The organism is Paenibacillus campi, from assembly GCF_034659835.1.
Lineage (GTDB): Bacteria > Bacillota > Bacilli > Paenibacillales > Paenibacillaceae > Saccharibacillus > Saccharibacillus campi.
In genome coordinates this window covers 1-57,671 of the sequence record NZ_JAXSQZ010000014.1, presented here as the reverse complement: position 1 = coordinate 57,671, position 57,671 = coordinate 1, and the positions used below count along the sequence as shown (strand labels likewise).

General features: G+C 47.0%; 44 protein-coding genes, 1 CRISPR repeat array and 1 riboswitch. Of the genes, 36 read left to right on the top strand and 8 right to left on the bottom strand.

Translation table 11 applies throughout. The annotated features are described in order from the left end of the window. Positions 1-313 precede the first annotated feature (313 nt). Positions 314-853 carry a cupin domain-containing protein gene (locus tag U1I11_RS20910; RefSeq protein ID WP_322904384.1) on the bottom strand — a complete coding sequence of 180 codons (540 nt, stop codon included), beginning with the start codon at positions 851-853 and terminating at the stop codon, positions 314-316. Between the two features lie 243 nt (positions 854-1,096). On the opposite strand from U1I11_RS20910, the gene U1I11_RS21710 reads away from it, so the two are divergent. Together U1I11_RS21710 and U1I11_RS21705 are read left to right on the top strand one after the other, a co-directional pair. Further along, a complete protein-coding gene (locus U1I11_RS21710; protein ID WP_416235585.1) occupies positions 1,097-1,303 on the top strand; it encodes an NADAR family protein in 207 nt (68 codons plus the stop codon). 65 nt (positions 1,304-1,368) lie between these two features. Next, positions 1,369-1,599: an NADAR domain-containing protein gene (locus U1I11_RS21705; protein ID WP_416235586.1), complete on the top strand. Its 231-nt coding sequence runs from the start codon at positions 1,369-1,371 to the stop codon at positions 1,597-1,599. A gap of 348 nt (positions 1,600-1,947) precedes the next feature. Then, positions 1,948-3,192: direct repeats of the CRISPR family, unit length 32 nt; unit sequence GTCACTCCTCGTGCAGGAGTGTGGATTGAAAT. Between the two features lie 180 nt (positions 3,193-3,372). Here the strand turns inward: U1I11_RS21705 and U1I11_RS20900 are convergent. Next, the gene (locus U1I11_RS20900) at positions 3,373-3,585 is read right to left on the bottom strand and encodes a hypothetical protein (RefSeq protein WP_322904386.1); all 213 of its coding nucleotides are present in this window, start codon (positions 3,583-3,585) and stop codon (positions 3,373-3,375) included. Positions 3,586-3,943: 358 nt separating this feature from the next. On the opposite strand from U1I11_RS20900, the gene rnz reads away from it, so the two are divergent. The 14 genes from rnz (at position 3,944) to U1I11_RS20830 (ending at position 17,782) form a co-directional block, all read left to right on the top strand. After that, positions 3,944-4,864 (top strand): ribonuclease Z, encoded by a 921-nt coding sequence (gene rnz, locus U1I11_RS20895; protein ID WP_322904388.1) that lies wholly within the window; start codon positions 3,944-3,946, stop codon positions 4,862-4,864. Positions 4,865-4,982: 118 nt separating this feature from the next. Further along, positions 4,983-5,777 carry a TIGR01457 family HAD-type hydrolase gene (locus tag U1I11_RS20890; protein WP_322904390.1) on the top strand — a complete coding sequence of 265 codons (795 nt, stop codon included), beginning with the start codon at positions 4,983-4,985 and terminating at the stop codon, positions 5,775-5,777. 450 nt (positions 5,778-6,227) lie between these two features. After that, the gene (locus U1I11_RS20885; RefSeq protein ID WP_322904392.1) at positions 6,228-7,052 is read left to right on the top strand and encodes an Fpg/Nei family DNA glycosylase; all 825 of its coding nucleotides are present in this window, start codon (positions 6,228-6,230) and stop codon (positions 7,050-7,052) included. Between the two features lie 22 nt (positions 7,053-7,074). Then, positions 7,075-7,416: a cyclic-phosphate processing receiver domain-containing protein gene (locus U1I11_RS20880; RefSeq protein WP_322904393.1), complete on the top strand. Its 342-nt coding sequence runs from the start codon at positions 7,075-7,077 to the stop codon at positions 7,414-7,416. 32 nt (positions 7,417-7,448) lie between these two features. After that, a complete protein-coding gene (locus U1I11_RS20875; protein WP_322904395.1) occupies positions 7,449-7,772 on the top strand; it encodes a thioredoxin family protein in 324 nt (107 codons plus the stop codon). 25 nt (positions 7,773-7,797) lie between these two features. Continuing rightward, a complete protein-coding gene (locus U1I11_RS20870) occupies positions 7,798-8,856 on the top strand; it encodes an SAM-dependent methyltransferase (protein WP_322904397.1) in 1,059 nt (352 codons plus the stop codon). Between the two features lie 38 nt (positions 8,857-8,894). Continuing rightward, positions 8,895-9,368 carry a DinB family protein gene (locus tag U1I11_RS20865; protein ID WP_322904399.1) on the top strand — a complete coding sequence of 158 codons (474 nt, stop codon included), beginning with the start codon at positions 8,895-8,897 and terminating at the stop codon, positions 9,366-9,368. A 639-nt stretch (positions 9,369-10,007) separates the two neighbouring features. Continuing rightward, on the top strand, positions 10,008-11,501 hold the full coding sequence (locus U1I11_RS20860) for a serine/threonine protein kinase (RefSeq protein ID WP_322904401.1): 1,494 nt from the start codon (positions 10,008-10,010) through the stop codon (positions 11,499-11,501). 333 nt (positions 11,502-11,834) lie between these two features. Then, the gene (locus U1I11_RS20855) at positions 11,835-12,794 is read left to right on the top strand and encodes a hypothetical protein (protein WP_322904402.1); all 960 of its coding nucleotides are present in this window, start codon (positions 11,835-11,837) and stop codon (positions 12,792-12,794) included. A 123-nt stretch (positions 12,795-12,917) separates the two neighbouring features. Then, positions 12,918-13,022, top strand: a riboswitch (TPP riboswitch). 573 nt (positions 13,023-13,595) lie between these two features. After that, positions 13,596-14,207 (top strand): thiamine phosphate synthase, encoded by a 612-nt coding sequence (locus tag U1I11_RS20850; RefSeq protein ID WP_322904404.1) that lies wholly within the window; start codon positions 13,596-13,598, stop codon positions 14,205-14,207. Between the two features lie 32 nt (positions 14,208-14,239). Beyond that, entirely contained in the window at positions 14,240-15,439 is a 1,200-nt protein-coding gene (gene thiO, locus U1I11_RS20845) for a glycine oxidase ThiO (protein WP_322904405.1), read from the top strand. After that, positions 15,439-15,642, top strand: coding sequence for a sulfur carrier protein ThiS (gene thiS, locus U1I11_RS20840; RefSeq protein ID WP_322904535.1), 204 nt, complete (start codon positions 15,439-15,441; stop codon positions 15,640-15,642). The genes thiO and thiS overlap by 1 nt, the downstream gene beginning before the upstream one ends. 2 nt (positions 15,643-15,644) lie before the next feature. Beyond that, positions 15,645-16,412 (top strand): thiazole synthase, encoded by a 768-nt coding sequence (locus U1I11_RS20835; RefSeq protein ID WP_322904407.1) that lies wholly within the window; start codon positions 15,645-15,647, stop codon positions 16,410-16,412. Between the two features lie 296 nt (positions 16,413-16,708). Continuing rightward, complete coding sequence (locus U1I11_RS20830) at positions 16,709-17,782, top strand: thiazole biosynthesis adenylyltransferase ThiF (protein WP_322904537.1); 1,074 nt, start codon at positions 16,709-16,711, stop codon at positions 17,780-17,782. A 414-nt stretch (positions 17,783-18,196) separates the two neighbouring features. Here U1I11_RS20830 and U1I11_RS20825 read toward each other — a convergent pair whose 3' ends face one another. Then, positions 18,197-18,844, bottom strand: a complete 648-nt coding sequence (locus U1I11_RS20825) for a thiamine diphosphokinase (protein ID WP_322904409.1) — start codon at positions 18,842-18,844, stop codon at positions 18,197-18,199. A gap of 590 nt (positions 18,845-19,434) precedes the next feature. Beyond that, positions 19,435-20,169, bottom strand: a complete 735-nt coding sequence (locus U1I11_RS20820) for an alpha/beta hydrolase (protein WP_322904411.1) — start codon at positions 20,167-20,169, stop codon at positions 19,435-19,437. Positions 20,170-20,421: 252 nt separating this feature from the next. On the opposite strand from U1I11_RS20820, the gene pdhA reads away from it, so the two are divergent. From pdhA to U1I11_RS20775, 9 genes are all read left to right on the top strand, one after another. Further along, the gene (pdhA, locus tag U1I11_RS20815) at positions 20,422-21,489 is read left to right on the top strand and encodes a pyruvate dehydrogenase (acetyl-transferring) E1 component subunit alpha (RefSeq protein ID WP_322904413.1); all 1,068 of its coding nucleotides are present in this window, start codon (positions 20,422-20,424) and stop codon (positions 21,487-21,489) included. Positions 21,490-21,605: 116 nt separating this feature from the next. Further along, entirely contained in the window at positions 21,606-22,583 is a 978-nt protein-coding gene (locus tag U1I11_RS20810; protein ID WP_322908036.1) for an alpha-ketoacid dehydrogenase subunit beta, read from the top strand. Between the two features lie 285 nt (positions 22,584-22,868). Continuing rightward, positions 22,869-24,236 carry a dihydrolipoamide acetyltransferase family protein gene (locus tag U1I11_RS20805; RefSeq protein WP_322908031.1) on the top strand — a complete coding sequence of 456 codons (1,368 nt, stop codon included), beginning with the start codon at positions 22,869-22,871 and terminating at the stop codon, positions 24,234-24,236. A gap of 4 nt (positions 24,237-24,240) precedes the next feature. Continuing rightward, the gene (lpdA, locus tag U1I11_RS20800; protein ID WP_322908030.1) at positions 24,241-25,665 is read left to right on the top strand and encodes a dihydrolipoyl dehydrogenase; all 1,425 of its coding nucleotides are present in this window, start codon (positions 24,241-24,243) and stop codon (positions 25,663-25,665) included. Between the two features lie 791 nt (positions 25,666-26,456). Beyond that, positions 26,457-26,606 (top strand): 50S ribosomal protein L33, encoded by a 150-nt coding sequence (rpmG, locus tag U1I11_RS20795; RefSeq protein WP_082472246.1) that lies wholly within the window; start codon positions 26,457-26,459, stop codon positions 26,604-26,606. Between the two features lie 86 nt (positions 26,607-26,692). Next, the gene (gene thyA, locus U1I11_RS20790; RefSeq protein ID WP_322908029.1) at positions 26,693-27,487 is read left to right on the top strand and encodes a thymidylate synthase; all 795 of its coding nucleotides are present in this window, start codon (positions 26,693-26,695) and stop codon (positions 27,485-27,487) included. Between the two features lie 551 nt (positions 27,488-28,038). Beyond that, the gene (locus U1I11_RS20785) at positions 28,039-28,527 is read left to right on the top strand and encodes a dihydrofolate reductase (RefSeq protein WP_322908028.1); all 489 of its coding nucleotides are present in this window, start codon (positions 28,039-28,041) and stop codon (positions 28,525-28,527) included. A gap of 535 nt (positions 28,528-29,062) precedes the next feature. Further along, complete coding sequence (locus tag U1I11_RS20780) at positions 29,063-30,550, top strand: glutamate synthase subunit beta (RefSeq protein ID WP_322908027.1); 1,488 nt, start codon at positions 29,063-29,065, stop codon at positions 30,548-30,550. 407 nt (positions 30,551-30,957) lie between these two features. Then, the gene (locus tag U1I11_RS20775; RefSeq protein WP_322908026.1) at positions 30,958-33,441 is read left to right on the top strand and encodes a type IA DNA topoisomerase; all 2,484 of its coding nucleotides are present in this window, start codon (positions 30,958-30,960) and stop codon (positions 33,439-33,441) included. Positions 33,442-33,765: 324 nt separating this feature from the next. On the opposite strand, the gene U1I11_RS20770 is transcribed toward U1I11_RS20775, so the two are convergent. Together U1I11_RS20770 and U1I11_RS20765 are read right to left on the bottom strand one after the other, a co-directional pair. Continuing rightward, positions 33,766-34,533 (bottom strand): HAD family hydrolase, encoded by a 768-nt coding sequence (locus tag U1I11_RS20770; RefSeq protein WP_322908025.1) that lies wholly within the window; start codon positions 34,531-34,533, stop codon positions 33,766-33,768. 12 nt (positions 34,534-34,545) lie between these two features. Beyond that, entirely contained in the window at positions 34,546-35,466 is a 921-nt protein-coding gene (locus U1I11_RS20765) for a winged helix-turn-helix domain-containing protein (protein ID WP_322908024.1), read from the bottom strand. A gap of 248 nt (positions 35,467-35,714) precedes the next feature. Here U1I11_RS20765 and U1I11_RS20760 point away from each other — a divergent pair, with 248 nt between their 5' ends. From U1I11_RS20760 to U1I11_RS20735, 6 genes are all read left to right on the top strand, one after another. Further along, positions 35,715-36,962 (top strand): MFS transporter, encoded by a 1,248-nt coding sequence (locus U1I11_RS20760; protein ID WP_322908023.1) that lies wholly within the window; start codon positions 35,715-35,717, stop codon positions 36,960-36,962. Positions 36,963-37,267: 305 nt separating this feature from the next. Beyond that, positions 37,268-37,996, top strand: coding sequence for a phosphonate ABC transporter ATP-binding protein (locus U1I11_RS20755; protein ID WP_322908035.1), 729 nt, complete (start codon positions 37,268-37,270; stop codon positions 37,994-37,996). Positions 37,997-38,114: 118 nt separating this feature from the next. Next, positions 38,115-39,371 carry an FG-GAP repeat domain-containing protein gene (locus tag U1I11_RS20750; RefSeq protein WP_322908022.1) on the top strand — a complete coding sequence of 419 codons (1,257 nt, stop codon included), beginning with the start codon at positions 38,115-38,117 and terminating at the stop codon, positions 39,369-39,371. A gap of 188 nt (positions 39,372-39,559) precedes the next feature. Then, positions 39,560-40,258: a response regulator transcription factor gene (locus U1I11_RS20745; protein ID WP_322908021.1), complete on the top strand. Its 699-nt coding sequence runs from the start codon at positions 39,560-39,562 to the stop codon at positions 40,256-40,258. Next, positions 40,258-41,658 (top strand): sensor histidine kinase, encoded by a 1,401-nt coding sequence (locus U1I11_RS20740; protein WP_322908034.1) that lies wholly within the window; start codon positions 40,258-40,260, stop codon positions 41,656-41,658. Before U1I11_RS20745 ends, U1I11_RS20740 begins: the two co-directional genes overlap by 1 nt. 330 nt (positions 41,659-41,988) lie before the next feature. Next, positions 41,989-43,086: a GNAT family N-acetyltransferase gene (locus U1I11_RS20735; RefSeq protein ID WP_322908020.1), complete on the top strand. Its 1,098-nt coding sequence runs from the start codon at positions 41,989-41,991 to the stop codon at positions 43,084-43,086. Between the two features lie 126 nt (positions 43,087-43,212). Here the strand turns inward: U1I11_RS20735 and U1I11_RS20730 are convergent, their stop codons facing one another. Beyond that, positions 43,213-44,424, bottom strand: a complete 1,212-nt coding sequence (locus U1I11_RS20730; protein ID WP_322908019.1) for a glucose-1-phosphate adenylyltransferase — start codon at positions 44,422-44,424, stop codon at positions 43,213-43,215. 457 nt (positions 44,425-44,881) lie between these two features. On the opposite strand from U1I11_RS20730, the gene glgB reads away from it, so the two are divergent. Both glgB and glgA read left to right on the top strand, forming a co-directional pair. Continuing rightward, positions 44,882-46,780, top strand: coding sequence for a 1,4-alpha-glucan branching protein GlgB (gene glgB, locus U1I11_RS20725; protein ID WP_322908033.1), 1,899 nt, complete (start codon positions 44,882-44,884; stop codon positions 46,778-46,780). A 361-nt stretch (positions 46,781-47,141) separates the two neighbouring features. Continuing rightward, on the top strand, positions 47,142-48,578 hold the full coding sequence (glgA, locus tag U1I11_RS20720) for a glycogen synthase GlgA (protein WP_322908018.1): 1,437 nt from the start codon (positions 47,142-47,144) through the stop codon (positions 48,576-48,578). 191 nt (positions 48,579-48,769) lie between these two features. On the opposite strand, the gene U1I11_RS20715 is transcribed toward glgA, so the two are convergent. Further along, on the bottom strand, positions 48,770-50,005 hold the full coding sequence (locus U1I11_RS20715; RefSeq protein ID WP_322908017.1) for an MFS transporter: 1,236 nt from the start codon (positions 50,003-50,005) through the stop codon (positions 48,770-48,772). Between the two features lie 1,214 nt (positions 50,006-51,219). Between U1I11_RS20715 and U1I11_RS20710 the strand changes: the two genes are divergently transcribed. From U1I11_RS20710 to U1I11_RS20700, 3 genes are all read left to right on the top strand, one after another. Continuing rightward, complete coding sequence (locus U1I11_RS20710; RefSeq protein WP_322908016.1) at positions 51,220-52,326, top strand: RHS repeat domain-containing protein; 1,107 nt, start codon at positions 51,220-51,222, stop codon at positions 52,324-52,326. Between the two features lie 149 nt (positions 52,327-52,475). After that, the gene (locus tag U1I11_RS20705) at positions 52,476-52,634 is read left to right on the top strand and encodes a hypothetical protein (RefSeq protein ID WP_322908015.1); all 159 of its coding nucleotides are present in this window, start codon (positions 52,476-52,478) and stop codon (positions 52,632-52,634) included. Positions 52,635-52,951: 317 nt separating this feature from the next. Further along, positions 52,952-57,671, top strand: a 4,720-nt coding sequence (locus U1I11_RS20700; protein WP_322908014.1) for an RHS repeat domain-containing protein, incomplete at its 3' end; no start/stop codon positions are given.

The window sequence follows — 57,671 nt, the reverse complement described above, 5'->3', positions numbered from 1 at the left end:
CTTAAATTAATCTCGGTTAACGTACTAGTAGCTTGTCTCAGGAAGATGTAAGGTTACGTCCATCTGAACCCTGCTTGAATCGTGCAGGATTCAGACGAACGCAATCCCTGGATAAATTTGAGACAAGCTACTAGGTACATTACTTATGTGCAGAATTAAACGATGTATAGTTAAAGGGTTATGACAAAAACCTACTGCCTGTTCTCATTCCGAACAGGCAGTAGGTTTTTGTCATAGAATAATATAGTTGTAAGATGAACATCATTGTGTAATGTGTAGCGCCTCATGTACAAGTGTAGCTATCTAGCCAAACTTACGCTTTTTGGAAAGAGGAATCTGCGAATGGGTGAGCTACCCAACCATCGGTTTCGACAAACAGGCGTACAGCAACGATTTTGCGGTTTTCGACCAGTGTGAAAAAGTGTGGTGTATTTTCCGGTACGGAAATGACATCGCCTGGTTCAAGCTCAACATCGAAATAACCGTGCTCTGGACTTTTAATAATGAAAATACCGTTGCCCGATACGATCGCACGAATCTCATCTTCTGTATGCGTATGAATTTCTTCAAACTTTGCCAGCTTGGCTTCCAGATCAGGAGTTGCTTCCGACAGGGTAATCACGTCCCACGTCCGGTAGCCACGGCGTGCCGCCAAATCTTGAATTTCCGGCTCAAATGTATCCAGTATAGCTTGTTTTTGCTCATCATTCAGCGTGAAATTGTTGCTTAGCTCGCTGGATAGTTTGGACACATCCCATTTTTCATACACAACCTCATGTTTATTCAAAAACTCCAGCACATGATCATCACCGGAAATGCGCTCATTTGTATTTCTAATTCTGATTTCAGCCATCGGATTACCCTTCTTTCCTTGTTTTTAGAAGTATTATAAAAGATATGTCTACTATTGTCGATACTTTCACCAAAAACTCATGTTGTCTATTTTAGGAAAATTGAAGGGGGGATACACAAACAGACCAATGCTTTAATTTGCATATTTATGCGGAATTATAACATGAATATGTGATCTAGTTCCATATAATCTCTACAATCATTACAACAAGACTATATCGCTGGCAAAAAGCTTAAATATGTATTGTTTTGGGGACATACGCCAAAAGCGGTCGGCAGCATCGATCAAAGTTGTTTTAGTCAGTGGTGGAACAGTCCATTTACGATTAACAGTGTCACTTATTCCTGTACCGAACAATATATGATGGCGGAAAAAGCACGGTTGTTTGGCGATATGGACATGCTGGCGAATATTATGGCAGTATGGCAGCCAGGCATCCGAAGCAGATGAAAATGTTTGGGCGTTCTGTGCGCCATTTTGACGATCAACGATGGCAAGTGCAAAGTTAGGAGATCGTGAAGCAAGGCAATATAGCGAAATTCCAGCAAAATGAACAATTGAGACAATATTTATGTTATACAAGCAAACGAATATTAGTAGAAGCGAGCCCACAACATAAAATCTGGGGCATTGGACTGGCAAAAGATGATCCAGATGCCGAGCGTCCGCTCAATTGGAAAGGCAGGAATTGGCTCGGTTTTGCATTGATGGAAGTTCGGGATATGCTGCTTGCAGAGCAGGAGTGAGAGTGGGATGAGTTTGTCAATGTAGAGGTGCCAATTTGCGCTTTTGGTTGAGATGGGCATAGTGCTACAGTATGTGCAGAAACAGCGAATAAGCGAATAATTTTGCTTAAAGCATGCGAATCGGAGTTGGCTTATCGTTTGACTGTAACAGGAGGATGGATTGGCAAACATTCCTAAAAAGCGCGAACCCTAAGCTCACATGAAATCCCTAGGAGGTTCGCGCTCCTTGCTGGGCAAGGGATTTCGGCGTTTTTGTTGTTTTTTGGACAGTTTTAAAGTAGTCTGAAAGAGAGGTTCGCGGAAATCACCTGTTTTTCCCTTGTGGGATAAGGGCTGAGAAGGCGGGCAGTCACTCCTCGTGCAGGAGTGTGGATTGAAATAGGAAAGGTCGCAAAATGAGCCCCCGCCATTTGCGCGTCACTCCTCGTGCAGGAGTGTGGATTGAAATTTACCATCCGCGTCTACGTCGATGACGTAATTAGAGTCACTCCTCGTGCAGGAGTGTGGATTGAAATCATTAGCACACCGGCGCTTTACAAGTGGATACAAAGTCACTCCTCGTGCAGGAGTGTGGATTGAAATCAGCAACTCATCTCGAATCAAACGAATCTCATCGAGCAGTCACTCCTCGTGCAGGAGTGTGGATTGAAATAACTTGCCCGACTTGCAATATCGCTGGATCGTTCGCGTCACTCCTCGTGCAGGAGTGTGGATTGAAATAATAATGTCATGTTGTTGAACTCTCCTTTTCTTGTCACTCCTCGTGCAGGAGTGTGGATTGAAATATACCGACGTTGGTTTTTATCCCTCGCCGCTTCGGCGTCACTCCTCGTGCAGGAGTGTGGATTGAAATGTATTAGTTTGACTAAAGTCAGTAATGGTCAAAGATGTCACTCCTCGTGCAGGAGTGTGGATTGAAATATATTCAATCCAAATCATTTTTAACTCCTTAAATTGTCACTCCTCGTGCAGGAGTGTGGATTGAAATACTGGATCAGCACCACATTGTACAATATATGCACGTCACTCCTCGTGCAGGAGTGTGGATTGAAATAAGTCGACGCGATAACGAAAGTGTTGAACGTGTTGAGTCACTCCTCGTGCAGGAGTGTGGATTGAAATGCCTCTGCCCCTGCAATAGGTACGTAGTCGGAGGCGCGTCACTCCTCGTGCAGGAGTGTGGATTGAAATTTTCCCGTAAGCGCTCTACCAGCTTGCCGCCTTCGGTCACTCCTCGTGCAGGAGTGTGGATTGAAATTTATAAATGCATTGTTTGTATTATGTGAAAACGGTCACTCCTCGTGCAGGAGTGTGGATTGAAATCGAATACTAGGGTTAGGGGGTAATGTAAAAACCCGTCACTCCTCGTGCAGGAGTGTGGATTGAAATTTGTGTAAATACATATAATCAATTAGCTCGTTTTAAGTCACTCCTCGTGCAGGAGTGTGGATTGAAATGCAAACGCATTGCGGGCTGCGGCAGGCATGCCGCGTCACTCCTCGTGCAGGAGTGTGGCTTGAAATTAAGCAGTGAATACGCTGTTGGTTTCCAAGCCCAATTGGTCACTCCTCGTGCAGGAGTGTGGATTGAAATTTTATATATGTACATGATGCTGAACGCGCAAGCAAATACATATGATGCGACGTGCACTTCACTGCGGGAAGGAAATAAGGGGAAAGGTTTACGTTCTGTAAACACGAGGTGCAATGAAAAGTGGTTTTTGCAAAGCAAAATACCTTACCTCGTTTAAGCGCGGGAATCTACAAGTTACTCCTATTCCGTAGATTCCTGTGCGAGACGGGAGTCCGTCCCCTTATTCCGTACCGCAGTGGTGGATGCCGCAGCAAAAACAGCTGGCATGCCTCTCCAATCTCTCCATATTTTTAGCGATGTGTTCGGTGGTGGATGCCGCAGCAAAAACAGCTGGCGTGCCTCTCCAATCTCTCCATATTTTGGCGATGTGTTCGGTACTTGCTGCCTTAACAAAAACAGCTTACCTGCACGTCCTAAAGCGCCCCCCTACTAGCCCAGCAACAAACACTTCCTCCCAATTCCCCCTATACCAAGCGACCATTCCCCACTACAATCCTCCTCACAACAAAGGAATCCCTTTTGACAAATACATTTACATGATATGATAAAGGATATTATCATTTTGCATAATCTTGCATAGAAACAAGCTGTCTGAACGAGCAAATACGCACGATTTCGTTTCAGATACGCGTTTCTATCTTTATTTAATAGTATCTTTATTGGCATTAACGATAATGAAACAAAGCAATAAACAGCATAATTTGCTCGCTGGGCGTAGTGTTGTGATGCATAGAGAGAAGGTTGTTGAACGATGGAATTGTATTTTCTTGGAACTAATGCCGGTGTGCCCACATTGCAGCGTAATGTGACGTCGATCGGTTTGCGTTTGTATGAGGAGCGTAAGGCGCTGTGGATGTTTGATTGTGGCGAAGGCACACAGCATCAGGTGTTGCGTTCCCAGTTGAAGCTAAGCAAGCTGGAAAAGATTTTTATTACGCATTTGCATGGTGATCATCTGTTTGGCTTGCCGGGTTTGCTGTCCAGTCGCTCTAATCAAGGTGGATTATTGCCATTGACGGTGTATGGGCCGCCTGGAGTGAAGCGATTTATAGAGATGGCGCTAGAGTTAAGTCAATCGCGGGTGGAGTACGAGTTGGTGGTGGTGGAGCATGAAGGTGGCATCGTATTTGAAGATGACACATTCCGCGTCGAGGCGGCGCTGCTGGAACATCGGATTGACAGTTATGGCTATCGGATTGTGGAGAAGGATCGTCCAGGGCAGCTTAATTTTGAGTTGTTGAAGCAATATGGTATTCAGCCGGGGCCAATTTATGGCGAATTAAAAAATGGCGGCAGTGTGCAGCTTCAGAATGGTGAGATGCTGCATTCCCATCAAGTCGTAGGCGAGCCGAAAAAAGGGAAAATTGTCACGATTCTCGGTGATACGCGTCCTTGTGCGAATGTGCAGTTACTTGCACAAGGAGCCGATTTGTTAGTGCATGAAGCGACCTTTCTGCATGATATGAAAGAGACGGCACGCCAATATTACCATAGTACCGCTTACCAGGCGGCAGTGGCTGCACATGATGCCGGTGTGCAGCAATTGATTTTGACGCATTTTAGCTCGCGTTACAAAGATGAGCAGCAGCTTCAACAATTGCTGGCAGAAGCAAAAACGGTATTTCCACATACAGAACTGGCGATCGAGCATCAATTATTTCCGGTGCAATAATAGGGCAGGATAGGATCAATATCGTGCGAAGTTGCGGTAAGGTAAGCAAATCGTTTGCCTTATGCCGCAACTTTTTTTACAATGAAGATTGTGAGTAATAGAGAGGATGGCTAATGGAATGGCAAATGGAAAAGGATTACTGATTGATCTGGACGGCACATTATATCATGGTAACCGTGTCATTCCGGGGGCAGCCGATTGGATCAAGCATCTGCAGCAGGCAGGCACGCCGTATTTGTTTGTGACTAACAATTCGTCCCGTACGCCGGAAGGCGTTGCTGCTCATATGCGCGAACTGGGCATTGATGCTACAGCAGAGCAAGTTTGTACATCAGCACTTGCCGCTGCTGCCTATATTGCCAAACAAAAGCCGGGCGCCACTGTGCATGTGATCGGTGAACCTGGACTGCTATCGGCTGTAACCGATGCCGGATTAAGCGTAAGTGCAAATAAGCCTGATTATGTGCTGCAAGGGATCGATCGTTCCTTTACATATGACAAGCTGACGATAGCGCTGCGTTTGATCAGTGAAGGGGCTATATTTGTGCTGACTAATCCGGATTTGCAGCTGCCGTCGCATGATGGACTGCTGCCTGGAGCGGGCACACTCGGTGCTGCAATTTCGGCGGCGACCGCAGTGGAACCGATCATTATCGGCAAACCTTCCTCGATTCTAATGGAGTATGCGTTGGAGCAAATCGGTCTACCGGCAGAAGATACGATCGTCATCGGTGACAATATGCTCACTGATATCGCTGCTGGTGTCGCAGCAGGTTGCCAAACGATTCTCGTGATGACCGGTGTCACGACAGAGCATAATTTGTCACAGCATGAAGCACGCACCGGCGTGCGCGCAGATCGCCTATGTCGTACACTGGACGAAATTGATCCAGCCCGGCTTGATTCGGTATAGTCTCTGTATGTAATGGACAACGATACGATATCTATGTTGGTCTGCATATCATATATGTGGCATAGGCGTTCATAAGATGCCAACTACTACGGCGGATAGGTATAAAAGAAAAGTAGTGCTAGGGCATAGCTTCCACTGTTTCCATACTATTCGATACTATTGGTTCGTGTAAGATTGAGCTGTCTAGGCAGCTTATTTTTTGAATAGTCTGTATATTATTTGGATCGGTCTTAGTTGGATGTCTCAATTAAAATCAGCTTCGAACGCACTTTATCGTGTTTATGATGAAACGATCATAACATAAGCTTACCGTGAATTTAATTGAGATGAGTACTTGGTATGATGTATGCTGACTCTACCATGTTTGACAGCGAACAAAGTTTATATCAGTATCAAACCAATCACACTGTTTTTATTAGTTTTTATTAATAGAGAAAGAAGGACAACATTATGCCTGAATTGCCAGAACTTGAAAATTATAAAAGCCAGTTAACCCGTTATATTTTGAATACATCGATTGAAAAGCTGGTGCTGCATCGTGCTCGGATTGCGAATGTGGAGGCTGATCCGGTTAACTTGATGTTAAGCGGCAACCGGATCGCTTTTATCGAGCGCCGGGGCAAATATTTGAATTTGCATCTGCATAGTGGTCATCGTTTGCTGATTGGCATCGTTGCAGGTAGCTCGCTTTATTATGGTCTGCGTGAGCAAAATGTCGATCGCAAATGCGATGTCGAGCTACAATTTGAAGATGGTAGCTCGCTGTATTATACAGCAGGGCGTCAGGGCATTTTCCATTATTGTTCAGCACGGGAAGCACAGGAGTATTTTGCCGGTCTCGGTTTGGAAGCGACCGATCGCAAGTTGACACGTGAGCAATTCGTCAAACTGTTCAAAGGACGTCGTAGTGCGCTCAAAACAGCGCTAACGAATCAGTCACTCATCGCCGGTATCGGTAGTTATTATGCGGATGAAATCGCCTTTACCGCAGGTATTTTGCCTTCTGCCAAAGTGCAGGAGCTGGATGAGGAGGCGCTTGGCAAGCTGTATGATGCGATGTGCAATGTGCTGGAAGAAGCGATCCAGGCAGGTGGCAATATGGAAGGACAGCCTTTGACGGCAAATGATTCGTTAACCGGCGGTTTTCACGCTTTACGTCGTGTGTATGAGCGTGAAGGAGAGCCATCGGTGCTTTCAGCGAATGATAAAGTAGTCAAAACCGAAGTGGCTGGTAAAAAAGCGTATTATTGCCCGGCTTCACAGTTTGAAAGCTAAGCGGTAACAGGAGGAGATCGCTATGATTCATCTGTATCTGGATGATTACCGTCCATGTCCAACAGGCTTTGCGCTCGCTAGAGATGGCGAGGAATGTCTGATGATGTTACGCGAATGTGAAGTGGATATTTTATCGCTTGATCATGAGCTTGGCTGGGGGCAAATGGACGGTACGGACGTAGTGAAAGCGATGATCTATGAAGGGCTGTATGCGCGGGAAATTTATTTGCATACGTCCAGTATATATGGTCGGAAGCGGATGTATGAGCTGCTCTATCAGGCGAAGCCGGAACATGTTATTTTGCATAATGGGCCGATGTCTGAGGAACGTTTGCAGCAAATTGCACGCGCAGCCGATCAATAAAGAAGCAGCTCGCTTGGATAGGAGGCATGAGCATGATACAGGAACTGAATGAGGCGCAAGCATTGCAACTGGCTGAGCAGTCGGGGGAACCGGCAGTACTGTATGCATACACACCGCTGTGCGGAACATGCAAAATGGGTAGACGGATGCTGGAAGCGGCATTGCCATTGCTGCCAGAGCACAATGTGTATGCGCTCAATATTAATTTTGCGCCACGTTTTGTGCAGGAGTTGCAGCTGACCAGTGTTCCTTGCCTGATCGTATTTGAAGCATGGCGCGAACGCAAGCCGCGTCTGTTGTATCGGCTCGAATCGGTACAGCGTATGATCGGACATATACGTGATACAGCGGTATAAATGACTGGAGGCTAAAGATTATTTCATGAACGAACAGGAAACGATTCAACCGGCGGAATCACGCTGGATCGGTACAGCCAATCACGGCTTTGCCGCTTATGCACAGGAAGAATTAAAACGGGCATTTGGCTCGGTCAAAAGCTCGGTGTTAGTGCCGGGAGAAGTGCTATTGCTAACATTGCCTGCGGAAGCGGAGCAGGTGATTCAGCGCTTGCAAACACAGCCGCTAATGTTTTTGCGTCATATGCAGCCAGTGCGTTACGATATTGTGCTGGAACAGCTTGCAGAGGGAGAGCAGCCGCTGCATACATTGGCGGCATTGCTGCTGAAACGTGAGGAGCTGTACGGCAAGCCGCTGGCGCTGCAAGTGCGCAAAACCGCTGATGCGGATACAGGTGATAGCAATGCGTCCGAGCTGCGCCATCAATTGGAGGAGCAGTTAGCTGAGCTGCAAGCAGAGTTTACGGTGCAACAACCGGAGCTGATCGTATCGGTATTTTGGACTGCTGATCGTTTGTATGGAGGTATCTCCGCACCTGAGCATAATGTGTCGGATTGGAATGGCGGGGCGATTCGCTTTCAGCGTGAGGAAGGCCAAATTTCGCGTGCCAAGTTTAAGTTGCTGGAAGCGGAAAAGGTGTTCGGAATCGACTTTACCGCTTTTCAGCGGGCGCTGGACGTCGGGGCAGCACCAGGGGGGTGGACATCGTTTTTGTTGGAGCGCGGTCTGCATGTGACTGCTGTTGATCCTGCCAAAATGCATCCAAGCTTGCAAAACCATCCGCAGCTCAAAACCGTACGACGTAATGCGGCGGACGTCAAGTTTAGTGCAGGTGAATTTGATCTGCTCGTCTGCGATATGAGCTGGAGTCCGAAGCTGACCGCACGGCTTGTGATCGATTTGCTGGATGCGGTACAGCCGGGTGGCACGGTCATCGTGACCGTCAAGCTTATGCACAAAAAACCGCTTGCCGTCATCCGTGAAGTGATGGAATCGTTTGAGCAAGCGCGTTTGCAAATTCAGCGTGCCAAACAATTGTTTCACAACCGTGATGAAATTACGTTGTATATGGTAAGATATTAATATGTAGTTGCTGTATATCTTGAAAAAGGATGTGCGTGATGCAAAATACTATTTATCGTTATTTGCCGGATGTGGAACATTTTATTGAGCTGGTTCGTGCCCTGCCTGAAGCTGAAGTGGAGTTTAAACCATCGGAGACCGCGTGGAGTGTGCATGAGATTGTCGTGCATTTGTTAGATACGGAAATCGTATTGCAGCAGCGACTCAAAGCGGTACTAGCGGAGGAACGTCCACCGTTGATCGCGTTTGATCAGGATGCATGGGCGCGCAGATTAAATTATGGGCAGCTCGATTTGGAACATCATTTGCAGGCACTGCTTGCAATGCGACGCGCGTTTGCACCGGTGCTGGAAACGGTGACCGAAGAAGATGGGCAGCGTATCGGTGTGCATAATGAAGATGGTGAGATTACAGCGCGCATGTTGATCGACAAGTTGTGTATTACGCATCTGGAAGCGCATGTTAAACAAGTACAGCGCAATCGTGACGCTTTTGCTGCACAGAAGAAGTAAAGGGCAATGAGGTGAAAAGGAAAGTGGGCAGTCTGTGCGTGTGTATAGTTTCGGACTGCTTGATAGACGGTTTACGGTCGTTCGTTTTCATTAGACGACGCTCGTTATCCGTTTTATTTCATTTGAATGCTGTCCTATTTGTTCGATGAAATGCTGAAGTTGATCGTTTAAACATATCGCTTCGTAAGAGTCTCGGCAGTGAGGTGATGCACAGCAATGGTATAGTTTGATACAAAGAATGAACGTGCATCGTTGTGCTTATGTACGTAAATGCAAGATGCACAACAGTCTTTACTTTGCTGACTGTATCTTTTATAATTCGTGTATATTCATACGAACGGACAGGGAAAGCATCCCGTCCGCATAACAGGGCTATTACAGCTCTGCATGCGGACGGGATGCTTTCTTTTTTTGTTCAGATAGGAGCGATAGAAAGAAATATAGCTATGGTATCAAAGCAGATCAAAGCGACTAACACAGGCAATAGGCAGCGCGATCTCATAGGGCAGAATGATTGCGCATGCTGTGCCGCCAAGCTGGACGTGCTCGGTGTAGCAGTTTGGTACGTTGCTGTTCCGTTTAGTCAGGTGAGGTGTTGATTTTGCAAAACAACTCTCGAAATCGAAAGGGGCAAATACGATGGCGTTTCCAACAACTTTACATGAAGGCATGATTTTGGATGATCGATATCGGATTATACGCAGACTGGGACGCGGCGGGATGAGTCAGGTTTATTTGGCTTATGATTTGAAGCTGCCGGGCAAGGAATGGGCGATTAAGGAAACGATATCCGTTTCATCTACGTATCGGGAGGCGGAAGCGGAGGCAGCGATGTTGATTACGCTGAGCCATCCTTTTTTGCCGCGTATTGTAGATGTTATTACGAGCGATGATTATACCTATATGGTGATGGATTATATTCGCGGAGAGACGCTGGAAGAAAAGTTTCGCACACAGCCTGAACAGATTGATGTACCGTTCATTTTACGTTGTGGTGATCAGCTGCTTCGTGTGCTTGAATATTTGCATCAGCATGAGCCGCCGATCATTTTTCGTGATCTAAAGCCGTCGAATGTAATGATTACGCCAGAAGGCGATGTGCGTTTGATCGATTTTGGTATTGCCCGTACATTTAAGCCGCAGGAAAGTCATGATACGGTTAAGCTAGGTACGGTTGGCTTTGCCGCACCAGAGCAGTATGGCGGCGGACAGACCGATCATCGTGCCGATCTGTACGGGCTTGGCGCATTGTTACTTTATCTTGCTACTGGCGGTATGTACAGTGAATGGTTACACGGAATGGAGGAGCTGGTGCGCAACGATATGCCGACCGCTGCGGTGCAGATGTTGCAGCGTTTATTACAACTTGATCCGGCTCATCGCTTCCAGTCAGCAAGTGAAGCAAGGCAGGCGCTTCAAATTAAATCGGTGCAGCGTTCGCATGTACAAGATACTTCGTTAACGCCGCTCGTACAGTGGAACAAAACGACACAAGTGATTGCATTGATAGGTGCTACCGCAGGTGTAGGCACAACGCATGCGGCGATTATGGTCGCTCATTATTTGGCGCGTAGGCAGCACTCGGTCGCACTGGTAGAAATGAATGGGGCACCAGGTGCATTTGCCCGTATTCAGCAGGTGGCGGTATCCGGGTTGAACGAGCAACAGCGCATGCGGCAAGCGCGGCAGTTTGAGCTGGAGAATGTGCATTACTGGCGTGAATCTGCGCGTGCGGAAGTCGTATCGTTGTTAGGCGGAAGTTACCAGTTTATCGTACTTGATCTTGGTATGTACAAACACAATGATCGACTGGAAGAATTTTTGCGTGCCGATTTGCCGATCGTTGTTGGCTCGGGAGCGGAATGGCGCTATCAGGACATGATCGAATTGACGAACGAGCTAAAGCAATATTCCCATGAAAAGTGGCATTATTGCTTGCCGCTTGCTCATGAAGCAGCAGTACGCAGATTGCGTAAAGAGCTTGCCACCGAGCAAGTGTATGCATTGCCGTGTCAGCCAGACCCGTTTGATGAACATGAAGATACCGACATATTGCTCGCGATACTGTTGCAGCGCTATTTACCGCTTGTGCACAAAAAGCGTAAATTCCGGTTTGGTCTGCAATTGTTTTGATTCCGGCACACAAACTTTAATTGCGACTGAGACGTTAGACATAGAATAGGGCATTCTAACTCAAAGCGTGCAATAATTTATCGGGAATGATTTGCGTCTGAAGGGCTATAGAGGCAGTAAAGACTCGTCCTTTTATCCCTTTGAAGCTGAAGGCGATATGGTATAAGCTTAATGAGTAGGCTACTTGTAGTGAACAGTAACACTACATACGGTTGAAAGTAGCAATAAAGTGCGATGATGAATACGATGTCGATTTGTTTGTACAGTCAGTTAAACAGTGAGGAAGCGGTGTGTAGCCAGGATTGCACAATAGCCTGATAAGGACGATCATTTTTGGATACGGTAGCTTATCGGTATGCCAAAGGGGGAGCGGATATGACAACGGTTATGTTTTGGAGTCCTGATGCCGGTCATGGTAAAACCTCATCACATACAGCAATCACAGCCATCACGGCGGCTTTACAATACAGAGCGCGCTTATTGCTCTGTCACAATGGTCACAGAGGGCATGGTGTGGAATCTGCGTGTGCAGAGGACTTGGCGGAGCAGGCGGCTGAAGTCTGGATGGACGGGCCGGGCATTGATCGCCTGCATTATTTGCAGCAGTCCGGCATTTTGAATGATCATAATGTGTCCGATTATATGGTGCCGCTTATTCGCGGCAGACTGGATATGCTGTCCGGCACTCGTTATGATGAGCAGTCTTGCAGCCCTACGAGCAGTTTCTGGCGCGCATTGTTAACTTCAGCAGGTCAAGCATACGATCTTGTGCTGCTTGATGCCGGATCAGGGGAAGACAAGCTGCCATTGTTAAAGCTGGCTGATCTGGTCGTCGTGAATCTAAGTCAGCATATGGAGCAATTACACCATTTCTTTTCCCACTCTGTATATGCAAAATGGGCGGCAAATTGCGCCTGGATTCCGGTGTTAGGGGCTTACCGAGCGGAAAGTAAACTCAATCAAACCCATATTGCCCGCACATTCGGCTTAAAGCGTCCGCTCTATACGATTCGCGACTGCCAACCATTTCACGATGCCTGGAATTCACGGCGTCTGTTGTCATTTATGCGATATCGGCTGATGCTGGATTGGCCGGAGCAGCAGTCCGGTGAATTTTTTCGCCAATCGTTTGAGCTGACGACTGCGGTGCTTGAGGAGCTTGAACGACTGGAACCGACCAAAAAGCCGCCGTGGGGTGCCAGCGGTGATCGAATCGGCATGCAGCGGCTGCGCTACAGTGATCGGATGCCACAAGCGGTAGCTTATCCGTATATGAATAGTGTACAAACATAAATAGTTTGGCGTTACGATTTATTGCTTGCAGGCACAACTTATGAATGACGTGGAAGCAGTTGCTTTATCCGTTTCATTTTGCTAAGATGGGGATGCTTAATCAAGTAGCGTTATATTTTATATTCATTGCACTGGGGGAGCCTTGCGGGGCTGAGATGACAGGATGCTGTCGAACCCTTTGTACCTGATCTGGATTATACCAGCGTAGGGAAGTGGAAGAAGCACACCTCCATTTACGTATGTTCCGTAGGTTGATCGATTTGAATTTATGCTGTTTTGGATCGGCGTAGTTCGAACTGGAAGTTACCGTTACAGCTATAGTCATTTATTACCTTATAACTATACGGTGCACAATACGGATAACGATTCATACGTAAACGAGAATGACTTCGTTCATCATTTGGCACAGCATATGTATGCTTGCTGGGTGTAGAATATGTTTATGCGTGATAAGACGATAAACAACCACTTTCCTGACGCGGAAGGTGGTTTTTTTGCGTATTTGTCGCTACGACAAGCTGCATAATCGCTTGCGCGAACGAGTAAGCTGACCGCACTACATGTGGAGTTTACTATCATCTAGCCTAGAGCAGTTCATCGTGTGATGTACGTATCTGTTCAGACGATGGAGTCGGTTAGACAGCATATGTAAGATGGTCAAGCTATTCGTATGTTTTATGTGCGCGTAGTTTTAACTGTAATGCAGCGAAGTGTTAATACGAATACGTTGAACAACATCGATTTAGCAACAGGTACATAGGAGCATCGACACAGACGAAGTGGAAGGGGGAACATACGTTAATGCAAATGCATCTGGTTACACCGGAACAGATCGAGGCAGAGCGAATCATAAACATTGCTAGTTGTATGTATTCGGATGTCACTGCTATTCATATTCGCCAAAAAAGCTTGCTTGCGCATCAGATCGAGCTGCTCGCTCGCCAATTGCTGCATAGCGGTATTCCTGCTTCCAAGCTCGTATTAAACGAGCATTATACGCTAGCAGCCCAAATGGAGCTGGGCGGAACCCATTTGCCAGAACATGTACCGCTCGCACTTGATCGTGCACAATTTGGGTTGCGAATCGGACGTTCTGTGCACAGTCTGGAAGCAGCGCTTGCGGCAGAACGTGAAGGTTGTGACTATGTGTTTTTCGGACATGTGTATGCAACGACATGTAAACTAGGCATCGCTGCACGTGGGCTCGTAATACTGGAGCAATTATGCGACAAGCTGAGGATTCCTGTCATTGCGATCGGCGGCATCAAGCCAGAGCATGTAGGTGAGCTGCAACGGGCGGGCGCATCGGGAATCGCGGTGATGTCCGGTATTTTTGCAGCGGAGCAACCGCAGCGGCAGCTTGAACGGTATCGGGAGCAGCTTGCTCGTTATGCTGTATCTACTACCGAGTAGAGACATCAAATCCAAACAGGAAGTGACGGGATATGAAAAGTAATGGGCATTACGATGTAATCGTCGTCGGCGGAGGGGTGATCGGAGCAAGCATTGCTTTTGAACTGGCGGGAAAAGGTGCTACGGTGGCATTGATCGAAAAGCATCAGCCTGCATCCGGTGCATCAGGTGCAGCCGGTGGTATGCTGGCGGCTAGCTCGGAGCATTTTGCCGCACCAGAGCTATATCAGCTTGCGCTACAAAGCCGTGCGCTATACCCTACGTTGAGCGAGCGATTGCAAGCTTTGACCGGTATCGATGTCGGTTTGCGTACGGAAGGCTTTCTGTTGCCGATCCATCGCCATACGAATGCAGACTGGACAAAAGACAGTCACCATATTGCCGAAGCACATGCCAAAGGGATGGAATGGTGGGACAATACGCGGCTGGCGATCGAGGAACCGTATGTACATGCCGAAGATGGAATGTTATACAATGCTGCCGAGCCGCAGCTTGTGCCCACACTGCTCAATGAAGCGTATGTAGCTGCATTTGCGCGGCTTGGCGGTGTGTTTTACCGTGACCATGAAGTGATTCGCCTACTGCGCGAGCCGGATGGTCGGGGCGCTGTGCAAGGAGTGCTCACCGAACAGCGCCTAATGTATGCCGATCAGGTTGTGCTTGCGTCCGGTCTCGGTACAGCGCGTTTGTTGACTGGGGAAGGATGGCGTTTGCCTTTTTTACCAGTCAAAGGGGAACTGCTGGAAATTCGTACACCGTTGCCGTGGTTGCAGCATACGATTTTTGGCGAAACGGTCTATATTATACCGAAACATCCGCATCGTATCTGGATTGGAGCGACTAGCAAGCCCGGACAATATGACACAACCGTCGAAGCAGGGGCGATAGTCGAACTGTTAATGAAAGCGCAGCGCTATATTCCGATGCTGGCAAAAGGCGAACTCGTTCGCTGCTGGGCAGGTGTTCGTCCAGGCACACCGGATGAGTTGCCATACATCGGTGCAGTGGACGAGCTGCCAGGGCTGTGGATCGCTGCCGGGCATTATCGCAACGGGATTTTACTGTCAGCAGGTACCGCCAAGCTGATGAGTGAGGCGATTGCGCAAGGAAATGCAGCGCTAATCCCGCCTGCTTTCCGTCCGGAACGAGCGCTTGTTCCGTTGCCGCCAGCGGCATATGCGTATCATCATACCGGTATAACATCAGGTCATAGCATAGGGGAGTTGGAATGATGAAGTTAATCATCAATGGAACCGACCGTTCGTTCACTACGCGGCTGCAAACAGTAGCCGAGCTGCTACACGAGCTGAAACTGGGCAGCAAAATCGTCATTGTCGAGCATAACGAACAAATTTTGCAAAAGCATGAGCACGAGCAGGCGATGCTGCAATCGGGCGATCGTTTGGAAATTGTACATTTTGTAGGAGGTGGCTGAATATGTTAACGATCGGACAACATCAGATGACATCACGCCTGTTGCTTGGTACAGGCAAATTTACCGACCTGGACGTGCAAGCGCGTGCAGTTGAAGCATCAGCAACCGAAGTGTTGACGTTTGCGGTACGGCGTTTAAATCTCGATCATCCGGATGAGCCTAACTTTCTAGAACGGCTTAATTTACAAAAATACAAGCTGCTGCCTAACACAGCTGGCGCGCATACGGCACAAGAAGCGGTACGTATCGCACGTCTCGCCAGAGCATCCGGATTATGTGATATGATAAAGGTCGAAGTGATCGGACAGGATCAGCTCATTTTGCCTGATCCGCTAGAAACGTACAAAGCGTGCGAAACGTTGCTGGCGGACGGCTTTACAGTGCTGCCTTACATTTCCGATGACTATATGCTGGCAAAAAGGCTGCAACAACTCGGCGTACATGCTGTTATGCCAGGCGCCTCACCAATCGGTTCAGGTCGCGGCATTTTGAATCCGTCTGCATTGGAATGGATTATCGGTGATGCAGAGGTACCCGTCATTGTAGATGCCGGCATTCGATCTCCGGTCGATGCTGCGTATGCGATGCAGCTTGGTGCCGATGCTGTGCTGCTGAACACAGCGGTATCCGGTGCCGATGATCCTGTCCGGATGGCAACTGCGATGAAGCTTGCGGTTGAAGCGGGGCGCCTCGGCAGAGAAGCGGGCATGATCCCGATCAGGCAGTACGCGGTGGCGAGCAGCCCTGCAGAAGGGATGATTACGACTTGATTCGCAACGATGACGGGCAGACGGACAATATGTCCGATGTGCCCAACGATACAGAGCAACAGGTGCAAAACGAACTGATAGCTACGCAGCAGACAGGTTCCTTTCCTTTAAATGATCAGCAGCAACAAGCAGCAAACACTACTGCGCAACATGATGACGATACCGAAGCAGAGACTGCTGTCCCTGTAAAAGACGCACTTGGTAGTCAGGCTGTGCAAGAGTATACGGATACCGAGGTGAACGAAGCAATTTCTGTCGCTAATCCGGCAACTACAACCGCAATCGATGCAGCGCATATATACACCAAAACAGCAACTTCCGCCGCTGCAACTGCTTCTGCTGATTCGCATCGTCGTTATTCGCGCCAGGAACTGTTTGCTCCGCTTGGAACGAGCGGTCAAGAGCAGCTTGGACGCGCCTCGGTGCTCATTATCGGCGCAGGTGCACTCGGTTCCAGCTCGGCAGAGACGCTTGTGCGTGCAGGGGTTGGACATGTGATTATCGTTGATCGTGATTATGTGGAATGGAGCAATTTGCAGCGCCAGCAGCTGTTTACCGAGCAGGACGCTGCTGAACGTGTGCCCAAAGCGATTGCCGCTCAAAAGCGCCTACAGCAAATCAACTCGACGGTACAGATTGAAGCGCATATCGCGGATGTGACCGCCGCTGAGTTGGAACAATTGATTCAAGGCGTCGATTTGATTATGGATGCTACTGATAATTTTGAAACGCGTCTGCTCATTAATGATATGGCGCAAAAATATCGTATTCCGTGGATTTATGGCGGTTGTGTCGGCAGTTATGGCATTACGTTTACGATCGTTCCGGGTGTGACGCCATGTTTGCAATGTTTGATGGAAACGGCGCCACTTGGCGGCGATACTTGCGATACATCCGGCATTATTCCGCCGGCTGTCCAGATGGTTGTTGCTCATCAGACGACCGAAGCGATCAAGCTGCTGAGTGGACAGCGGGCGCAGTTGCGCGGTACGTTGTTATCGTTTGATCTATGGCGTAATGAACAAGTATCGATCAAAATGAACAGCGCTCGTCGTTCGAATTGCCCTTCATGCGGACAGCAGCCGACCTATCCTCATTTAAGCCGGGATGGACAGAGCAAGTCGGACGTATTATGCGGTAGAGATACAGTACAGATTCGTCCGGCACAGCGCCAACAGCTTGATTTACAGCATACAGCTGACCGATTGAAACGGCTCGGACAATATGAGATTACGGCTAATCCGTTTCTGTTGTCGATGACGTTGGAGCAGGGGCGACGAATGGTTGTGTTTCAGGATGGACGTGTTATGATTCATGGTACGAAGGATGTAGCGGAGGCGCGCACGATTTATCATCGTTATTTTGGTTAAACTGGGCTTGATTGTCGGTACGAAACAGATGTATTTTCAAAAGATACAAAAAAAGTTTGTGCCATAACAGATCGTTGTAAATGCCATTTTGAAAAACAGTGGAATAACGACAAAAAAACGATGTAAGCTCATCTTGCTTACATCGTTTTTTCATATTCTTTTTCGGTAATTCAATGTGGGCGAATGCCATGATCAAAGACGATCCATATGCAGCAAATAACGAACAAACTCTTTGTTTTAAGCGAAAATGTACGGGAATAATAAAGGTCATCATTCGCTGTACACAACGTAGTATGTTGATCGTAATTTACGTAAGGCTAGCTAAGTGTAAGGCAGTTCATCTACTTGTGTGAACAGGTTAACGTCTACTACCAGCTAACATTCGTCCCTACCAGACCGGCACAAAGATCAGTCTCAATCCCGACTTTGCACAATGAGCAACAATCCGCCTTCGATCGATACCGTCCCTTGCGGTTCCGCCAGGTGATTGCTAATGCCGCGAGATTGTCCCATACGAAGCGTTGCATTTTCAAGCGGATACTGAAATCCGGTCAGATGGATGCCGGTAACTTCCGAGGTGATTGGCAATAGTGAAATATAAGGATAACCTTGATTGTGAATAACCGACGTTGTAGATGTCAGCGAAATATAATTGTTCATATCTTGAATGACACAGTGAACTTGATGCTGCAAGGCGCGAATAAGTAATTGTACATTGGCGATCGAATGGTCAAACCGTGAACCAAGCGCGCCAAAAATAACAATCTCGTTAATTTGTCGCTCCATCGCCGCTTCAAAAGCCGCTTCCGTATCGGTAACGTCTTTGTCTACTGGATCATACACGATCAGCTCGCCGGCGTGCTGACGAATTTGCTCCAACTCGGTTTCCTGATCTTGAAGGGAGTCAAAGTCTCCAATTGCAAGCTGCGGATTCACGCCATGCTGAATCAAAAACAATGCGCCGCGATCGGCACCGATTACCAGATCATCCTCGCGAATTTCCAGCAAAAAATCAGGATGTAACAGACCGCCTGAAAAAATAAGAGCTCTTTTTGCAGCCATGAAATTCCCTTCTTTCTCTCTATAAAATAAGCCGACTTTCGGCATAAATCGAACGTGTTCCATCTTCCGTTCTATTCGTAACTGTAAAAGGAAATTTACAGTTGCGCAACTTTTACTTGCGCCGATACAATAGAGGATGGGAGTTGCAGACTGCTTTTCATCCGTATGTAGCGGTCATGTGATGCAATAAACGGTATATCCAACTTAAATTGTAAGCGTAAACATAGGGAGTGCCGTTTGAATCCCGGCATTTAAATGTAATAAGTTATGAACAAACGATCACAGACATAGCTACACTGTGGCAACAATCGATAGGAGATCGACCGTTTACAGTCGTTATAATCGCGATCACGCAGCTTATTTTACAAGGCACACTAACTAATCGAACAGAGCTAAGACAAACGATGCATGCTTATAATGCCTAGCAGCAATCTTGCCTTGCTCCTATTCGATTGTGTATGCTTGTCTATTACGATTGCTGTTGCTGTGCATTAATGTTGGACCGAATGATCACATCGCTCCGTTCAATGCGGCAACCTATAGTTTTGTCAGGCAGATGCCGATGTTGCAGGGGGCGGCTACAGCTCCGCTCAAACTTCCTGCAAAAAATATTTGAGCGCAGCAGGCAGTTCTTTTTGCCAGAAGCCCCATAAGTGCTTGCCATCCTTTTCGGCATAACGAACAGTCGCGCCGCGCGCTAATAACAAATCGCGTGTGTCACGATTAAGCTGTACAAAATCATATACGCCTGTATCGCTCTCAAAGTCCGTCTCTTGCAATCCGACGATCATGTACACATCGAGTGCGGACAAATCCGCTTCCGCAGCAATCAGCTGTTGACTTTGCTCATAATAAGCGCCGGACAGGCTAATGATGCGGCGGAACAGTTCCGGATAGCGAAGTGCGATATGCACCGACACACTTCCGCCTAAGGAGTCGCCTGCCAGTACGCGCTCATCAGCGGAGCGGCGTACCGGATACTTTGCTTCAATATAAGGAATGATCTCCTCGGCAAAACAAGCGGTATACGCTGCAAAACGATTGCCGAATGGCGCGTATTCTTGAGTGCGGATTTTGGTGTTCACTTCCACACCAACGACGATAAACGGCTCGATATTTTCATCCAAAATCAATTGGTTGGCATAGGTGGCAATCCGACCAAAGTTGAAAAACTCCTCACCATCTTGGCAGTAAATGACCGGATAGCTTAGCAGTTCGTTATAACCGGGAGGTAAATAAATGCGAAGTGTGCGCGTTTCGCCCAAATGGCGGCTGTCAATTTGCTCTTTTAAGATTGTTCGTTTCAGATAGCGTGAATCTGTCATGGTGGTCACCTTTTTCTATCGTAATTTTTGCAATGGGCTTGGTGATGCGTTAAGATGAAGTCGTGCGATTTTCACGACATGTATTCAAATTTGATGCAACTGTTATATTATTAAAATACATCTGTTATACATACAATAGTCGCTGCTACTAGTTAATTTCAATGTATCCTTTGACGAACTGAGTAGAACAGGTGTATAATAATTCTATAACAGCGGAACATGATATTCAAATTTTTTATTGAGGTGAATAAAATGAGCAAGGTTCCATATGAAGTTTATACGGAAGAAGTGGAAGCACTTTCCGTTCTCTCCCCAGAAGGTAAAATTGTCAACCCTGACAAAGTACCTGATCTGACTGATGATCAATTGAAAGAAATTATGTACCGTATGGTATTTACACGTACTTGGGATGACCGTGCAGTAAACTTAGGTCGTCAAGGTCGTCTTGGTTTCTATGCACCGGTATCCGGTCAAGAAGCGACGATGGTTGGTAGCGTATACGCACTGGAAAAAGAAGATTTCGTATGTCCGGGTTACCGTGATATGCCACAGCTCGTTTGGCATGGTCTGCCACTGTATCAAGCATTCCTGTATTCCCGTGGTCATCAAGAAGGCGGTCGCATCCCTGAAGGTGTGAACGTACTGATGCCACAGATTATCATCGGTGCACAAATTTTGCACGCGATGGGTATCGCTATGGGCTTCAAACTGAAAAAACAAAAACAAGTCGCGATCGCATACACCGGTGACGGTGGTTCTTCCGAAGGCGATTTCTACGAAGGTTTGAACTATGCAGGTGCTTACAAGCTGCCAGTTATCTTCTTCGTACAAAACAACGGCTATGCGATCACAACTCCATTTGCCAAACAAACGGCTGCACTATCGATCGCTCACAAAGCGGTTTCCGCTGGTATTACTGGCGTGCAAATCGACGGTATGGATGTGTTCGCGGTTATTACTGCTGTTCGTGAAGCGGCAGAGCGTGCACGCAATGGCGAAGGCGCGACACTGATCGAAGCTTTGACTTACCGTTTCCGTCCGCACTCCATGTCTGACGATACGAGCAAATATCGTACTAAAGACGAAGAAGGTATCTGGAGCGAGAAAGACCCTATCGCTCGTCTGGCAAAATATTTGGCTGAAAAAGGCCTGTGGACAGATGAAGATACAGAGCGCGTAAGAGAAGAAGCAAAAGCGAAAGTAAACGAAGAAATCAAAAAAGCCGAAAAAACAGAGAAAATGACTGTAAACGGCTTGATCGACAGCATGTTTGAAACTACACCTCACGATCTGGAAGCACAAAAAGCAGACTTCCAATAAACTCGATATAGCGCCCGTTTAGGGCGCTGAGGTTTCGATATTTTCGGTAGTACGAAGCAGCACATCCTTGAGGCGTGAACATGAACAGTGAAATGTTTAAGGAGGAAATGAAGCAAATGGCACAAATGAATATGAAAGAAGCGATTCGCGACGCGATCCGTGTCGAGATGAAAAATGACCCTAACGTGCTCATTTTTGGTGAAGACGTAGGTAAAGTCGGCGGTGTATTCCGTGCGACAGAAGGTTTGCAAGAGGAGTTTGGCGAAGAACGTGTATTCGATACGCCACTGGCTGAGTCCGCAATCGGCGGTCTGGCTTTTGGTCTCGGTATTCAAGGCTTCCGTCCAATCGCTGAAATCCAATTCGTTGGTTTTATTTTTGAAGCACTCGATCAAATGGCGATTCAAGCCGCTCGTCTGCGTTATCGCTCCGGCGGTCGTTACAATGCACCAATCGTATTCCGTACACCTTACGGTGGCGGCGTAAAAGCGGCTGAGCTGCACACGGACGATCTGTCTGGTCTGCTGGCACAAACGCCGGGTATTAAAGTCGTTATTCCTTCGAACCCTTACGATGCAAAAGGTCTGATGATCGCGGCAATTCGTGAAAACGACCCTGTATTTTTTATGGAGCATCTTAACTTGTACCATGCGTTCCGCGCTGAAGTACCGGAAGAAGCTTACACCGTTGAAATCGGTAAAGCGAACGTTGTGCGCGAAGGTTCTGATGTGACGCTGATCACGTACGGTATGACTGTTCATACCGCAACTAAAGCGGCTGATCAACTAGCTGAAAAAGGCATCAATGCTGAAATTATCGATCTGCGCACATTAAGCCCGATCGATATCGATACGATCGTTACTTCCGTACAAAAAACAAACCGTGCGATCGTTGTGCAAGAAGCGCAAAAGAGCGCCGGTATTGCAGCCGAAGTTATGGCTCAAATTAACGAAAAAGCGATTTTGCACCTGGAAGCTCCGGTTTTGCGCGTTTGCCCACCGGACACTGTGTATCCTTTCGCTCAAATCGAGGATGCTTGGCTGCCAACACCTCAGCGTATTATCGACGCTGTAGACAAAGTTATGAACTTCTAATGATCATTTGATCATTTCAGGTTGATCGGATATCTCGTTCATCACTGGATGAATTAAAGGTGCAAGAAACAAAAGGCGGTTTGCAAGATGGCATCCGGTTGCGTACCGTCCATCCCGAAAAGATGGCGAGCGGCGGAACTTTCTACAGGCGCCTTTTGGTTTGCCCATAGGCTGCTGTGCAGCCGCAACAATACAACAAGAACTACACATCTTACTTATCAACGATTGTTGAAATATCGGCGGTTTCCGTGCTGTTCAACAATTTTAATCAGGGAGGTTTTGCAAGTGGCAAGATTCGTATATAAATTTCCAGAGCTTGGTGAAGGTCTGCACGAAGGCGAAATCATCAAGATGCACATTAAACCAGGTGACAAAGTAACCGACGACAGCATTATCATGGAAGTGCAAAATGATAAAGCGGTTGTGGAAGTTCCTTGTCCGGTAGATGGTACAGTACTCGAAGTACTGACTAAAGATGGTCAAGTATGTCATGTAGGCGAAACGGTAGCGATTATCGATGCAACTGGTGAACTTCCACATGATGATGAAGAACCAGCAGAGGAGTCCGCACCTGAGCAAAAGAGCGGTCAAGAAACAGATGCAGCAAAAGGCGGAGTAGACACAACTTCTTCCCCAGCAGCTTCTAGCCCAGCCGATGCAAAAGAAGGCAAAGAAACAAACGCTTCGACTCCAGCTGCACCGAACAAAGATGTACTTGCTACACCAAGCGTGCGTAAATTTGCGCGTGAACAAGGCGTTGACCTGTCCCAAGTTTCCGGTACTGGCAACAACGGCAAAATCACTCGTGAAGATGTACAATCGTTTAAACAAGGTGGAGGTCAAGTATCCAGTGCAACAGAAGCAGTCGCTGCCGAAGAAAAAGCAGCAGCTCCTGTAGCATCGGCAGCAGCACCATCCACACCGGCAGCTTCGGCTTCCGCTTCCGCAGCAGGCGAAGAAGAACGCGTACCATTCAAAGGTATCCGTAAAGTGATCGCTAATGCGATGGTTAAATCGGCATACACTGCTCCACACGTAACGATTATGGACGAAGTAGACGTGACCGAGCTCGTTGCATTCCGTACGCGTATGAAGCCACTGGCTGAAAAACGCGGTACAAAAGTAACGTATTTGCCATTTATCGTTAAAGCACTCGTGTCGGCTGCTCGTCAGTTCCCGGCTCTGAACGCTTCGATCGACGAAAAAACAGAAGAAATCGTGTACAAAAAACATTATGACATCGGTATTGCAACAGATACGCCTAACGGCCTGATCGTACCGGTCGTTAAAGACGCTGACCGTAAGAGCATCTTTATGATCGCTGATACGATCAACGATCTGGCTGTTCGCGGACGCGATGGCAAACTGGCTGCTAATGAAATGAGAGGCAGCACGATCTCGATCTCTAACATCGGTTCCGCTGGCGGTATGTTCTTTACTCCAATTATCAACTTCCCTGAAGTGGCGATTTTGGGTACAGGCCGCATTAGCGAAAAAGCGGTTATCAAAAACGGCGAAGTGGTAGCAGCACCAGTAATGGCACTGTCCCTGAGCTTTGACCACCGTATTATTGACGGCGCAACTGCACAGCACTTTATGAACCATATCAAATCACTGCTCGGTAACCCTGAGCTGTTAACTATGGAGGTGTAATTCAATGGTAGTAGGAGATGCTTCTATCGATATTGAAACGTTAGTAATTGGTGCGGGACCTGGTGGCTATGTAGCCGCCATCCGCGCTGCACAACTTGGTCAAAAAGTTCTGATTGTCGACAAGTCCGAACTGGGCGGCGTCTGTCTGAACCGTGGTTGTATTCCTTCCAAGGCGCTGATCGCAGCAGCTCACCAATTTGAAGCTGCACAGCACGGCGAACAATTCGGTATTACTGTAGGCGATGTACAAGTCGACTTCGGTAAAACACAAGAATTCAAAAACGGCGTAGTCAAAAAAATGACCGGCGGCGTAAGCGGTTTGCTGAAAGGCAACAAAGTGGAAGTGTTCCACGGCGAGTGCATGTTCATCAACGAAAACGAAGCGCGTCTGTTTAACGACCATGAGTCCCCGCGCTATCGTTTCAAAAACTGCATCATTGCAACAGGTTCCCGTCCAATCGAACTGAAAGCATTCCCATTTGGCGGTCGTATCCTGTCTTCGACAGAAGCGCTAAACCTGCCTGAAATTCCAAAATCGATGATCGTGATCGGTGGCGGTTATATCGGTGCCGAGCTGAGCCAAATGTATGCTAAATTCGGTACTAAAATTACAATCATTGAAGGTCTGGATACAATTCTGCCAGGTTTCGATAAAGATATGACTTCGCTCGTAGCGAAAAACATGAAAAAATCCGGCGCAGAAATTTTCACTAACGCTAAAGCGGAAAGTGCTACACAAACCGACAAAGACGTTACGGTGAAATTTACTGTAGACGGCAAAGAACAAGAACTGACAGCAGATTACCTGCTCGTTACGGTTGGTCGTCGTCCTAATACAGATGGCGAACTCGGTCTTGATCTGATCGATGTGGAACTGACTGATCGTGGTTTGGTCAAAATCGACCATCAAGGTCGCACTAACATCCCGCACATCTATGCAATCGGTGATATCGTTGAAGGCCCAGCGCTGGCACACAAAGCTTCTTATGAAGCAAAAGTAGTTGCAGAAGCAATCGCCGGTATGCCTTCTGTGATCGATTACAAATGTGTACCTGCTGTAGCGTTTACTGATCCTGAATGCGCAAGCGTAGGTCTGACTGAGACTGAAGCTAAAGCAAAAGGCTACAAAGTGTCCGCAGGTAAATTCCCTTACGCTGGTAACGGTCGTGCGACTTCCCTCGGCAACACCGAAGGTTTCGTAAAAATCGTTGCTGACGAAGAAACAGGGATCGTGCTCGGTAGCCAGATCGTAGGTCTGGAATCTTCCAACATGATCGCTGAAATGGGTCTGGCGATCGAGATGGGCGCTACCTTGGAAGACTTGGCACTGACGATCCACGCTCACCCAACACTGGGCGAAATCGTGATGGAAGCTGCTGAGCTTGTGATGGGTCACCCGATCCATGTCATCGCTCCACGCAAAAAATAAAACGCTCACTCATAGGTAAGCTGTACAGAGCAATACGGTCATGCCCTGGCATAAAGCGGCGTTTCGTGTATCCGCTGTTGCTGCATCCAGCGATGCGGTAACAGTTAGGAGAACGAGCGCTTGCGGTATACCAGTATATGTACTTTTATTCGTAGCTTATTCGCAATTGATGATCCATACGGCATGAACCGTAGCGACTGTGCGCTTACTTGTTTTAGTTATGAACGTTATAGATGCATATCTCGCATCTGTAACGTTCATATGTGTTTGCCTTCTGAATAAGACCGGCATAATCTATATTGCCGCCAGTGAGCTCCTGGCGGCTTTTATTTTATGTAGACCGTGATCAGGCTTGTGATTAATGGACATGGTATAGGTATCGTTTTTATTTACGGTGCTGTTCGCCTAGGTGGTGTCTTCAAACTGTCCTACGTATTATTTATTGTTCACAAAGATTAGAAATAAGCCCCTGTACAGCTTAGTCTGACGCAAATTACGCGTATCGAACGATCTGTAAAGTAGTTTGAAGACACGCCCTAGTCCGTTTGAAAATAAGGCGAAATGATCGATAGACTGAGTTTATTTGGCAGGTGAATACATGTTCGTAAAAATCTCTTGGATTTCCTTAAAATCTATGTTAGAATGGACAAGGTGTTTCAAGTGATATTTACGGATAATGAACGGACTATACATCGTTTCAATAGATGATGTTGAACCTTCACCTGTTTACAGGCTGAAGCGTATAGTTAAACGAACAATTTCTGATTACCAATGAAGTGAGGTGAATTCACATGCGCGTTATCGTTACTTTGGCATGCACAGAGACTGGCGATCGTAATTACACAACAACCAAGAACAAACGGAACCATCCGGAGCGTCTTGAGCTGAAAAAATATTGCCCACGTCTGAAAAAATACACGCTTCACCGCGAAACTCGTTAATTTTCGCTTCAGTGTGTACGTAAACCCCGGTTGCAATCCAGCCGGGGTTTTTCATTATTAGTCCATCATTTAATGAGGTGTATACAATGAAAGCATATTTGGAGTTGCTGGAAGATATTTTGCAAAATGGAACTGAAAAAGGAGATCGTACCGGAACAGGCACCATTTCCGTATTCGGTCGGCAAATGCGTATCGATTTGCAGCAAGGGTTTCCGCTGCTGACGACGAAGCGTATGCATACTCGTTCGATCATTCACGAACTGCTCTGGTTTTTGAGCGGTGATACGAATATTAACTATTTGCGCGAACATGGCGTTACGATTTGGGATGAGTGGGCAGATGCAGACGGTAATCTTGGCCGTGTATATGGCTCCCAGTGGCGCGATTGGCGCGGTCCAGGCGGCGAAACGATCGACCAGATCACATCGGTCATTGAGCAGATTAAGCGCAACCCCGATTCGCGTCGTCATATCGTAAATGCTTGGAATGCCGCTGAGGTCGATCATATGGCATTGCCGCCATGCCACTATGCGTTCCAGTTTTATGTGGCGGATGGGAAGTTATCGTGCATGTTCCAGATGCGCTCGGTCGATACGTTCCTCGGTCTGCCCTTTAATTTGGCATCCTACGCGCTGCTAACCCATATGGTTGCACAGCAATGCGATTTGCAAGTCGGTGAGCTCGTTTGGACTGGTGGTGATGTACACATTTACAATAATCATCTGGAACAGGTGAAGTTGCAGCTTACACGCGAACCGTATCCGCTGCCAACATTGACGATCCAGCGCAAACCGGAATCGATTTTTGATTATACATTTGCAGACTTCCAATTTGAAAATTATGAGCATCATCCGACGATTAAAGCGCCGATTGCGATTTAATGTTTACGTTTGTAGATAGTGGGCAATCGAGGTGCGGCGGCGGTATAGATAAGCTGGGCTGTACTTTGCATAGTCCTTTGACTATATTCATTATTAGTTTTGATAGTGTACTGAAATTGCTATCATTCAGCATGTACAGCTTTAAAACTCCAATTCATCCCACCGAGCTAATGAGTTTATGTGATGCCTATGTGCCTGCTTGTATACTACTAGTGTGCAAGCGCGTCTGTGCTGCTTGTTATACTGTAAGTCGATTTATCGCTATATAGAAATGATAAAAGGGACACTTCTGTTTGCAGAGAGTGTCCTTTTTGATATGGACATAGTTTGACGATTGTGTTCACCGCTCCATCTGCCGAACTGATCAATTTTATCAATCCCTCGGTATAAAATTTTTAATAACTTGCTTTTTTACGAATTATCCTTTATATATCATACAGAAACATTCGTAAAAGATTACAAGAAGTTGATGCAGAATGATAGCTTTTAATGCTATGATATAGAATAAACTTATCTGGAAAGCATTCCGGAAGAATGGAGGTTCAGCCACAATGACAATAACGCTAATATGGGCGCAGGATCAGAACGGCGTGATCGGCAAAAACAATGATATGCCGTGGAAACTGCCTGCTGATATGGCTTATTTCAAACAACAGACCCAGCACAAAACCATTGTCATGGGGCGGAAAACCTGGGAGTCGTTTGGCTCCAAACCATTGCCGAAGCGGCGCAATATTATTTTAACCCGAGCTGCAAATTTTACGGCTGTGGGCGGCGAAGTAGTGCATACGCCTGAACAGGCATCGGCGATTGCTAACAACGAAGCTGAACTGATGATTATTGGCGGCTCGCAAATTTATGAGCTGTTTTTAAAACAGGCGGATCGTTTATTGGTGACGCAAATTGAGCATTGTTTTGCTGGAGATACATTTTTCCCAAAAGTGAACTGGGCGGACTGGAAGCTGGAATCGTCCGTGCCAGGCATTCGTGATGAGAAAAATGCGTATGACTACCGATTCGAGCAATATGTGCGTAGCTAGCATACTGTCCCCATTTAAAATCAAGTTGGGTATGCATCATTTGAGATAGTTAGCTAACATGCTTCATCCATCGTGTCGGTTGCAGACACGATATAGGATGCAAGCGCAGTGATCGATTAAGATTCGGTATAGCGATTGCATATTTATTAATAAAAATTTATATTGACTGCATATGCGTACAAGTGATATAAGCAGCGATTGGTATGCGATTTTGTGCTTGAGTAGGAGCAATCATTTGCATAAATGTATAAAAAAAGAGTGCTATCACCGTAATCCCTTGCTGTGACTAGGGATTTGCAGTAGGAACTGTTACGATGCTTGACTGTAATTATACAAAATAGTTTGAAAATATCCAGATTGTTCTTGCAAGATGTTTCATGACGGTGTAATCTCTATGTAAAAAGTACAAATAATTATGCGCTTAATCCATTTTGCCAAAGTTGGTCCTGGTGCTACTCTTGAAAATAAACTTAGCGGCAAGCTGATGGATGGAGAAGAATCGGCAGCGTATAGAACGGATGGGGGAAATATTAACATGTCTACACCTACTGGATTCATGGAATACAAAAGACAAATTCCTGCGGATCGTGATCCGCTTGAGCGTGTAAAAGACTGGGAAGAATTCCACAAGCATTTATCCGAAGAAGAACTGCGCACACAGGGCGCGCGATGTATGGACTGTGGTACTCCATATTGTCATACCGGTATGAACATGGCAGGGTCCACCTTCGGCTGTCCTGTTCATAACCTGATTCCGGAATGGAACAATCTTGTTTATCGCGGACTTTGGAAAGAAGCGCTGGAGCGTCTGCACAAAACGAATAATTTCCCCGAATTTACCGGTCGTATTTGCCCAGCACCGTGTGAGGGCTCTTGTACGGTAGGTTTGATCGGTCAACCGGTTACGATCAAAACGATTGAAGAAGCGATTATCGAACGAGGTTTTGCGGAAGGTTGGGTAGTACCGGAGCTACCGGAAAAGCGTACCGGTCGTCGTGTAGCGGTCATCGGTTCGGGCCCTGCGGGTCTGGCATGTGCGGCACAGCTTAACAAAGCCGGACACCATGTAACCGTATACGAGCGCTCTGACCGTGTGGGCGGCTTGCTCACATACGGTATTCCAAGCATGAAGCTGGAGAAAAATATCGTTGAACGCCGTGTCAACCTGCTCAAGCAAGAAGGGATCGAGTTTATTACAAGTACAGAAATCGGCAAAGACATTCCGGCACAACAGCTCGTTGACGAATATGATGCAGTCGTGCTTTGTGGCGGTGCAACGAAGCCGCGTGAATTCAATATTGAAGGCAGCAAGCTAAACGGCGTTATGTACGCGATGGATTATTTGAACAGCACGATTAAGAGCTATCTGGACAGCAATTTGGAAGATGGCAGTTACATCTCCTCCCAGGGCAAAAATGTCATCGTCATCGGCGGCGGCGATACCGGTTCTGACTGTGTAGCGACATCTTTACGTCATGGTTGCCAAACGGTAACTCAATTCGGTACGCATGATAAAGCACCACTAGAGCGTGATCCAATCGCTAACCCGTGGCCGCAATTTCCGAATGTGTATACGCTCGATTATGCACAGGAAGAAGCGAAAGCGATTTTTGGTAGCGACCCACGCGAATTTTCCATCATGACAACCAAATTTGTCGGTGATGAACATGGCAACTTAAAAGAACTGCATACGATTCAAATTCAGCGGATCGTTGACGAAACTGGCCGCAAAATTTATCAACCGATTCCAGGTACAGAGCGTGTCTTCCCTGCCGAATTGGCATTGATCGCGATCGGCTTTGATGGCCCTGAGCAAACATTGGCACAGCAGCTCGGTCTGGAAACAGATCGCTGGACAAATGTCAAAGCTCGTTACGGCAAATACAACACTAACGTGGATAAAGTATTCGCTGCTGGCGATATGCGTCGCGGTCAAAGTTTGGTCGTATGGGCAATTAACGAAGGTCGTGAAGCTGCGCGTGAAGTGGATAAATACTTGATGGGCGCAACCGTGCTCGTATAAGTTGATTTCATTCACCAGCTATACGGCAAAGCGATTACATGTACGCAATATGTAATTATCAATTGTTAATTGTTGCGGTGACGTTATGAAACAGGCGTGCTTTTGGATAGGATTTGCAATTGGAGAACGACTCCATCATGTGCCCACAAGCACAGGATGGGGTCTTTTTAGGTCGTGTTTATGTTTTGCGTAGGCGGTTATGCAAACCGCTATATGCCTGTCCAGCCCAACATTCATTCGTTATCATTATCGCTTCACCACTCCATTTCAATGCACAGCCCGTTTGTGTTATACTAAATAGGAGTTAAGTGATCGTGGACAGGCAGGGCTGCACTTCATAGTGTGGCTCCTTTTTTTGCCGAAAATCTAGGATGGTCAATTCCCCATTCCGAGAAAGGAATGAACGTATGAAAATTCTTGTTATTGCTGAAAAGCCTGATATGGGGCGCAATATAGCGGCTGTTATCGAGCCGGGTGCCAAAAATCAGCGTACGTATATCGAAGGTGAGCGCTATGTAATTACGTGGGCGATTGGGCATCTGATCGGACTTGCCGAGCCGGAAGCGTATGATGCCAAATACAAACGCTGGAACTTTGGCGATTTGCCAATCATTCCCGAGCAGTTTAAAATTGTGCCGAATCCACGCACAAAAGATCAATTAAAAGTGATCGGCGAGCTTGCCAAACGTTGCGATCGTATCGTTAATGCCTGTGATGCCGGGCGCGAGGGACAGCATATTTTTGCGTTAATTCAGCGTCAGTTAAAGCTGCGACAACCGGTCAAGCGTTTATGGATTTCCGATTTGACCGCAGAAAGTATTCGCAAAGGGTTTGAGCAGTTGCGCGATAGCAGTGAGTTTGACAATTTGACACAGGCGGCGCGTGCACGCAGTGAGGCGGATTGGCTGATCGGTATGAACGCATCGCGTGCGTTTACGACCAAGCATAACAATTTGCTGTCTGTTGGACGTGTGCAAACACCAGTGCTTGCTTTGATCTATGATCGACAAAAAGAAATCGAAAACTTCAAATCCCAAACGTTTTACGAAGTGCGCGCTACATTTAAGCAGCCGAGCAAAACGTATGAAGGGGTATGGCAAGGCGAAGAACGATTGACCGATCAAGCTAAAGGCGAAGCGATTGCCGCCAAAGTACAAGGCAAAGAAGGCAAAATTACTAAATACGATATGAAAGAAACGAAAGAATATCCGTACAAGCTGTACGATTTAACATTGTTACAACGGGATGCCAATGCCAAATTTGGCTTTTCCGCCAAAAAGACGCTTGATGTCGCTCAAGCGCTATATGAGCGTCATAAAGTCATTTCTTACCCGCGTACTAACTCCAACTATGTAACTAAAGAAAATATCGATAGTATGCACAAAGTGCTCGGTATGTTGCAAAATGGCGAATACGCCGAGCTGGCAGGTGGTGCAGAGCGCAGTCGTGTGCACACCGGCAACAAAGCCGTTTGCAATCCGGCACGGGTGGAAGATCACCATGCGATTTTACCAACACTCAAAAAGCCAAGTACACTGAGCAAAGAGGAACAGCAATTGTATGATTTGATCATACGACGCTTTTTGGCTCAATTTTATCCGCCTGCCGAATACAAGCAACATACTGTGCTGACCGTAGTAGAACAAGAAACATTCCGTACCGCTGTCAAAGAACTGCTGTCGCTCGGCTGGAAAGTGACGCTGCCGGATAAGGATAAAGCCAAGTCAGCGGGTAAAGCGAAACGCGGCAGTCAGGATAGTGACAATGAAGAACAGCAAGAGGCGGTAGAGACGGACAAGCCGTTTGTACTCGATAGCAAGTTGCCTGTGCAATGCCGCAAAGCGGAAGTCAAGGAAAAAGAAACACAGCCGCCCAAGCCCTATACCGAAGGTACATTGCTAAAAGCGATGGAAAGCGCGGGCAAACAGATCGAGAACGAGGAGCTGCGTGATGCGATGAAAGAGTCTGGTCTAGGGACACCAGCGACACGTGCGGCGACGATTGAGCGTTTAAAACAGGTTGGTTATGTGCAGGCAAAAGGTAAAAAGATCGAGTTAGCGTTAAAAGGTCGAGCAGCGATCGAACTGATTCGTGCTGCCGGTGTAGAGCTGCTCACGTCACCGGAAATGACAGGGCAATGGGAACGCCGTTTGAACGAGATTTCGCGCGGTGAAGCCGATCCAGATCGCTTTTTGGAAAATGTGAAAAAGTTTGCTGGACTCGTCGTGGATAAAGTGCGTACACAGACACCGGCGGCAGCCGACATTTTTGGCGATGAAGGAACACGCGGTAAAGGCAAGGGCAAACGAACGGCGCGTAGCAGCAGCCGTGCATCCGGTACGACCCGTTCTGCGGCAGCTTCATCAAGCTCAAGTTCAAAACGCAACACAGCTACACGCAGCTCGGCTATAACGATACAAGACGAGCTACCATTGCCTGTACCACCGCCAGACAGCGATTCCGATCCAAATGGATATCGTTCCAGTCGTACGGCTGTGGTCAATAGCGCGACCGCAAGGGAGCAATTGTCCGACACATTCGGATCAGCGACAGCTTCATCTGCTGCACGTACAACCACTGCTGTAACGTCTGCATCCCGATCATCTGCTCCTACCTATATGGCGCTGGGCAGCTGCCCACGTAACGGCTGCGGAGGAACGATTATTGAGGGCAAAAAAGGTTACGGCTGCTCCAACTTCCGTCAAGGTTGCGGGTTTGTCGTATGGAAGGAATTTAACGGCAAAAATGTATCGATTCAAATGCTCAAAGCATTGTTGCTAAAAGGGGAAAGCCAGGTGCTCACTTTCAAACGCGGCGGTGAAAGCTTTAAAGCGCGCATCCGTTTGCTGGATCGGGAAACCGGCAAGCTCGGGGTAGAGAAGATCGAGTAATCGATACAGTACAGAGAAATGTGACCTAAATGATCAAAATTATTATAGTACATTGACTGCTCTCTGTATCGGTTTTACATCTGCTCGATATCCTAATGGATAGCGGAATATTTGCCAAAGCAAACGATATAGTTAAAACGGTCGTCTTTATAGTTGTACATGGCTATCCCATCTATGTATTCCCAATTGGCTTTAAACGAGGGCGAATGGACTCGCGAATGTGTTAGATATAAGTGGATGCAGAGAATGAGATCAGCTTATCTGCCTGCATACAAAGTGCGTTGGCACTATGCGACCAAAACGCGCAGCAAAAACGGACCAGGATTACCCCCAGGTCCGTTTGTTTTCATAAATATTCAGATGTTGCTCGATCGTATGTGGCACTTCAGTCAGCTTGGAGACGGTATGAAACGATTGCTCGGTTCCAGTCTGTAGTTGTACGATATCGTATGCCCATTCCTGCTCTTGTTTGATATAAATCGTATTCAGCGCAGCTTGTAGTGCAGGCTGGATATCAGAGCGAAGCGAATTGCCGATCATCCATGTGTCGGTGCGTGGCAGCAGCTTTGTTGTAATAATTTGTTCCAGCGCACGAATATTTTTGTGCTGGCGAATAAAAATACGATCATCAAAAAATGCACTCAGCTTCATCTGATCGATTTTGCGTTGCTGAATTGCCGTTTCGCCGCCGGTGTACAAATATAGTGTATGACCTTGCTGTTGCAAATAGTCCAGCGTATCGACCATGCCCGGATAAGGTTCCACTTCTTGTTCGTACACACTGCTGCCGAGCAGGCGCAGCTGGCGCTCCTCACGCTCTGACAGCGGGCGACCGTACAAACGGGCGAAGTGGCGGTACGTTTCCACAAGTGAAGCCGGGAAGTGCTCGCTGGCGAAGCCGACTTGCTGCACGCCGGCAACATCGATCTCGATTTGCTTTTGCCGGATTGTATCCATTTCCAATCCATGTTCTTTGAACCAGCCTGATAATAGACTAATAAATTCATCCAAAACCAGGTTGAAGTATTTGTTACAGTAGATCAACGTATCATCCATATCGAAGATCAGATGCTGATGCCGAATGTCTTTCATGAAGTTCACTCCTTAAATACGGATGTACGATTCAAGGAACAGTTGTAGCTCGGATGCACCGTCCCGACGCAAACTGAACCGATCGATATCCTCTCTGCCCAGATGAATGCGCAGCAGCCCGGCGACACGCAGCATCATCAGATGATGCATCAGTGTTTCCTGAGGTTGCAGCAGATCATGGGCCATGTCTTGCAAGGAACGTGGCTCATCGCCACCGATATAACGAAGCATACGCAGCCGATCCGGGTCGGATAAGGCGCGTGTCATGCGCAGCAGCACATTAGGCGGGTCTTCTTCGCCTTCTTCATGCACATCGACCGGATATTGAATGAGCAAAGAGCCTTCGTAAAAACAATACGTATTGATCGGGCGATTGTGCACCGTCGGGAACAAAATGACCGTATGCAAGCCTTGCATTTCCGGTACGACCAGCCCGCCGGACGCGTATTCGATCAATGCAGCCGGGTCCATTTTATCAAGCAGGCGCATTTTTTCTTCGCCATCTTCGGTAATGAGCGTCATAATCTCATCTTCAAGCTCGTGAAAATAATGCTCATACCACAGCTTCAGTAGCGGTGCATACGTTTGCTGAATCCGTCCGGCTTCGCTCTCGGTCAATGTCGGCATGAGCGGATGAATTTCATTCCACACTTCAGCGAGCGGAGACACTTCCAGATGGTGCAGAAAATCACGTACTGACCCTTCACGGGTACGGCAACTTGCCCAGGCATATAGTACATCATAGTCATCAAACGGCCAGGCAGATGCTTCTAAAATCGCTGCACGCACATTGTTGCTTAACCTATTGTCAATTTCCCTGATCCATTCGGGGCCGAGATCGATATCACGAATCCATTTTTTGGTCACATAGACCATAAAACTGCCGAGCAGATCGTAAACCGGGGAAACGTCTATTTTCACCTGATAGCTCATGAAACCAAGACCTCCCAAATATAATCGGTAGCAGTTCGTTTCCTGTGTAGGAAATACTGAAAAACAGGAGCCGATTCCTAAATCCCTGTTGTGCTTATTATGGCTTGTTCACCTACGGATTGTCCACTATAATGTTCGGATGGCGTGATTTGTTTTCATGCACGTTTACATACGGAACAACCATCATTAAATTACATCATAAAACGCACACTTTGTAAAATAAGTGATTGATTTTGGAGGATGGCATCATGTTTAACAACAGAAGAAACAATAAGCTTGGCAAGCAAGCGAGCAAGACAGAGCTTGTTCATACGGAGCAAACTGCGCCGCCGGCGCCCACTCATCAGACCGTGCATTTTGTAATTTTGATCCTTGCGATTATTAGTGCGGGGCTAAGCCAAGGTATGTTGTTGCCGGTGCTCGCTATCTTTTTGGAAAAAATGGGCGTATCTTCTACGCTGAATGGATTAAACGCTGCCGTACTGTATGTCGGTTCCTTTGCGATGACATTGATGGCGGAGCGGCTCGTCGGCAGGCTCGGTTTCAAAAAGTTAATGCTGCTCGGGCTGTTGATCGTGATGATTGCATTGCCACTGTTCCCGCTCGTACCGGGTGTGGCGTTCTGGTTTGTGTTACGGCTGCTCGTCGGTATTGGCGATAGCGCCATTCACTATGTCGCGCAGCTGTGGGTGTTGATGGTTACCGCGCCGGAAAATCGCGGACGTAATTTGTCCATTTACGGCATCTCGTACGGGATTGGTTTTAGTATCGGTCCGCTAGGCATCTCGTTGCTCGATTGGGGTATGGCAGCGCCGTTTTTGCTTATGACGGCGATGTTTATGATCGTCGCACTGCTCGTATGGTGGAAGCTGCCGTCCGGCGGGCCGGGTCGTGGTGCAGAAGTGAAGCCGGAAAAAGGGCGCTTTGCGCGCAGCTATCGTTTAGCATGGTACGCGCTCATTCCGGCGTTGTTGTATGGCTATATGGAAGCAGCGATGAACAGCAATTTCCCGGTATACGGACTACGTACCGGTTTATCGACTGCTCAAATCGCCTTTTTGCTGCCGTTTATCGGTGTCGGTGGACTCATGTTGCAGCTTCCGCTCGGCATTTTAAGCGATCGCTGGGGACGTAAGCGGGTGTTAATGCTTGCTGGTGCGCTCGGTGGAGTATTGTTTATGCTCGTGCCGTTTGCTGGTACTCGTCTGCTTGGCATTGCGCTTTTGTTTGCTGTCGCGGGCGGTCTGGTCGGCTCCTTTTTCTCACTCGGTCTCGCTTATGCAGCCGATGTATTGCCACGTACGTATTTGCCAGCGGCGAATGTGCTCGCTTCGTTTCATTTTAACTTTGGCAGCATCGTCGGCCCGGCGATTGGTGGCAGAGGCATTGAACTTGGCTCTGCCGCCAGCTTGTTTTGGGTAATGGGCGGTTGTTATGTGATCTTTGCCTTGCTCGGGCTGTTATTCCGGCAAAAGCAAAATAAAATGTCGGCGTAGATGGCATTTATTCGCTTTTTCGCCTAAACTATAGAATAGTACGATATTTTGCTGGCGCAAAAATCTTTTTTTATTTCACTTCGTGTTTATGGTTCCCAAAACACTAGAATAGGTATGATATTTTGCTGACGCAAAAATCTTTTTTCATTTTACCTCGTGTTTATGGTTCCCAAAACACTAGAATAGGTATGATATTTTGCTGGCGCAAAAATCTTTTTTATTTTACATCGTGTTTATGGTTCCCAAAACACTAGAATAGTATCGTTTCAGCAACAGCGTAGAAGGGCGGTCTGTAGTAGATGTCAATGATTCAAGTGGATAATCTGACCAAAACGGTCGGTGAGAATAAAACGAAAGTGCTTGACCATATTAGCCTGGAAATTCAACATGGCGAGCTGATTGCCTTAGTTGGACCAAGCGGCAGCGGTAAAAGTATGTTGCTTAAATGTTTGGCGATGAAGGAAAGTTGGACGGAAGGCAGTTTTCGTGTCGGTGATACCGATATTTTGAAAGCAGGCTTTAGCGGCAAGCGTAAATTAAACAGGGAATGGTCTTATTTGGAGCAAAGCCCGCAGCTTCATCCCGATCGAACTGCACTCAAAACGGTACTGATCGGTCAAATCGGACAGACACCGATCTGGCGCATGGTAACAGGGATGGTACGCTCGGATGATTATATGGGTGCGATGGATATTTTGGAGACGCTTGGCTTGCTGGACAAAGCGCATCAAAAAGCAGGTACGCTGAGCGGTGGCGAAAAGCAGCGGGTGGCGATAGCGCGCGCGCTCGCGCATGGGGCAAAAGTGATTTTGGCGGACGAGCCGATTACCGGTCTTGATCCGCGTTCCGGTGAGGAAGTGATCAAAACGCTACGCGGTCTGTGCTCAAGCGAGCGTCTGACCGTCATCTCCGTCATTCCACTGGAACTTGCTGAACGTTATGCAACACGTATTATCGGCTTGCAGGAAGGGCAGATTATGTTTGATATCAAAGGACGTAGACTGACTGGCGCGGAGCGCAGCAAGTTAATTTGATCGAATCGCTGGTCATCGTATTGCCGTTGATCGATATTGGCAATGTGTTCATCTCGGCTTGTTTTAAAACGAAACCAACCAGGAGGCGGGCAGCTTCCTGCAATGAAAGAGTGATATCATGAGTAAAAGCATCTGGATCAAACTGCTGACGACGGCTGGGCTGCTGTTTGTATTAAGTGGTTGCAGCTTTAACCCGCTTGCCGATCCGAAGACGCTCATTCAAACACCGGAACTGCCTTCGGACAAACAGACACTGAGCAGTGTAATTAGCTCTGAGCTGCCTGAAGGAGCAAGCATTCAAAGCCCGAAAAACGGAAACGGCAGCAAAATTCAGACCGTAGACCTCGACGGTGACGGTAAAAGCGAGACGATCGTCTTTTACCAGACGACAACCGGGCGTATTAACGGCATGATCTTTGAGAAATCCGGCGATACTTGGGTGAAAAAGGTCAATATCGAAAGCGCTGGCTTTACGCTCGAAAGCGTGGAAATTACCGACATTACGAATGACGGTCACCGCGATATCGTAGTCGGTTATTCCAACGATACGACCAATTCCGAAAACAGCCAGAAACGATTAGTCATTTATAGCTATGATAAAGGAAAGCTCAACGTCGTAGAAGATACGCCTTATTCGTATTATTCGATTATCGATATGGACGGAGACGGTGTGAACGATCTGGTCATTACTAAAATTAACAATAGCGGCTACGTCAACATCGCTGCGTATCGTTACAAAAATGGCTTCCAGTTAATGAGCTCGATGGATTTAGTAAATGCGATCGGTAGCGATCATTTCTACAATGTAGTCGCCGGTAAAGTGACGCCGAATCAAAATGGTATCATTATGGATCAGACGCTCGGCGTATCCGGTTTCTCGCATCTAATTGTGATGGAGGACGGGCAACTGAAAGATGTGTTCCCGTTAAGTCAGCAAGCGACCTACAAAGACATTCAGATCGTAAGCGAAGATGTGAACAATGACGGCATTTTGGAAATCGGGATGGCGGAAATTCCAGAAGGTTGGGAAAATATTGCACCGACCGAAATTCCACGTTTCACCAGCTATTATCAATGGAGCGGTGGAGCGACATTAACCAAGCTGGTCAGTCAGCAATATCGCGATGAGCAAGGTCGTTTTGTAATTAAGCTGTCACCGGAATGGATCGATAAAGTGACGATCGATACAAAATCGAACAAAAATCAAGATTTACGCTTTATTTTGAAAGCGACTGGCGAAAAGGTCGCTGAAGTTCGTTTCTTTAGTGAAAGTGATTGGAACAACCATAGTGGTGATTGGAAAGTGATCGCTCAGAACCGAGGTCAAATTATCGCGCTTTGGCAAAATAACAAAATGAACGTTATTCAAAATTAAGCTTATTTGCAAGGCAGCATACGACTGCATAGGCAGCGCACGGTTCCATCAGCACACTTTTGTTAACACGGATGCAGTCCGATATGCTGCCAACACATAAGCGGGTAGCTTACAGGCAGCCTATTAGGATAACATGAGCTATACAGCCTCTCGCATTACTGACACCCTGACTCTGAAGGAGGATTATAATGAGTAAAGTATTAATTATGGAGGACGAGGAGTCCATCCGCAGTTTTATTATTATTAATTTAAAGCGTAATGGCTTTGAAGTGCTGGAAACGGAAAATGGAGAGCAAGCGCTGCATATGCTCGAAACCGTGCCAGATATCGATATTGCGCTGCTTGATGTGATGGTGCCAGGCATTGACGGCTTTGAAGTATGCCGCCGTATCCGTGAGAAAAATGAACGTATCGGCATTATTTTCCTAACCGCCAAAGTGCAGGAGCAAGATAAAGTTTATGCGCTGTCTGTCGGAGCGGATGACCATGTGAGCAAGCCGTTTAGCCCGACCGAACTGATCGCCCGTATTCAGTCATTGCTGCGCCGTGTTAACGTACAGCGCGAATCAAACACCAAAGTGTCATTTGAATCCGGCCCATTCACACTTGATCTGATTTCTAAACAGTTCAAAAAGGGTGGCAAGCTGATTGAGCTGACACCGACCGAATTCTCGCTCGTACAATTTTTCCTTGAAAAAGAAAATACGCCGCTGAGCCGTGATGTGCTGCTCGATCATGTATGGGGCAAGGAGTATATGGGCGATCCGAAAATCGTCGATGTGAACATTCGTCGTCTGCGTCAAAAAATCGAAAATAACCCATCCGAGCCGGAATTCCTGCAAACGGTATGGGGACATGGGTATAAATGGAGAGGCCGGGATTCGTAATGATCAAAAAGGGGATGACCCGTCAAATCGTTCTGCATTATTTTATCGTTGTATTTTTGACGATATTGCTAGTAGAGCTGGTGTTTTTATTCGCCATTCGCACCTACTACTATGACGGGATATCAAACTATTTGCAGTCATCATTTGACAATACAAGCGTACCAGCCAACTATCGCGATATCGTGTCCGCCTATAGTTTGGACAAAGCTGAAGTGCAAGTGCTTGATTTGGAAGGCAATGTACTGCAAAACTCGACCGCATTTATTGTGGACAAGCCGGTGCAAACCGGTGATATTCCGCAGGCATTATCCGGCTCAACCGGGCGCTGGATCGGCAAGCAGGCAGGCACCGGCGAAGATGTGATGGCGGTTACGCGTATGATCAAAATTAACGGGGATAAGGAATATCTCGTTCGTTATGTTACGTCATTGGAACTCGTTAATCAGAAGCTGTTTTATATTACACTCGTCTCGGCAGGGATCGGCGTTGTCATTTTGATTATCGTACTGATGGTCAGCATCGGGCTTGCCAACTCGATCGTCAAACCGATCAATAACATTATCGGCGTTTCGACCTTAATGGCAAAAGGCGACTTTAACGTTCGCATCAAAGGCAATTATCCGCATGAAATCGGTGATCTTGCTGCCACGCTCAATTATATGGCAGACGAGATCGTGCGCAGCAATCAGATTAAGGACGATTTTATTTCGTCGATCTCACATGAACTGCGTACACCGTTAACCGGCATTAAAGGTTGGAGCGAGACGCTCGTATCCGGCGGCTTTGATCCGGACGAGACGAAGTTAGGCATGAACATCATTTCCAAAGAAACCGAGCGCCTGATCGGGCTAGTGGAAGAAATGCTCGATTTCTCCAAACTACAGCAAAATCAGATGAAACTTGTGCTTGGCGAAGTGCATCTCAAAGAAATTTTGCAAGAAACGATGCTAAACGTATGGGCAAAAGCCGAGCAAAAGCAAATCAAGCTTAGCTTGGAACCAGGCGATGCGAGTTATATCGTACAGGCTGACGGCAACCGTCTGAAACAGGTGTTTCTTAATCTGGTCGATAATGCGATTAAATTTTCACCAAATGAGTCAACGATCAAACTGATTATTAAAGAACTGACACCGGAACGTGTACGCATTATCGTCAAAGATTCCGGTATCGGCATCAGTTCCGAGTTTCTGGAAAAAGTTAAAGACCGCTTTTTCCAAGTTAACCCGAATCAGGGCGGTACAGGTCTCGGTCTGGCGATCACACAGCAGATCGTACAATTGCACAAAGGCGAAATGCATATCGAAAGCGAACTGGATCACGGTACATCAGTCATGGTCGATTTGCCGTTGCTCGCCAAAAAGCAGGCTATGCCCGGTTTGCTGGAAGAAGAAAATGGATAGTATGCCAATCGATATGCCCCTACATTGTGCCTGAAAATAGAAAATATGTGCTTATCGTTTGCCGAAAGCAGGCGAAATGATACCGTTTCATCCAATAATGGATGCTTGCTCGTACAGTTGCATTATAGCGCTCCCTGCCAATAGGCACAGCTTGAACAATCCCCCTGTCAATCGAGACTAACCCTTTTAACGTAAACATTGGTAAAACACGCTTGTGTAGCCGATGCAAACGCGAAGGAGTACAGTCTAAAGCAGCGGGGATTTTTTTGTAGTACAATAGCGACATGATCCATACCACCTACATAGTGATGTACGAAAGGAGTACGATCGATGTCAATAGAACATAAACCGATCCCTGCTGGACAGCTGTCCATCCGTCGGGCAGTACTAGGAGAAGAAGCATTAATTATCGCTTTGTTGGTCGAAGCTGCTGACTGGATGGAGGAGCAAGGCATTGGACAATGGCGGCGTGCACTATTTACACCAGCGCTAATCGGCAGTTATTTTGCCGAGCGTGAAGTGTATGTGGCAGAATGCGCTGGTGAACTAGCAGGTATGTTTACATTGCAAGCTGGGGATGAGGAATACTGGCAGCATCAAAATGATAAGGAATACTGGTATTTGCATCGTCTTACCGTTGCACATAAATTTCGCGGTCTGGCAATCGGTGCGTATATGCTTGACCAGGCGGTACAAATGGCAGCGGCACGAGGCAGCAAAGGGCTACGTCTCGATTGTCTGGCTGAGCTGGTACCATTGAATCGATTTTACCAGCGCCATGATTTTCGGTATATGGGTACGCATAATGTGAATGGCAAGCAAGCAAATTTGTACGAAAAGCTGCCACCAGCTCGTGCCTATGAATTGCGCCTTGAATATTTTGGTGAGCGTGACTTTGATACATTGCTGCGCTGGACAGACGAGCAAGATGCCCAAATGTTAATGCAGTGGAGTGGTCCGGTATGGCGTTATCCGCTCCAACGATATGACCTGGAACAATATATCGTTGGAGCTAACGATCCATCCCGTTCGGATTGGCTTATCTATGCGGTTGTTGAGCGTTTGAGCGGACAGACGATGGGGCATATGGCATTAGGTCGTATCGATCGTCAGAATCGTTCTGCACGGCTATCACGCGTGCTTGTTGGCGATGCTAATGCTCGAGGTAAAGGCTATGGACGACAGATGGTAATGGAAGGGCTGCGCATCGGCTTTGAAGCGCTTGGACTGCACCGGATTACGCTCGCTGTGTTTGATTATAACGAACAGGCGGCAGGTTTGTACGAATCATGCGGTTTTCGCAAAGAAGGTTTGCATCGCGATACGGCGCTTGTCGACGGAACGTATTATAGTGTGTATGAGATGGCTATATTGGAGCAGGAATGGGCGGAGCTAACGCAGCGAGCAGCAGCGAAGTCCGAAGGATAGTTCTTCCTAGCTGAACACATTGATATCAAAAACGGTAGACGATTATGCTGTAACAGAAGCATAATCGTCTACCGTTCGTTTATTTATACGAATATTGTTTATTTATACATACGAATGATGGACAAATCAAGAGGACATACCACCTGCATGAACACGACCGGATTTGTCATACACTTCTTGTAGCAGCCGAGCAGGTTGCGTACGTACCGACGGCTTGGCATATACCGTCTCGTATGGTCCCACAACGGCGATCTGTTCCGGTGTGCCTTCGATGACAGCACCTTCTTTAATGATCGCACCTTCAGCGATGATGGCATATTCGATTCGTGCCTGTTTGCCGATCGTTGCACCTGGCATAATAATGCTGTATTTGACTTCCGCCTGTTTGCTGATCGTAGAGCCGTTAAAGACGACCGAACGCTCCACATTGCCTTCCAGCGATGCTTTGCAGCTCACCATCGAGCAAGCCGGTGCATGAGCGTGATCATTGTCTTGTAATGGGTTATACTCGGCGGAAAACATCGGCCAAGCGGAGTTTTTTAACTCAAATTGGCGACTATGTTGTAAAATGTCCATATGCGCTTCCCATAGACTGTTGATCGTGCCAACATCTCTCCAGTAGCCAAGGAATTCATAAGCGACCACTTTTTCCCGATCCGTCAGCATTTGTGGAATAATATTTTTACCAAAATCATGACTGGACTGCTCGTTTAGCGCATCTTGCATCAGATGTTGACGCAAATACTGCCAGTCGAACACATAGATGCCCATCGACGCGAGATTGCTTTCCGGATCGGCAGGCTTCTCGGAAAATTTAGTAATATTCATATCGGAGTCGGTGCTCATCACACCAAAACGGCTCGCTTCTTCCCACGGTACCTCGACGACCGCGATCGTAGCGCGCGCTTTATTTTCGCTATGGTATTGCAGCATTTCATTATAGTCCATATGATAAATGTGATCGCCGGACAGAATGAGCACATCTTTTGGAGCAAGCGCATCGATATATTCGATGTTTTTATAAATCGCATCCGCTGTACCGACATATTCGCCTGTACGTTCGGAGGAAAGTAATGTAATATTCATTGAATGGTGAGGTGTAGACCAAGCGTCGCCGTGACCGATATGGTCATGCAACGATTGTGCTTCATACTGGGTCAATACCCCGACTGTATCGATCCCGGAATTCGCACAGTTGCTGAGAGGAAAATCGATAATTCTGTAGTCTCCGCCAAACGGAACTGCTGGTTTCGCTATAATGGAAGTCAAAGGAGCCAGCCTACGTCCTTCGCCCCCGGCCAGCAACATTGCGATACATTCTTTATTTGTCTTATTCATGTTGTATTCCCTCCCATTTTCATGACAACGCTCAGTTGACAATGTATTAGTCTTTTAAACGTTCCTGATCCGTGTTGAAACAACAAAAAATGTAAAATATTATAAAAAATAAAAACGAGGCTTGTTAAGCCGCATTCGGATGAACATTTGCGGAGTCGCAATGTCATACGAACCGATTCTACAATCAATATCGTAACAAAAGCCTGTAATAACAAGCATTTAGAGAGCTTGCAAAATTTCGCTATTCAAGGCATATTGAAAAGGGTAATAAATAAGGTTAATGAATTTTTGTTCTACTGAACGGAATTTGATATGATCTTTATGCGAATAATCAGTCATTTATAAGTTTGAATAGGCGAACATACGGGATGGGATGGAATTATTTGGAATGCAGTACATTTGGCAGGATGCCAATCATTTTGGAGGTGATCGTTTGAAGTCACATCGTTCGCAAGCTATGCTGCCCAGTGCGGAGGAGATTTTTCTATTTCACGAAGGTACTAATTATCATGCTTATCGTCACTTTGGTTCACATCTAACTTCCGAAGAAGGGAAGGAAGGTGTGCGATTTACCGTATGGGCGCCCCATGCGCAGGCGGTTGGTGTAGCTGGGGATTGGAATAACTGGACTGGAGATCATCATTTATTACATAAAATTGAAGGTACAGACATCTGGACTGGCTTTTTTACCGAGGTCGGTTTGCACAGTTTGTATAAATATCATATTACCGGAGCGGATGGCACACGCTTTTTAAAAGCTGATCCGTATGCGATTCATGCGGAAGTACGCCCGGCAACCGCGTCGGTTGTCGCTACCCTTGCCGGTTACAAATGGCAAGATGCCGCATGGCGTCGCAAACGTCGTCCGCTGTACCAGCGTCCGCTTAATATTTATGAAATGCATGCAGGCACATGGCGGCAAAAGGAAGACGGCAGTCTGTACAATTATCGTGAGCTTGCTGACTTGCTTGTGCCTTATTTGACCGATATGGGCTATACGCATGTGGAATTGATGCCGCTCACCGAGCATCCGTATGATTTGTCTTGGGGTTATCAAAGTACCGGTTATTTTGCACCGACGAGTCGTTATGGTACACCGCAAGATTTAATGTACTTTGTGGATCGCTGTCATGGGGCAGACATCGGTGTATTGCTCGACTGGGTACCGGGTCATTTTACTAAAGATGCGCATGGTTTACGCCAGTTTGATGGTACGCCATTGTATGAATATGCCGATCCGGATCGTGCTGAAAAGCATGGCTGGGGCACGCTTTCGTTTGACTTTGGTAAGCCAGAGGTGCGTTCGTTCCTCATTTCCAGTGCATTGTATTGGCTAGACGTATACCATTTTGACGGCTTGCGTGTGGATGCGGTCACTAGTATGATCCGTCTTGATTTTGAACGTGAAGGCGGCGGATGGCGTCCGAATCAATATGGAGGCGTGGAAAATCTGGAAGCAATCTCGTTTTTGCAGCAATTGAACAAAACGGTGTTCCACTATTTTCCGCATACATTAATGATGGCAGAGGAATCAAGCGCATGGCCAGGTGTGACCAAACCGGCACATGAAAATGGGCTTGGCTTCAATTATAAATGGAGTATGGGCTGGATGAATGATACGCTCGACTATGTGGAGACATCGTTTGATGAGCGCCCGAGCAAGCATAATCTGCTTACCTTTCCGCTCGTCTATGCATATTCCGAGAACTTTACATTACCGCTCTCTCATGATGAAGTCGTACATGGCAAACGGTCACTATTAAACAAAATGCCAGGCAGCTATGAGCAGAAGTTTGCTGGGCTGCGTTTGTTGCTTGCGTATCAGATGACCCATCCGGGCAAAAAGCTGCTATTTATGGGCGGCGAATTTGGTCAATTTATCGAATGGAAAGATCAGGATGGGCTAGATTGGTTGTTGCTCGATTATGAAATGCATCGCAAAATGCAGGGCTATACACGCGAGCTAAACCATCTGTACGCAGCATCACCGGCATTGTGGGAACGCGACCACGATTGGGAAGGCTATGAATGGCTGAATGCGGATGATGCAAGTAATAGTGTCATTACGTATATGCGCAAAGGACGCAAGCCCGGCGATACGCTGATCATTATTATTAACTTCCAACCTGTGCCACGAGTAAACTATCGCATTGGGCTGCCGAAGCCAGGTACGTACACCGAAATATGGAACAGTGATGATCCGCGCTTTGGCGGTACAGGTGGACGTACGGAAAAGCTGTTATCATCGGAAAAGATTCCGTGGGATCAACAGCAACAAAGCGTCAGGTTAACGATTCCTCCGCTAAGTGTGTTAATTTTGAAAAAAGGAACTGCCGCCAAAAAGCCGAAAAGTTAAGCAGACGAGCCCTATACGTCAGCGGAGCAGAGCCTATACGATGTTTAGTGTATACGGCTAAGCTTGTGTAGACGGTGTTTAATAGATGATGTTTAGTGTATATCGCTGAGTTCATAACGCCGGCTACCACGAGCAGCAGTTCACTTGAAGCATACTGTCATAGATCATACTGTCATAACGGTCACCGTATAATCGGGTAAACGATGCTTATCGTTGGACAGCACAATGGAGATGGCGATATGTCTGTTAGTGTGCATGTTCTAATTTCGGATGAACATAGTGCTTGCTTGAGCGAAAGTTGGCGGCATTTATGCTGTATAAATCGTAGTGGTACCGTTTATATCCAAAGGAGGAGTTTTGCATGAATATTTTATTTGCAGCAGCCGAGGCTAACCCTTTTATTAAAACCGGTGGCTTGGCAGACGTAATCGGTGCGCTTCCAGCCGCACTCAAAAAAGAAAAATGCGATGTACGTGTCGTCATGCCGAATTACAGCAGCATTAACGAGGCGATTCGCAGCCAGGCAACATTAGTTGATGTCGTTCAGGTACAGGTAGGGTGGCGCAGTCAGTATTGTGGCATCAAGCAGTTTAAACAAGATGGCATTACGTTTTATATGCTGGATAATGAATATTATTTTGGGCGTGACGGGATTTATGGTTATGGCGATGATGGCGAGCGATTTGCTTTTTTCTGCCGTGCTGTACTGGATATTTTGCCGGTTATCGATTTTCAACCGGACATTATTCATGCGCATGACTGGCATACCGGTATGATACCACTGCTGCTCAAAGCACAGTATCAATCGGTACCGTTTTATTCGCAAATTCGTACGGTGTTTACGATCCACAATTTGCTGTATCAAGGCGTGTTCCCGTATTCCACATTATGGTCTTTGTTCGGTCTGGATGATCGTTATTTCCATGCAGGCGGTGTAGAGTATTACGGCAACATTAATTATTTGAAAGCAGCGATCGTATTTGCCGATCGGGTCACTACCGTTAGCCCTACATATGCCGAAGAAATCAAAATGCCGTATTACGGTTATGGTTTGGACGGACTGCTTCGTTCACTCGGTGGGCGTTTGCGCGGGATTGTAAATGGAATCGATACGAAAAGTTACAATCCCGCTACCGATCCTTATTTGCAAACCCATTACCGCAGCGCAACGAACAAACGGCTTGAAAATAAAGCGGCTTTGCAGGAAGAACTCGGTTTACCGATACGAGCGGATGTGCCGATCGTCGGTATGGTTACCCGTCTCGTTGAATCGAAAGGGTTAGACCTTGTTGCCCGTGTGCTGGATGAACTGCTGTATTACAATGATGTGCAATTTGTGCTGCTTGGCACAGGCGAGGCGATGTATGAAGATTGGTTCCGTGGCGCGGCATACCGGCATCCGGAAAGCCTTGCCGCCGAAATTCGTTTTAGCGAAGGAGTGGCACGCCGTATTTATGCCGGAACGGATATGTTTCTGATGCCATCTCAATTTGAACCGTGCGGTATTAGCCAGCTGCTCGCCCTTCGTTACGGCAGCATTCCGATCGTACGCGAAACCGGCGGTCTGAACGATACGGTGCAGTCTTATAATGAAATGACCGGTGAAGGAAATGGCTTTACGTTCAATGCCTACAATGCGCATGATATGCTGTATACGATTCGCCGCGCTGTATCCATTTATCAACAACCAAAGCATTGGAAACAGATTATGAAAAATGCGATGACCGGCGACTACAGCTGGCAAACGTCGGCACGTGAATATTTGGAAGTGTACCGTGAAGCACAAATGAGTGAATAGATTGACCAATAGCCCGTTCTCCACCTCAAGGAGAGCGGGCTATTTTATGGGCTACGTCATTCACGTAATAAAACATTATAAATCGTCTAGTACGCAGACCAAGTTAAATTTAAATTTGGATTGTATGCTAATATCCTTATTCATAAAAGCTTGAGCTAGCTCCAAAAATCAAATGAATCTCGGTCAAAGTACTAGGCAGCCAGCGTTTGATGTTGACGCTCATAACGAATCGTCAGCAGGGCAGCGAGTGCGAAAGCAATGACCATTAACCAAATCGGAATGCGTGGATCGAACGTATACGCCCAGCCGCCGATAATGCCAGCAGGGGAAGTGATCAGCAAAATAAGCACAGACAGCATCGAGAAAATTTTCGCCCGTTTGTTATCATCAATCGCATTAGCGACTGCCGCTTCCAAATAAGGCGAGCTAATCATCATACCAACCGCCGCGATCACTGTACTTAGCGCCACCCATGCCAGCTCCGTAATCGGCCCGATGACGAGCATCACATTCGAAATAACCGACAAGCCAAAGCCAGCCATCATCGATTTGTACATCGCTTGTTCAGGAATACGCGGCGTCAGTAGCCATAATACGAGCAGCATTACAATCGAAGACACAGCTGGCACAAAAGAGATCAAATCGCTATCAATATGTAAATAATCCGCCATATAGAGCGATAAATACGTCGTTTTGAGCGTCGTCTGAAAATTAAACAATACATAGACACCGAAAATGAGCAGCAGCGAACGACTGCTGGTAATTTCACGAATCGCTCCAGCGTAATCGAGCAAACTTTTACCAAGACCGAGCTCGCGCGTTTCTTGCATTTTACGGTACCCGATCTCCGTTTCGCGTGTCGTCATATGGCGCCCGATAAATTGAAACGTCATAAAGATCGCCGCCAGTACATACATAATTCGCGTACCGCCGACCAGTCCGTAGGAATAGACAAGCAACCCGCCGAGCGGAGCAAATAACCCGCCGATGACACTAATAATTTGCAGCAATGTAAACACATAGGTACGATCAGCAGGACGTGTATCTTCAACGACGAGACAATAAAAAGCGGTCGATGGCACACGTTGAAAACCGTTAACGAGCGCCGCAGCTACAAAAAACCATACATTTTGCGACACCGCCCAGATGATAGCCGCCAGCGTCCAGCTTAATAAGTCAAAATAAAGCACAGCTCGTTTACGCCCTAACCGATCGGTCAAGTAACCGCTTAAAAAAGAAGAAATCACTTGCACGACCAAACTAAGCGTCGTAATCCAGCCAATCGCCGTCTCCGTGACGCCAAGCTCATACATATACAATGTCGCATACGTCATCACCATGCTATAAGGAATCAGAAAAAAAGGTTCAAAAGCAAGACAGCCACGGCTGTTGCCTTGAAGGCGGGGGAACCAGGTGCGTGTGCTCATGTGTCATATCCTCCGTTTGAGTGTGGGATCATAGAGTGGGTAAAGGATTTCAGTGATTCGTCGGCTGTGCGGTAAGGATCATTTTGTCGAGTGAACAGCTGGATGATCCTGCCTTTGTCAACGTGAGGCAAAGGCAGGAAATGAACGGCGTGCCGATTTCGTGCCAATCAGCAAGTCAACGGAATGTACGTTGCAAATTTGTGCCATTCATTTTGCTCGATCTGGTTTGTGATCAATAGGTAGATGTCGGCGGTCGTTTAGATCGTTTTGTGACCGAGCCGCCGGGAGACATACAGCAAGCTCGCGCCAGTAAATAGATAGTAGAGCAGATTGGCTTAAAGCGTCTATGCTTATGTAGTCAGTCAGATTCATGCGCCTATTCGAGTTACGCTACTGTGGACGGAAGACGGCACAGCAAATAAATAATCATAGAATGTGATGCACTGACGTATGTAGCACAAACTTCGAGAGCATAGCTTTGATCGACATGATCTTTCTTGCATCCAATCTGTTATAGCGACTTCACTAACCGACGAATTTCGAATAGTTTTATGTTACCGAATCGAAGAAAGATATGCAATCGTAAAGTGATCTGTAGTTGCTCGTTGCTGGAAGGGTTTATTTGTTGTGACAAAATTTTTGTATTTAATTTATAAAAAATCCTAAAAATGTAATTATAGGATGGGTATGAACCATAAAACCAATTTTAGTTCTGTAAAATAATAACTTCCATTTTCGGAAAAGTCCGATATACTCAAAGTGTTCACGTTATTCAACTAGCGCCATACCGAAGATGGATAGATGATTATAGCCAAAAGCGTGAACATAATAAGCGCAAACCACCCATACATAAAAGATCGGTAGGTGATCCTAATTAGCACGTCTATGTAAGTAGTCATTTCGATTACATAAGCAGCTTCGTTGTCCTCATGCTAACTGTGTAACTACGAATCGTACCTTGCAGTTAACGTATCGTTACAGTAGTGAAAAGAGGGAGCAAGTGAAGCAATGGTTGATAGTTTGTACCTTTCGCTTCGCCATTCAGCTCTACCCCAAAACATGGAGCTACGTTTCTAGACGTTATGTTTCACATTACATCTCCTAACAACGTATTTCATCCGAAATGTAGCAAAACATTAAAAATCGCCTCCAGATGTAGCTGTTATGCTTAACAATTCTCTACCACTCCATCATAGAAAGGAATCCCATTTACTATGAACTTATTTTCGAAATACCGTGCATTATTATCCCAAACATGGTGTATGAAAATGATACTATGCAATCTGCTCATCGTTGTGTTGTGCCTTCCTGCCGTCTCGACCTTTGCAGCCACCCAGCAGGTGTATGAATATGATGCGAGCGGACGTTTAACCACAATGTACACCGCAGACCAGAAAACGACATATTCATACGACAAAAATGGTAATTTAATCGGTAAACATCAGGTTGTACAAGGTGATTCTACCACTCCTGAACCAACGACAGACCCTACGTTAATTCCGCCTCCTGTTCCAGTACCGACGAAATCGGGTTTGCCGACAGAATACTGGATTGATCATTTAGAACAAACGAAAGTTTCCACGACGTGCGGAGGGGTTCGTGTATCCGGCTGGTACTTGAATCCGGCAGGGATCAAAAAAATAGAAATCTACATTGATGGTGTATTTCGTGGACGCGCCTATATGGGCGACAGCCGCGAAGATGTGTATGACGCCTATCCTGCATATAACAATCATATTGCAGGGTTTCATGCCGACAACTTGGGGTGTACCACTTCGGAAATCCAACGTGCAGATGGTACAAAGAGAATACGGACAGGGAAGACGTATCAGCAAGTCCAAATTCGCATGATCAATCAAGCTGACCAAGTAACTACTTATAATAGGTCGGTTAGAGTGAGTGTTGTACCGCCAGCAGATCAGTTGCCGATTCAATATTGGGTAGACCGAATCCAGTCCATCCCCGTGTATACGCCACATGGCATGATTGAAGTATCCGGCTGGTATTTGGACACAGTAGACCTGCAACAGATCGAAGTCTTGATTGATGGGGAGTATCACGGGAGAATGGTTGTAGGGAGTGGCAAGTCCCGTGAAGATGTATATCAAGCCTATCCAGCGTATAACAATCATACGTCTGGTTTTAATTTGAGTTCGATCAAGATTCAAACCGAGGGGACGCCCTATACTCAGCGAAAATCAGATGGAACCCTCGAAGTTGTACCGAATGTATTCAACCATCTGGTCGAACTGCACATGATGAATCAACAGGGAGACGTCACGATTTACAAAAGCTGGGTTAAGATTGATTTGAATCGGTAACCGGTTGAATGACATCCATGCCTTCACATTTACAGAAAGAAGATCGAATCGACTACCAAAGAAGAATAGTCTATGTCCACCTATTATTCATCCTGTCTACGTCCTATAGATGCTGATGATGTTGCTTATATTCAGCAGCATCATATCCATTGCTGAAGCGTATGTCGTTCACAGAAATTGAGCGAAGGGAAGGCAAGGAAATCCTCATCTCGATCCAGCCACCAAGCCGAGCCGCTAATCCGCAAAGTATACAGCCAGACGTATGGACGACGGTCGTGAACAATGTGTATCCGGCTCCTGGTTTATAACAATTATGCATTCGGGTTTCATTCCAGCAATTGCCCATTTTGACCATCGGTACAATTCATTGTAAACAAAATGCAAATGGAACTAACAAAGGAGTAAAGAGTCAATTTGATCATACGGTCACTATACGCATGATCAATCGAATAGATCAAGGGATGACTATATATCAAACTGTCTAGAACTCCACTATGAACACCATCTACGTCATCAAAGTAGCTGTATAACGGAACCGATAATAGTGGACACCAGCGCCATCCTGAATAGTTGGATAAGCGAATGTCCAGTGCTACTAAAAAACAGATAAAGGAGTACCCTCCAAATGTTAAAACGAGCCGTTCAGTGTTATATACTCAGTCTATTGTCCTTTTTTATGGTAGTGACATCTTGTATTGGTGCATTCCCCTCGTCTTCGTATGCAGCAGCGTCCCTTACTCCATCATTCCTTACGGATGCGATTCTGCCACCGGGCGTGACGTTGGACCCAAACAACAACCAAGAACCTATCCTTGACCCGCCACAAGTAGTCAAGTGGGAAGACCCTTCAGCAACAGACGATGCGTATGCGTTGTCTTCCAGTCTATCCTCTACGTTCGGCATTCAAAGCTTAACCGATACCATGCAAGACCTCTCACTACAAGATTCGCTATTACAACAGGAAGATTCCCTTGCCCAAGAAGATCGATTGCCCGTCCCGTTTGTCCCCAACTTCTTGCTGTCAGACCAAGAGATAGGCGAACTGATGCTAGCCGGTGCAGGCAAATATGATCGCTACCAGCTTCACCTGCTGCTCGCTCAGCAGCAGATCGATCCATTAAAAATCTGGAAACAGAAACAAGAAAGCGGCTTGACATGGAAAGACTGGCTCCCTCAAAGCGGACTGAAGATCGCCACCGCCAGTACAGTCAGTCAAAGTGTATATGGCATCTTCCCCGGTGACACGCTGCAAAACAATTCGGTGTTCCCATCGATCGAATCATGGAGTTCAAACGAGACGACATCGCAAGATGACCCGCCAAACGATCAGACCGAGCCGGACACCGTTCAGCAAAATACATACCCTTCGGAAACGAACTTTTTAGAACGCTCGCTCATCTCTACGATGGCGGTTAGTTCCAGCGACGAATCGACCGTCAACAATTTCCAAAAGAATATGAACAGCTACCTGAAACTGATCGCCCCTCTACAAATCAACCAGATTTACAAAGAACAATACGCCGACCGACAAAAAACAAGCGAATCCATCGATCCTGCCACCGGTGCATTAACGTGGAAGTTTAACGCGTTACATTACCCAGGCCGCGATGGACTGGATATGGATTTGGGACTGATGTATCAATCCAATCAAGCCACCAGCTTTTTGGAAGCGAATGCCCTCATCCCGGTCATTGAATACCGAAATGGTACGGCTAGCTTGCAATACAAAAATATCGCCAAAACCGAGTGGGCGAGCGAAAACTATCTGTTCAACACCTTCCAACTCGGCAACGGATGGTCGTTCCAGTTGCCTTCCTTGCAAATCGAGCGTCCGAAATATGGCGATACCTCGATGGCGTACTACTATTACCATGATGGACAAGGCGCCTCGTATCAGGTGAAATTTGGCGAATCGGCAACGAATCTGGTCCATCCGCCGAATAACCTGACCCGTTTTATGCGCGGTGGCAGCTTTAGCAATGGACAAACGAATGCAGCCTATTATATGGAATACCCGAACAAAAAACGCGAATACTTTAACGATCAAGGTCAACTCATCGGGATCGTGGATCGTTTCCAAAATAAAATCACGTATGAATATGGCGGCAAGCCTTTGCAATACATCCAGATGACCGACACGACCGGACGCAAGCTGCGCATCGAATATGAGCGCGGCACGACAGAAAATGTCATAACTGTCTATTCCATTACATCGGATGGGCAAAAACAAGCCGAAGTCGTACTGAAAGGACAACCCCAGCAATGGCAAGCACGTGATCGTGGCAATACGCTACGAGAGAAAAATTATGATGTCCGTGATGTGAACCCGGTATTGCGTACGTTATCGTATGTCCACGACGATGCCAGCGGCAATCGCCAATATTTGTGGACATCCAAATTTAACTATAGGGACAATTCCAGAGCCGAATTCAGTTATACGAGCCGGAATTGGAATACGCAAGAAGGCACAGGTGTCATGGCAGCTTTCCCGCTCAGTGAAGTCGAATACCCGCGCTCGCAAACGTACTATGATTACACCCGAGTCGTACACAATCTCGGTCGAGACGGCTTACAAATGGAGTATGTCGTGTCCGAGCGAGCCGATGAACCGCGAAAGCAAGACGGCTCCAAACGTAATGCGCTCGTCAACCACATCCAATATACGTATCAAGGCGATTACACCGGCTTCCCACAGGCAACGAGCCAGGAGAACATGCCTACCGGTTATACGTATGAGCAGCAAGCCTTGACGATGGAACAAGGCAATCCAACATTCCGTACGGTGACTCGCTTTAATTACAAAGGTCAACAGCAAGACATCTTGCGCTATGGTGCCGATGGACATTCCAGCCTCACGACCATCGAAGCGTATGACAGCAACTTTAAATACAAACCGCTGCGCAGTAAAGAATTGGAGATCGATCCGGGAGGACAACGGACACGTTACACCGGGCAAACGTATGATACCAATGGCAATCTGATTCAGCAAACGGCACCGCTGACCGAAGAACAATTCGCCAATGCGGATACGAAACAAAAACGTTCGATCATGTATACGTATGAATCGCAGTATAACCAGATTCAAACCGAATCGTTGTACCAAAATGACAATACCCAGCTGACAAAAACGTACGCGTATACTGCAGATGGACGCCTCAGCATGGTACGTGATCCATTAGGTCAAGAAATGACGATGACGTACACGAAAACATCCGGTGGCGTGGTTAGTCAGGTGGCGACAGAGCGTCCAGTACGTGAGGGGATTCAAGCGCGCACCGTGACCAATTATAGCGCCGATACCGGCTATGCCCTCCCTTCTGCCGTGAGCACGTATTTCCGTTCCGCGAGCAACGGCAGTCAGCTTCAAAACACGCAAAGCTTCCGTTACGATGCACGGACAGGCTTGCTGCTGGACGAAACGAATGGAGACGGGAAAATCACCAGTTACACTTACGATGCGCTCGATCGTATTGTGCGTGTGCAACAGCCTGCATTAACGAATACCGATGGCGAAGTGTACACGGTCGCAGACCGTTATCACTATGAAGACGGCTATGTGGATCGTCAAGACGGCGGCGCAGCTGTAGCGGGTTTGATCGTAAGCAGTGACCAGGAGACGAACCAGAAATCAACCGGCGCACAAGTGAATCGGAACGAGCAGATTGCCACATATGATGGATTTGGCATGATGCTCACCGATTCAACTACAGATCGCAGTCATCCCGCAATGCCGACCACCAAAGTCGTTCGTTATGTTACCGATGCCAAAGTGCGTCCAGTCAAACAAACGACCACCGTGTATCGTGGAACGCCAAGCTCCGGTATGCAACTGAGCGAAGGGCCGATCCATAATGTTACGATCGCCTATGATAGCTGGAATCAACCGATCACCACCACCGATGCGCAGGGAAATGTGACCAAAACCGTCACTTCGCCGTCGCAGTTGAAAACGTCACTAACGTTTCAGGATGCAAATGGAACGGTATTGAATGCAGTCGATCAGCAATATGATACATGGGGCAATCTGACCCAAACGATCGCTTATCAAGATGCTGCCAATCGCAGCCAGCCGATTCGGGAAACGTACACGTACGATATCGCTGGCAATGTGCTAACGTATACCGATCCGGAAACGAATGGGAATGCCCAGCATGGTCGTAACCGGGACGGCGTGACCCAGAGCTATACGTACGACCGACTAAATCGTCCAGTTCGCTTGCTCGATGCGCTGAATCAGACCACCAGTTATACTTATGACGGCAACAATCAATTGATCAAAGCGAGTATACAAGATGGCAATAGCACCGCTGTCATTTTCAATAAAGACTTTAACGAAGTCGCTCAACTGCTCAGCAAAACCGATCCGGCGAATGTTAGCACGCAAAATCAGTACGATGCGATGGGACGGTTAAACGTGGCGATCGACCGTAAGGGCATCCGCACCACGTATACGTATGATGAATGGGGACAACCGAAAACGATCTCGGAAGGGGAAGGCACAGCGAATCCGCTGAAATATACGTACACGTACGGCAAAAATAATATCCAGACGAAGCAACTTCGTATGGAGGGATCGTCTGTCCTAGAAAAGATCGATCAGCAGACAAAAACTGATTTGCTCGGACGGATCGTGCAGCAGACCGCGCGTACAATGGATAGTACGACGCAGCCTGCCTATGCCGGTGGCATGAGTTTGACCTACAACGGTCAGGGCCAGGTCGCCTCGATGCAAACCGATTATCAGGCAGGCACGACTAGCGTGCAGGGAACGCTGCAACAGTATACGTACGACAGCAAGCAACGATTAACCAACATTGCGGTTGGCAGCAGTAATCAAACGATTCAATATGCGTACACACCACAAGGGTCAATCGCCTCCATCACGTATCCAACGATGACCAATGGAAAAGTGATGAAAAGTAGCTATACGTACGATGCTTTGAACCATATGACGCAAATGACCACGACGTTAGACGTTGGACTACTTGCTGCATCCAGTTATACGTATGATCGAAATGGAAATGTGTTACAACGAATAGAGAAACGAGCTGACAAAGCTGATCATACAACCAGCTATACGTATGATAGCATCAACCGCTTAATCGGCGTGAATGATTCCGTTCGCGGTTCTACCACGTACACGTATGATTTGCGCGGCAATCGGCTGCTTCAAAGCGTCGACCAGCCGAGCACAACCGCGAAAACTCAGGAGCATCAGTATACGTATGATCTGGATAACCGGTTGAAGCAGGATCAGGTTAGCCGAAGTGAACAAGGGAAGGAAAAGGTAACGACGACCTCGTTTGCGTATTTGCCAGATGGCACCCGGTTCCAAAAGAAGGTGA

What these genes read in the sequence shown, in the direction of transcription:
- U1I11_RS20755 (WP_322908035.1), top strand. Translation starts at nt 37,268, where the DNA reads ATGATTCAAGTGGATAATCTGACCAAAACGGTCGGTGAGAATAAAACG.
- U1I11_RS20715 (WP_322908017.1), bottom strand. Translation starts at nt 50,005, where the DNA reads ATGAGCACACGCACCTGGTTCCCCCGCCTTCAAGGCAACAGCCGTGGC.
- thyA (WP_322908029.1), top strand. Translation starts at nt 26,693, where the DNA reads ATGAAAGCATATTTGGAGTTGCTGGAAGATATTTTGCAAAATGGAACT.
- U1I11_RS20770 (WP_322908025.1), bottom strand. Translation starts at nt 34,533, where the DNA reads ATGAAAGACATTCGGCATCAGCATCTGATCTTCGATATGGATGATACG.
- U1I11_RS20775 (WP_322908026.1), top strand. Translation starts at nt 30,958, where the DNA reads ATGAAAATTCTTGTTATTGCTGAAAAGCCTGATATGGGGCGCAATATA.
- thiS (WP_322904535.1), top strand. Translation starts at nt 15,439, where the DNA reads ATGAAGTTAATCATCAATGGAACCGACCGTTCGTTCACTACGCGGCTG.
- U1I11_RS20750 (WP_322908022.1), top strand. Translation starts at nt 38,115, where the DNA reads ATGAGTAAAAGCATCTGGATCAAACTGCTGACGACGGCTGGGCTGCTG.
- U1I11_RS20885 (WP_322904392.1), top strand. Translation starts at nt 6,228, where the DNA reads ATGCCTGAATTGCCAGAACTTGAAAATTATAAAAGCCAGTTAACCCGT.
- U1I11_RS20910 (WP_322904384.1), bottom strand. Translation starts at nt 853, where the DNA reads ATGGCTGAAATCAGAATTAGAAATACAAATGAGCGCATTTCCGGTGAT.
- U1I11_RS20730 (WP_322908019.1), bottom strand. Translation starts at nt 44,424, where the DNA reads ATGAATAAGACAAATAAAGAATGTATCGCAATGTTGCTGGCCGGGGGC.
- U1I11_RS20735 (WP_322908020.1), top strand. Translation starts at nt 41,989, where the DNA reads ATGTCAATAGAACATAAACCGATCCCTGCTGGACAGCTGTCCATCCGT.
- U1I11_RS20835 (WP_322904407.1), top strand. Translation starts at nt 15,645, where the DNA reads ATGTTAACGATCGGACAACATCAGATGACATCACGCCTGTTGCTTGGT.
- glgB (WP_322908033.1), top strand. Translation starts at nt 44,882, where the DNA reads ATGCTGCCCAGTGCGGAGGAGATTTTTCTATTTCACGAAGGTACTAAT.
- U1I11_RS20710 (WP_322908016.1), top strand. Translation starts at nt 51,220, where the DNA reads ATGAACTTATTTTCGAAATACCGTGCATTATTATCCCAAACATGGTGT.
- U1I11_RS20765 (WP_322908024.1), bottom strand. Translation starts at nt 35,466, where the DNA reads ATGAGCTATCAGGTGAAAATAGACGTTTCCCCGGTTTACGATCTGCTC.
- rnz (WP_322904388.1), top strand. Translation starts at nt 3,944, where the DNA reads ATGGAATTGTATTTTCTTGGAACTAATGCCGGTGTGCCCACATTGCAG.
- U1I11_RS20745 (WP_322908021.1), top strand. Translation starts at nt 39,560, where the DNA reads ATGAGTAAAGTATTAATTATGGAGGACGAGGAGTCCATCCGCAGTTTT.
- U1I11_RS20850 (WP_322904404.1), top strand. Translation starts at nt 13,596, where the DNA reads ATGCAAATGCATCTGGTTACACCGGAACAGATCGAGGCAGAGCGAATC.
- pdhA (WP_322904413.1), top strand. Translation starts at nt 20,422, where the DNA reads ATGAGCAAGGTTCCATATGAAGTTTATACGGAAGAAGTGGAAGCACTT.
- U1I11_RS20870 (WP_322904397.1), top strand. Translation starts at nt 7,798, where the DNA reads ATGAACGAACAGGAAACGATTCAACCGGCGGAATCACGCTGGATCGGT.
- U1I11_RS20760 (WP_322908023.1), top strand. Translation starts at nt 35,715, where the DNA reads ATGTTTAACAACAGAAGAAACAATAAGCTTGGCAAGCAAGCGAGCAAG.
- U1I11_RS20860 (WP_322904401.1), top strand. Translation starts at nt 10,008, where the DNA reads ATGGCGTTTCCAACAACTTTACATGAAGGCATGATTTTGGATGATCGA.
- U1I11_RS20785 (WP_322908028.1), top strand. Translation starts at nt 28,039, where the DNA reads ATGACAATAACGCTAATATGGGCGCAGGATCAGAACGGCGTGATCGGC.
- U1I11_RS20810 (WP_322908036.1), top strand. Translation starts at nt 21,606, where the DNA reads ATGGCACAAATGAATATGAAAGAAGCGATTCGCGACGCGATCCGTGTC.
- thiO (WP_322904405.1), top strand. Translation starts at nt 14,240, where the DNA reads ATGAAAAGTAATGGGCATTACGATGTAATCGTCGTCGGCGGAGGGGTG.
- U1I11_RS20780 (WP_322908027.1), top strand. Translation starts at nt 29,063, where the DNA reads ATGTCTACACCTACTGGATTCATGGAATACAAAAGACAAATTCCTGCG.
- U1I11_RS20880 (WP_322904393.1), top strand. Translation starts at nt 7,075, where the DNA reads ATGATTCATCTGTATCTGGATGATTACCGTCCATGTCCAACAGGCTTT.
- U1I11_RS20890 (WP_322904390.1), top strand. Translation starts at nt 4,983, where the DNA reads ATGGCAAATGGAAAAGGATTACTGATTGATCTGGACGGCACATTATAT.
- rpmG (WP_082472246.1), top strand. Translation starts at nt 26,457, where the DNA reads ATGCGCGTTATCGTTACTTTGGCATGCACAGAGACTGGCGATCGTAAT.
- lpdA (WP_322908030.1), top strand. Translation starts at nt 24,241, where the DNA reads ATGGTAGTAGGAGATGCTTCTATCGATATTGAAACGTTAGTAATTGGT.
- U1I11_RS20825 (WP_322904409.1), bottom strand. Translation starts at nt 18,844, where the DNA reads ATGGCTGCAAAAAGAGCTCTTATTTTTTCAGGCGGTCTGTTACATCCT.
- U1I11_RS20820 (WP_322904411.1), bottom strand. Translation starts at nt 20,169, where the DNA reads ATGACAGATTCACGCTATCTGAAACGAACAATCTTAAAAGAGCAAATT.
- U1I11_RS20865 (WP_322904399.1), top strand. Translation starts at nt 8,895, where the DNA reads ATGCAAAATACTATTTATCGTTATTTGCCGGATGTGGAACATTTTATT.
- U1I11_RS20875 (WP_322904395.1), top strand. Translation starts at nt 7,449, where the DNA reads ATGATACAGGAACTGAATGAGGCGCAAGCATTGCAACTGGCTGAGCAG.
- U1I11_RS20740 (WP_322908034.1), top strand. Translation starts at nt 40,258, where the DNA reads ATGATCAAAAAGGGGATGACCCGTCAAATCGTTCTGCATTATTTTATC.
- glgA (WP_322908018.1), top strand. Translation starts at nt 47,142, where the DNA reads ATGAATATTTTATTTGCAGCAGCCGAGGCTAACCCTTTTATTAAAACC.